This is a genomic window from Pseudomonadota bacterium, assembly GCA_039815145.1.
GTDB lineage: Bacteria > Pseudomonadota > Gammaproteobacteria > Steroidobacterales > JBCBZW01 > JBCBZW01.
The window spans coordinates 1-49,220 of sequence record JBCBZW010000030.1 but is presented as its reverse complement, the minus strand read 5'-3'; the positions used below and the strand labels follow the sequence as shown (position 1 = coordinate 49,220).

Below are 49,220 nucleotides of genomic sequence, written 5' to 3'. Positions count from 1 at the left end.
CTTGCGCGAGTAGAAGAAGTCGCGGGCTTGCATGTACTCGTCACGATCGCGGTTGCGACTGTCAGCGGACCGCACGTCGACCTCGGCATCGATTCGCCCGGCCGACGGCGCCTCGCGATCGAATACCACCTCGGCGCTGAAGGTCTCGAAGCGTCCCGTGAAGGGCGCGCCTTGCTGAAGGCCGATGAAGCGCAGCTCGCTGCCCTCGGCATCGAGGGCGTAGGTCACGGCCTCCGACCACGCGGCGGGCGATGCGCACAGGGCGAGAACCGTTAGCCCCTTGAGGAGGAACATACAAGGAGCCGAGCGACTCAAGCGTTTGAAGCACAAAACGTCATGACCTCAACTTGATGAAGGGAAGCATGCTGAGCAGCACGTTGTCCCGACGAACCCAGTGGTGAAACCCCGCGGCGAGCAGATGCGCCCCTAAGAGCAGGAACAACGCGTAGGCGAGCAGGCGATGGGTCCACTCGAACACCACCTCGAGCGTCTCGCTCGGGGGCACCAGGTCCGGCAGAGTGAACAGACCGAAGTAGCTCACGCTGAACGCGGCGGCGGAAGAGTAGCACCACCCCGCGATCGGCATGGCTAGGGTGACCACGTAGAGCGCCACGTGCGCGCCCCGGGCGAGCAAGCGTTCTCGCGCGGACATGCTCGAGGGCAGTGCCGGCGGCGGCGTGATCGATCGCCAGGCAAGACGCAGCGCCGAGGCGATGAACACGGTCATCCCCAAGGACTTATGAAGTGCGTACGCGGAGAACTTATCGGGCCCAAGATCCATGGCCATCATCTGGTAGGCCAGGGGGATCTGCAGCAAGATCAGCGCGGCCACACCCCAATGGAATAGGCGGGAGATAGCATGAAATTTCGATCGCGGTTCGACCTCGTGGCCGCTCATTCGGGTGTCCTCCTCACACGGGCAGCCCGACAGGGCGGGGCCACGAGCGCCGCAGTGTACACAAGCACCACGGCAAGGCTCGCCCGTCGTGGTACGAGCGTCTGCGCGCTCGCGCTGTTCGCGCTCGCAGGTTGCGTCGGCACGGTGGACGAAAGCCCCGCGCCCGGGGAACCCCCGACGGGAGCCGCCCGAGCGACCCCCGCCAGCGGTGCGCAGCACTACCGCGTGGTCCCCGGCGAGTCGGATGTGGAGATCCACGTCTTTCGCGACGGGCGTTTGGCGCGCCTGGGCCACAACCACGTGATCGCTTCCACCGCGATCGAAGGGGATCTGTGGCTGGCGGATCGCCCCGACGAGTCGGTGGTAGAACTCGTCATCGATAAGGTCTCGCTGGTCGTGGACGACCCGGCGCGCCGGGAAGCGGCCGGGGAGGCGTTCGCCACCGAGCCCACGGCCGAGGCGATCGCCGGCACGCAGGAAAACATGCTCGGCGCCGACCTCCTCGACGCCGCCAACTTCCCGGCCGTGACCGTGAGCACGATCGATGTGGAGGGCGAGTGGCCGAACCTCACGCTGCACGCTCAGGTCGTTGTGGGCGACATCCCTCGGCCCGTGAGCTTCCCACTCCTGGTGCGCGAGGACGGGGACCGCCTGGTCGCGCAAGGCCAGATCACCGTTTCCCATGAGCAGCTAGGCCTGCAGCCCTTCAGCGTAATGCTTGGCGCGCTACGCGTTCGCGAAGAGCTGCAAATGTACTATTCGATCGTCGCCGCGCCGGCCGGTGGATGATCATCGAATCCAGCGCGTGCGCACCGCCGAATATCCGGATGGTGATGGTAGGCAAAGTCATCGAAATGCTCGCCTGCCAGCTACCTCGCTCCCTAGCTGTCCGTACAACTACCTAGCCGGGTGCAATCAACCACGTGCGTTTGCTTATACGTTTGTTCGCAAGCGCCCAGACTGCTAATCTTTGCGCCCCCAACTGACCCCTGATTTCGAAGAACGCATGGCCAAGAAGAACTCCCGCCGCCAGCAGTCGCTGGTGGGCGACGAAGCCTACAACCTCGAACGTTTGACGGCTTACCGTTACGCGATACTTTACAAACTGATGAGCCGTTACTCGGCGAACTTCCTGAGCGATCGATTTAACCTGAGCATGGCCGAGTGGCGCATCCTCGGGCAGCTCGCCTACAACGGCAGCAGCACGGTGGCAGAACTCGCCCAGCGCACGCTCACCGACAAGGCGCAGATCTCCCGCTCGGTGCAAGCGCTCGCCGATCGTGGCCTGGTGCTGCGAGAGGCCCACGAGTCGGATGCCCGTCGGGTGGTGCTCACCCTCTCCAAGCGCGGCGTCGACCACGTAAAGAAGGTGTATCCCCACCGAGACGGCTTCAACGACGAGTTGATGGCCCAGCTGTCGCAGCAGGAGCGCAAGAGCTTGAACAGCGCGATCGACAAGCTGCGACGCTACCTGGAGCACGAGCTCGGCGACGAGCAGTAGTCCCGCCCCCAGCCGCTCCAACGCTCCATCAGCACACACTGCAGGCCGCGCCTCAGCGCGGCCTGTTCAATGCTGGTAACCCCGCGGCGCTCCGGCTACCCTCGCGGCACTACCCTGGGTAACCGCGAGCGCTCACCGACATGGCCCGTTCTCCCCGCCACTTCGACTACCAACACGATGGCCTGACCATGGATGCGCTGCTGGTGGCGCCCGACGGCGTCGAGCAGTCACGCCCCGCTGTGCTGATCGCCCACGCGTGGGGCGGGCGCAGTGACTTCGAGGAGGAGCGCGCCCAAGCCATCGCTGCCTTGGGCTACGTGGGCATCGCAATCGATGTCTACGGCAAGGGTGTACGCGGCAGCAACGCGGACGAGAACACCGCCCTGATGCAACCCCTGCTCGACAACCGACAGCGGCTGCAAGCGCGTTTGCAGGCGGCGCTGGCGGCCGCCCGTGAGCAGGCAGAGGTGGACGGCACCCGCGTCGCGGCAATCGGCTACTGCTTCGGGGGCTTGTGCGTGCTCGATCTCGCGCGCTCTGGCACCGACGTGGCCGGCGTGGTCAGTCTCCACGGCCTGTTTCACCCCCCGGAGCAGTACGGGTTACCGCCGCAGATCACCGCCAAGGTCCTGGTGCTCCACGGCTACGACGACCCCATGGCACCACCGGAAGCCATGGTCGGGCTGGCCGGCGAACTGACCCAGGCGAAGGCGGATTGGCAGATCCACGCCTACGGGCACACGCTGCACAGCTTCAGCAAACCCGGCGCCAACGATCCGGGCGCTGGTATCGCCTACAGCGAAGACGCCGAGCGCCGCTCCTGGATCGCGGTCCAGTCCTTCCTGGCGGAGCTGTTCCCGTGAGTCAGTACCGGTCCGAATTTCTACAGGCCCTGGACGCCCGCGGCCTGATCCACCAGCTGAGCGATCCGGCAGCGCTGGACGACGCCCTCGCCAAACCGGGCGAACGGGTGATCAGTGCCTACATCGGCTTCGACTGCACGGCGCCGAGCCTGCATGCCGGCAGCCTGGTGCAGATCATGCTGCTGCGCTGGTTGCAGCGCTGTGGCCACCGGCCGATCGTGCTGATGGGTGGCGGCACCACCCGCGTCGGTGATCCCTCGGGCAAGGATGAGGCACGCAAGTTGCTCACCGAGGAGCAGATCGAGGCCAACCTGGCGGGCATCCGCGAGGTGTTCGCCCGCTACCTGACCTTCGGCGACGGCCCCACCGACGCCGTGATGGTGAACAACGCGGACTGGCTCCTCGATCTCAACTACATCGACTTCCTGCGCGACTACGGACGCCACTTCTCCGTCAACCGCATGCTGACCATGGACTCGGTGAAGCTGCGTTTGGCGCGGGAGGAGAGCTCGCTCTCCTTCCTCGAATTCAATTACATGATTCTGCAAGCTTACGACTTCGCCGAGCTGAGCCGTCGCTACGACGTGTCCCTGCAGATGGGCGGCTCCGATCAATGGGGCAACATCGTCACCGGGATCGACCTCGGCCGCCGCGTACAGGGCGCCCAGCTCTTCGCCCTCACCACGCCACTGCTCACCACCTCCTCCGGCGCCAAGATGGGCAAGACGGCGAGCGGCGCCGTGTGGCTGAACCCCCAGATGCTCTCGCCCTACGAGTTCTGGCAGTACTGGCGGAACACGGAAGACGCCGACGTCGGGCGCTTCCTGCGCCTGTTCACGGAACTGCCGATCGAGGAGATCGACCAGTTGAGCGCCCTCGAAGGTGCGCAGATCAACGAAGCGAAGAAGCGTCTGGCCACGGAGATCACCACCCTCGCTCACGGCGCGGAATCGGCGCAGCAGGCGGCGGAAACGGCGGCCCAGGCCTTCGAGCAGGGCGCGGCAGCGCAGGGCCTGCCCACGATCGAGGTGGCGCTGGCCCAGTTGCAGGGCGAGGGTATGGGCATCCTCGACGCCCTACGCCAGGCGGGTCTCGCAGGATCGAACAGCGAGGCACGACGCTTGGTCACCGGCAATGCCATCAAGGTCAACGATGAGCCGATCACCGATCCCAAGGCGCGCCTGGATGCGACTCGCCTGGATGGCGACGGGGTGATCAAGCTGAGCGCGGGCCGCAAGCGTCATGCGCTGCTGAAGCCGAACTAACACGACCGCCACACGGAGGTGGCATCGATGCGACCGAGATTCCTCGCCCCCCTTTTCGGTGCTGCCCTGTGCCTCCTGAACGGGGGCGTTTCGGTGGCGATTGCCGCTGAGCCTGTCGCCGACACGCTACTGCTCAATGGGCGCATCTACACGGTGGATGGATCCCAGCCCTGGGTGGAGGCGCTCGCGATCGATGCCGGGGTCATCGTCTTCGCCGGCACTACGGCGCAGGCGCGTCGTTTCCAGGGTGAGGGTACACGGGTGATCGACCTCGATGGCGCGATGGCGCTGCCGGGCCTGCACGACAGCCACCTGCATCCCCTCGAGGCATTTCACGGCGCTTGGACCTGCTTCCTACCCGGGGGGCATCCACCCGAGTCCTACATCCCTCGCCTGCAAGACTGCGCGACGCGTCAGATCGGTACTGACTGGGTGCTTGGCTTCGGCCACAGCATCACCAACATGCTGCGAGCACAGGCCGAGGGGGGCCGCGCCCCGGTGGAGATTCTCGACGAGGCGATCCCCGACCGCCCCGCCGCGATGCTCGAGGGCACCTCCCACTCCGTGTGGGCCAACAGCCTCGCCCTCGCTGCCGCCGGCTTCGATGCCGAGTCGGCGGATCCACCAGGGGGCGTCATCCTGCGCGATCCGCAGTCCGGCGAACCGACGGGCTTGCTCCTCGACGGCGCCGGGGAGATCGTGATGGACTTGGCCTTCGCGCCCTCGCCGGCTATGCAGGCACTCAACGAACGCGCCGTGCGCGACAGTCTGGTCGCGATGAATCGCAACGGCATTACGAGCTTCGCCGACGCCCGCGCCCACTGGCGCCGCGGCTACCTAGAGGCCTACCGCACAGTCGCCGACGGCGGGGACCTCACGGCGCGGGCCCTCCTCGGCCTATGGGCTTACCCCTACCTAAATGACGACGAGCAGATCGCCGCACTACGCTCGCTCTACGACGCGTCCGTCCACCCGCGCCTGCGCTTCACACAGATCAAAGCCTACGCAGACGGCGAAGTCTCCCACACCAGCGCTGCCCTTCTCGCCCCCTATCGAAACTATCAGCTCGCCTCGCCAAGGGGCTTGAACTACTTCGATCGTGCGCGCCTCACGCGCTACATCACGGAGCTCGAACCGATTGGCTTCGATTTCCACATCCACACGATCGGTGACCGGGGCGTGCGCGAGGCCTTGGATGCCATCGCCAGCGCACGCCAGGCCAACGGCGACCTGGGTCGACGCCATCGCCTGACCCACCTGGAGATCGTCGCCCCGGCGGACATCCCTCGCTTCGTCGCCCTGGACGTGGTGGCCGACGTGCAGATGTCCTCATCCTTCGTCCTGCCGCCGGAGACACGTTTCTACCGTCCTTATCTGGGTGCGCGTCGCGCGATGGAGCGGGTGCTGCGCCTGCGCGACCTGTGGGAGTCGGGGGCTCGGGTAGTGTTGAGTAGCGACTACGACGTGGGCGCCCTGTCGCCCTTCGTGGGCATGCAGAACTCCCTCACGCGGGGCGATCAGAGCCTGCCTACGCTGGATGCCGCGATTCGCGCTTACACCATCAACGCGGCCTACCTCATGCAGCAGGAGGACCGCCTCGGCAGCTTGGAGGTGGGTAAGCTTGCCGACCTGGTGGTTATCGATCAGCAGCTCTTCGACATCGCGCCCGAGCAAATTGGCGCGACGCGGGTCACCCTCACCATGGTCGGCGGCGATGTCGTTTTCCAACGCTGATCCGCCCTTCGCTCACCAGGGCCTTTGTCTTCAGCTCGAACGGCTCGACGAGACCTGACATCCATGCGCATACGCTTTCGTCTTCGCTACGCAGCGATCGCCTTGGCCCTGATGCCCGGCCTGCTCCTCATGGCCGTCCTGTGGATGGCGGGCGGCCTGCAACCGCCGAAGACCTTCGAGGCAGCGGTAACGCAAGTCGACGCGCTGACGCCGACAACGCCCCACGACACGCAAACGCTGCGACTGCTGATCTGGAACGTCGCTTGGGGCTACGGTGAGGGCTCGGCCGGTGCGGGACCGAAGAAGCCGAAGGAGCACTTCGAGCAGACGATGGCGGCGATGGCGGCCGTCGTGCGCGAGGCGAGCGCGGACATCGTGCTGCTGCAGGAAATCGACTTCGACGCTACGCGCAGCTATCACCAGAATCAGGCCCGCGCGATCGCCGAGGCCGCCGGCCTGCCCTACGTGGCCGAGGCGGTGAGCTGGCGTGCCAACTGGGTGCCTTTCCCCTACTGGCCACCCGCCGATCACTTCGGCCGCATGTCCTCGGGCGGCGCCATCCTGAGTCGCTTCCCCCTGAGCGATCATCGGGTAGAGCTACTGCCAAAGCCCGAGAGCAACGCACCGCACTACAACCTGTTCTACCTCTTTCGCTACGCGCAGGAGGTGAAGGCGGCGACGCCCCTCGGCGAAGTGCAACTGCTCAACCTGCACCTGGAGGCCTTCGACGGCGTCAACCGGGTGCGCCAAGCATGGATGTTGGCCGAGCGCCTGCGCGGGCAGGTGCCGGCGCTCACGGTGCTGGCGGGAGACTTCAATGCGCTACCGCCGGAAGCGCCCGTGCAGGCCGGCTTCGTCGACCAGCCGACGGCGAACTTCCTCGGCGATGAGACCTTGCTGATGCTGCGCAGTATCGGGGAGATACGCGACGTGGTGTCCGCGCGCGACTACCGTCGCAACCCGAGCGCCCACTACACCTTCCCGTCCACCGAACCCTCGCGCACGCTCGACCACGCCCTGGTCGGCACGGGCTTCGAGGTACGCGAGGCGCGCGTGTACCACGAGGCTGGGGAACTCAGCGATCACCTGCCGCTGCTGGTCACCCTGGCGCTGACCTCGTCACGCTGAGCGCGTGGGGCGAAAGCGTAGGGACAGGCAGCTAAGGCCACCGTCCACCTTCTCGAATTCGCCCATGCCTAAGGTGATGATCGGCAACGCCATGGCATCACGAAGTCGCGCCAGCGTACGCGGGAAGCCCTCGGCCACCAGCAGGGTCTCATTCACCCACAGGGTGTTGGCGGCGTAGGTCTCCTCCTCCGGCACGATCACCTGCGTAAACAACGCGAAGGCCGGTTGGCCGGCGAGGGCCTCGGTGATGAGCAGGTGGCCGTGCTCGAGGTAGCTCACGCTGCTCTTGAGGTGAAGGCCGTCCGCGAGGGGGACCGTGCTGGCCGCGTAGCCCCAACGGGCGAGGATCGCGCCGAGTTGTCGCGCGCCCTCCGCGTTGGTGCGCTCGGAGAGGCCCACGTAGTAGTGATCGCCCACCATCATCACATCGCCCGCGTCCAGCGTGCCCGGGGCTTCGATCGCGAACACCTCATCGAAGTAGCCTTCGATCGCTGGCCGATTCAGGGCCGCCTCGTCGCGACGGGACGGCGCGCCCGGCCGGGTGATCACCGCGCCTCGCGGCGTGAGCAGGGCGGTGTCCTCGACGAAGGGGCCGTCGGGGAAGTCCGCCGCGGGCTCCAGGCGGTGCACCTCCATCGCACAGCGCGTCAGGGCCTCCACATAGGCCTGATGCTGACGCGCCGCCAAGGCCGGGTCGGGCACCCCCAGGGGGGAGCTCGTGGTCAGGGCCTGGGTGAGGTTGGCGGCGGGCGGGCGGACGATGGCGTGGGTGAACATGGGGCGATCAACTTCGAGTGAGTACGCCGCGCAGCCTAACCCACCGTGGCGCTCGAACGAGAGCCTCCAGCCCCGGTACTATCCTTAGTTCCCGGCGATACGAGGAAGCGCGGATGAACGACAGCGAGGTGGAACGGCGACTCGCCGACCTGGAAAGCCGCCAGGCCTTCCAGGAGGACGCTCAAAACACCCTGAGCGATGTCCTCGCCCAGCAGGCGCGCGACATCGCCGCCCTGCGCCAGCAGATCGAGCACCTCAACACCCGCCTGCGCGAAGCCCTGCAAGACGCGGCGTCACCTCAGCGCGAGGACGACGCGCCGCCCCCGCACTACTAGTGGTCTCAGTGGGGGGGCGCCTCACGCCAGCGCGCGACGCTCAGTCGATACACGCAGTGCTCGCGCAGATGGCTGCCGGGCGGTAGCGCCGGATGCTCGAAGGTCGTCTCGTCGCGGATCATGCCGAGGCGCTCCATCACCGCCTGCGATCGCTGGTTGCCCAAGGAGGTCCACGCCAGGATCTCGCCCAGGGCGAGTTCCTCGAAGCCGAAGCGCAGCGCCGCCTGGGCGGCTTCGGTGGCGAACCCTTGCCTCCAATGGCTCTCCAGCAGGCGCCAACCGATCTCAATGCAGGGATCGTAGGGCGTACGGTGCCGAGGCGGTGTGATGCCGACGAACCCGATCAGCTCGCCTGTATCCAGTCTTTCGGTGGCCCAAAGGCCCCAACCCCGCTCGGCGATACCCTCGTATAGGCGCTGCCACATGGCCTCGCACTGCACGGGCGTGAGGGTGGAGGGGTAGTGCGCCATGACCTTGGGACTCTCGCCCATGGCGATCAGCACCGCCAGGTCCTCCTCACGCCATTGGCGCATGAGCAGCCGTGGCGTGCGCAGCACGATCGGCGTCGCACTCATCTTCGTGTCCCCTCCGCTAATGCTCGATGGCATAGTAGCCGGCGTAGTCGCGCCTGAGGAGTCCGCACCGATGAGCACATCAGCGATCAGCCCCAAGACCGTTGCCGCCGGTCTCGAAGACACCTGGTCACCGCGAGTGGTCGCGGCCTTCGACGAGCACTACGTGAAGGTGGCGCGCCTGCACGGCACCTTCACCTGGCATTGCCACGAGGACGAGGACGAACTGTTCTACGTGCTCAGCGGCCAGCTGAAGATCGAGCTGGAGGACGAGACGGTGGTGCTCAACCCGGGCGATCTCTACGTGGTGCCGCGCGGGGTGATGCACAACCCGATCGCCGAAGAGGAATGCCAGGTGATGCTGATCGAGCGCAAGTCGACCCTGCACACGGGCGATAAGGTGACCTCGCAAACCCGCTCCGTCGAAGAGCAGCTGCGGTAGCCCTCAGGTATCGTCCTCCATCAGGGGCGCCATCGGCGTGAGGCAGTGCGATGGCCCCGTGCCCCAGCCCGTAGCGCCGTCGAGATAGGCCTGGCGCTCGCCCACCTCCCGCATGTGGGCCACGAATTCGAGGAAGAACTCCCGATCCCAGAGCAGGCGGGCCGAGAACACATCGTTGGTCACGGCCTGCTCCTCGTCGCCGAACGCCGCGGCGAGCGCATCGTTCGAGCGCTGGCCGCGCTCGGCAAGCCCGTTGAGCACCTGTTCATCGCCGAGTCGCTTCGAGGCGTCGGCCAACACGGCCCGACCATGCAGCTGCGTGATCATGATGTGGGCCTGCGCCTCCAAGCGCTGACCGAAACGAAAACACGCATAGTCCAGCTGCGGGGATTCGGCCACGCGACAGGCGCGGATGGAGTCCGCGCCTGATAGCAAGTCACTCGCAGCAAATCCAAAGGACGCCATAGAACGCATCGGGAAGCTCAACCCCGCCGCCCCCATTACCCGCTCCGCCAGCAAAACGCGATCGAGGTAGTAGTCGCGGAAGTTGGGTGCCTGCGATGCGCGCTCCATCGCCTCGACGACGCAAGGTACGTCCTCGCGCGCCGCGCAGCTGGCGCCGATGAGCGCCCAGCTAAGGCCGTTGTCGCCATCGAACTCAGCGAGGCGACGCTCCACATCAGGGAGATCGCAACCGGCGATTGAAGGATGCTGACGGCAGAGGTTCAGGAGCGACGAGAGGTACATCGGGTTAGTGGCGTCCACGGCGAGGGCGGCATTCAAGCGCGCGACTCTCTCGCCGATGGGCATCAAGTCGAGATTGCTACCCAGCCCACCGCCCGCGGCCACGTAGAGGGCCTCCGGGTCCGTGCTGCCCTCGAGCTGGGCGGGCCAGCGATCGACCTCACCCATCAGCGAATCCTGCGCCGCCAACATGAACGATAAGCTGCGCCCCATCATGTCGCTCAAGCGCGCCTGGATACCCTTCGCGCGGGCGCAGTCAGCGTCTTCCTGTTGCTGGGGAGCTTCCGCTGGCTGCACGGGCGCAGGGGAAGAGGTCGCTTGCGCATCGTCGGACGTCATCACCGTGGGCGGCACCGATAGCCCCGCGCCCACGGAACCCCCGAACCAACCGACGAGTCCCAGCAGCAATAGCAGCAACACCACCATCAGTAGCACGAGGGTTCGCAAATCAGTTCCTTCGCCAGGCTCAGCAGGTCGCTTAGCTTACGCACCGCGGCCATCCCTTTCGACGCGCTGCCGCCGAGCGGCGCACGCCCAGGGTAGCGTCGGCTGGGAAGCTCATAAGTCGGGCCGCCAGCCCTGTGCTTCCAGCGACGTGAGATCGAGGCGCGTGAAGCCATCTGTAGCCGCAGCTACAGGTGGCTTTGCGCAACGCTGAGATCGCGCCGCTGGTGCGCAGGCATAGTGGGCGGACTTGTGGAGAGCTTCCCTAGTGGACTTGACCCTGCCTGAGGCGTCACGCTACGCCCAACGGCCATCACGATCGCTACGGACACGGAGAGGCTGCTTGAGCGCTCGAGGCACAACGCGATGCACCCGCGGCTGGAAGACGGTCACCGCTGCGCTATGGACCCTCTTCCTGGCCTGCGCCGGCGCGGTCGCTGACGAGGCGCCCGATTGGCGCTGGCAGGGCGTGGAACGGGTCATCGCCTTCGGCGATGTGCACGGCGATTACGACGCCCTGCACACCCTGCTCACCTTCGCCGAGATCATCGACGGCGACGATAGGTGGATCGGCGGACAGACCCACCTGGTGAGCCTCGGTGACCTGCTCGATCGCGGTCCCGAGTCGCGGCGAGTGATGGACCTGCTCATCAAGCTCGAGGGCGAGGCCGAGGCCGCGGGCGGGCGCGTGCACGTGGTGATCGGCAATCACGAGCAGATGAACCTGACCGGCGACCTGCGCTACGTCGCCGAGGAGGAGTACTCCGCCTTCGCAGGCCCGCGGGACGACGCCCTGCGCGAAGCGGCCCTGCAGCGCACCCGCGGCGCCAAGCGCGACGAGGCCGTGATCCGCGAGCGCCCACCAGGCTTCTTCGCCCACCGCGAAGCCTTCTCGCCCAAGGGCCGCTACGGCCGCTGGCTCCTCGGCAAGCCGATCATTGCCGTTATCAACGATACCGCCTTCGTGCACGGCGGCCTGTACCCCCAGGCCCTCTCTTCGCCCGCCGCCGAGTGGGTACCGGCGCTCAACGCGACGCTGCGCGAAGCGACGGCCCTACGCGCCGAAAAATCACTACAGCGCGCCGACCTGCTCGACCGCAACGTCGTCGACCTCGGCACACCTGATGGATTGGCTAGCCTGCCGCCTTCGGCGAAGTCGCTGCGCGAGTCGCTGCAGCGGGTCGCCAACGCGGGGCTCTTCAGCGGTCGAGGCCCCCTGTGGTATCGCGGCAATGCCGCCTGCCACCCGGCGCTGGAGAAGGCTCCCCTGGCGCGGGCGCTCGCGCACCTAGGGGCGCAACGGGTCGCCATCGGCCACACCCCTCAGGCGGATCACAGGATTCGCTCACGCCTCGACGGACGCGTCCTGCTGCTCGACACCGGCATGCTCAACCGGTACTACGGCGGCCAACCCCGAGCGCTGCTGTTGGAGCAAGGCCAGGCACCGCGCGTGCTCTCCCCGGACGGCGAACAGGACACTGTCCTCGCCGAAGCACCGGCCATCTTCGGCGGCAAGGACGCCGACCGCCTCCAGCGACTCTTCGAGAGTGGACACCTGGCGATCGAAGGGGGCACCGGGGCAAACACCCTGCAGTTGGATGACGCCCAAGCCGAGGTCGAGGTACTCAGCGTGGGCAACCGTGCGCGCCGGCGCATGATCGCCGCCCAACGCATCGACCAGCGTCTCGGCCTCGGCTTCGTGCCCTTGGTGACCGAACGCGGCGAGGGGCGCGAGGGCGTCCTCATACGTCTGAACGAAGGCACTTGGCTGAGCGAACCCGAACGCAAGCGAACCAAGCGCAACGTGCCCAACTACTGCGGCGCGGGCCATCCCTTCGCCCTGGTTCGCCTGTTCGACGCGCTGATCGGCCACCCACGGCGGGCCGAGGAAATCGCTTACTCGAGGCCCGGGTACTCGATCCGCTTGACCGGGCATGACGATGCCTTCACCGCTGGCGCCAACGAGGTCGCCGCGCCGGACATGCCCGCCGAGGTCGCCATCGCGTTGCTCGAGCAAATGGATGAGGCGTTCCAAGAGCAGACCCTCAGCGCCCTGCTGAACAAACCCCAACTGCGCGCCCTGGAGGCTCGCCGCAGCGCCCTCCTCGGCCACTACCGAGGTCGATGAGCCATGCGCCGCCTGAACCGCACCGCCGGCCCCATCTTCCTCATCACCTGCTACTACACGGCGCTGCTGTCGCTCGTATGGGCGGTCACCCACCGTCCTGACTGGGCGCCCTGGCTGCCCTTCGGGGGACTGGACGCCCTGGCGGCGAGCGGCGCCAACTCCTTCGAGGTGGTCACCTCGAACGTCGCCTCCGGCCTCGCCCGCGGCTTCGACGCCGTGCGCCTGGCGGTGGCGATCGCCGGCGCCACCCTGGTCATGTTGCCCGTCTCGTGGGTGTACCTCATGACCACCAAACCTAAGAAGCTGGATCAGTCCTTCCTGTTCACCATCGTGATGCTGCCCATCGTGGTGGCCGGCACGGCGATGATCGTGGCCAACAGCCTGGCGCTCGCCTTCAGCCTAGCAGGAATATTCGCTGCTGTACGCTTTCGCTTCACGCTGGAAGACCCGGTGCACTCGCTATACATCTTCCTCGCTATCGTGGTGGGGCTGGGCGCGGGCGTGGCGGCGCTAGGCGTTGGGCTGGTCACGTCCATCGCCTTCGTCTACGTGGCCCTCGGCCTTTGGATCACCGAGTACGGCTCGGACCCCTCGTCGCGATTGCAGAACTTCCTCTCCGGCCGTGACGCCCGCGACGAGGAGCTGTAGTGGCCTGTAACAGCTGAATCCGGACCGTTGAGCAAGCCCTTGATTCACGATATGCGCGTTGCGCCTCCTCCGAATAGTGCAGGCTATTCGTCGTCAGCGCGCCTTCATCTCGCAAATCAATGACTCACTCAACGGCCCGGATTCAGCTATTACAGACCACCAGGGCCATGCGCACGGCGCTAGCCCTGCTCGCCGGCCTCTCGATGATCGCCGCCGCTTGCGCCCGTCCAACCGCCCCCGAGGGCGCCGGCGAGGTACAGGTGCGCTTGGGCGCCAAGGCGCCGCTGCAATGGACGTTGCCCGACGGCCTGCGCGAGATCTCGGGCCTCGCCCTCGATGCCCAGCAGCGCTTGTTCGCCATCGACGACGAACAGGCGGTGGTGTACGAGATCGACTACGAGGACGGCGGCATCCGCCGACGCTTCGCCGTCGGCAACCCCGTCCTGCGCGGCGACTTCGAAGGCCTGGCCGCGGTGGGCGAAACGCTCTACGCGCTCACCAGCGACGGCGTCCTGCTGCGCTTTGCACCGGTCGAGGACGGCGCCACCACCGTCGGCGCCCGCCGCGATACCGGCCTCGGCAAGCGCTGCGAATTCGAGGGCCTCGCCTACGATCGGCAGGGCGACGCCCTGCTCCTGGCCTGCAAGCGCGTGCTGGAACGGGGCCGAAAACGGGAGGTACGCCTCTACCGCTGGTCCCTGGCGGGCGACGATCTCACCTCCTCCAGCATCGACGAGGATATACTCGCCGCCGCCGTGGGCACCGAGGACTTCCAACCCTCGGCGGTGGCCATCGACCGGCGCGATGGCAGCCTCTGGTTGCTGGCCGCCCGCCAGCAAGCCGTGGCCCGGCTCGCCGTGGACGCATCGGGAAGGCTCACCCTGCTCGAAGCGCAACCGTTACCTTTCGCCTCCCTGCACCGTCAAAGTGAGGGACTCGCACTCGCTGAGGATGGACTGGTCATGATCGCCGACGAGGGCGGAAAGCAACGGGGCCGACTGGCGCGCTATGGCCGACGCTAAACAGCACCTCATTCTGGTCCATGGCCGCGGCCGCAAGCCCCCCCGGGAGGAACTCGAACCGCTCTGGCAGCAAGCCCTGCGACGGGGCATCGAGCGCGATCATCCCAAGCAGCTGGCCAAGCTCGACACCGTCACCACGAGCTTCGTGTACTACGGCGACCTGCTTCAGCCCGTGCTCGATGGCCTAGGACGCAAGTGCGACGCGCAGCTCGATCTCGCCGACCTGCAAACCGCCCTGGCCGAATTGGCGGCCCTCGACAACACCAAGCAATTCCGCAGTCAGTACTACTACCGAATGAAGCGGCGCTCCGGGAAGAGCAAGCTGCTCGCCAACCTAACCGCGCCGTTTGCGAATACGCTGCGGGCCGAAGACCCCTTCATCGGCAAGCTGGCGCCGGAGCTGCTCGCCTACCGCCGCAACCAGACCTTCGCCACGGAGATTCGCGAGCGCCTGCTCGCCGTGCTGCGCCCAGCGCTGGAGAACGGCGAAGACACGCTGTTGCTGGCCCACTGCATGGGCAGCGTGGTCGCCTTCGAGTCCCTGTGGCTACTCTCCCACCGCGACCCCGCCCCCCAGCACAAGCTGAAGGTGCTGCTGACGGTGGGCTCGCCGTTGGCGAGCGACGCCGTGCGCAAGGGCATGCTGGGTGCCACCCGCAAGGTGGAGGAGCGCTACCCCCGCAACGTCACCCATTGGTTCAACGTGGCCGCCGAAGACGACTACGTGTGCCACGACATGACCGTAGCCAACGATTTCGAACCCATGATCGCCAACCGTTACATCAGCCGTCTCGAAGATTTCGGCGTGTTCAACCTGGCGCGGCGCTACGGGCGCCCCAACCCGCACAACGCCCTCGGCTACCTGATCCACCCGCGCACCGCCTCCCTGGTGGCGGACTGGCTGAAGGGCGCTACTCGCGGCAGCGCCGTTTGATCTTGCGCTCGAGCTGGCCCGGATCCAACAAGACCTGGGTGTAGAAGTCGTCGACGAACTTGTCCGCCGTCATGCGGGAAGCCCTGGACAGCTCGAAGAGCTCCGCCGCCCGCGCCACCTCCTCCATGAGCAAGTCCCGTGCGGCCACGTACTGATCGACCGCCTCGTCCAGGTAGCGCTCATCGCGGCAATATCCCCGGTAGAGCCGTTGGCGAACGCTGCGAATCCCTAAGCTGCGGCGCGGCTTCGCCTCGGGCTTGTTGACCAGCCCGGACATATCGAAATCGTAAGGTATGGGCAGGTAGCGATTGTCGCGCTGCAAGGCGATGGCGTTGTGACAGCACTCCTCGCCCGGCTCTCCGGCCACGATCGAGTAATCGGTGTTACCGATCAGGAACTGAAACAGATCCACCCGCGCGGTCACCTCCGGGTCGAGCTGCGGCTTGGGGATCTGGTCCACCTCGGCCACGGGCCACCCGAGGCGGGCTGCCAGGCGCCGCTTGTGCTCGATCACGAAGGCGACGTGCTCGTGCTCGCGTCCCGAGCGTGCATCCACGTAGGTCACGTGCAGGGGTCGGACCAGGAAACTCACCTCCGTGAGGCGGTTCAGCATGCGATAGGCGAGGTATTCGAGGGCCACGTGGGCTCGGGCATTGCGGCTGCGCTTGCCCATGCTGACGCAGTGGGTCACGAGCTTCAGCTTGTTCTGGCGCGCGAAGACCGTGTCGGCGACCTCGCCCTTGGGCAGATCCAAGCGCAGGGGTGGGAAGTCGCAGAGCTGGCGCCGGCTGTGCCCGCGCGGGCGGAGCTTGGCGTCGAGCTGGATGGGTGCACCCGCGGCGTTTTCGAAGCTGAGCGTGGCGGGGTGGTCGCGCGGCGCCTCCGTGTTCAGTTCCAACGCACGCAGATCGACCGTGAGCGTCAGCGCTAGCGGGTCGTCACTGAGAAACAGGGGGTCTGGCGAGCTGTCCTGCCCCAAGGCGGGAACGAACGCCAACAGCGCCGCGACGGCGCCGATCCAGCGCGCGTGACCGTCAGCGCGGATACAGACGCTCCCGCGGCGCGCGCCCTTCACAGCAGTCTCCCTTCGTCGAACGAACCGAATCAGAATCCTAGAATGCCGCAAGCCGGCAGGTCCCGCGACCGGCATGAGGTAGACCGACGGGCGTGCGAGGCGCGCGCGCCATCACTCCACCACGCGCGTGTCCGCCCCGCCCCGCGGCAGCAGCGCCCCCAGGGAGAACTTGTGGCGGTAGTAACGCTCCCGCCACAAGGGGTGCACCCGATCGAGCAGTAGCGCCTCCTGGGCACCCAAGGGATAGAACGCCTCACGCCGGTGTCGCGCGAGGTCGAGGACCGACAGTTCCCGCGCCAGCTGCGCCTCCAGCAAAGCCAGCGCCTGCGCGTAGGACACCACATCCGCGAGGGCGCTGAAGGCCTCGGTGGGGGTGTGCCTGCCGATCGCCTCGCGCGCCACCAGCAGCTCCGTGTAGCGGGCCACACCCTCCTGCCACAGCTGGAAGTCGAGGTAACGGTGGTCCGCCGCGGAGAGCGTCGCGCGCAGGTGCGCGCGGGCCTCGATCACTCCCTTGGCCACCTCCGCCGGCGCCGCGGCGGCGGCCGCCTCCAAGGCCGCTGCGACATCCGACCGATAGCGCGCGACAGCCTCACCTACCTCTTCATCCTCATAGGCGAAGGGGAAGTTGAGTTGCCACATCCCGGTGGTGTCACCTCCGTCCAGGTCCAGCGACGCCACGGCGGAATAATAGTCTTCGCGCGTGTATTGCCATTGGTGGAAGTGCTCGTGGAGAAGGGTCAGCACCCACAAGGTCGACGACTTGCCAGTGCGCTCTGCCGTCCCCACCACCACGGTGTTCACGCCCCCCACGGCGGGGAAGGTGGCGAGCAGCTCCGGGGAGAAGCGACCGGTGGCGGATCGGTGCAACACGTCGCTCTCGAGCACGGGGTCGTAGCCCAGGGACTGGAACGCATCCTTGGGCGGCGCCGGGTGGCGGAGGAGGAACTCATCCTCCTCGGTCACCAGCAAGACGGCGAAGGGCACCGTGTCCCAGGCCGGCCACAGATCGGGTAGGGACCGCGCCAGCGCGTAGGCCTCGGCCAGGCGCACGCGATCCACTTCGCGCAGGACCGGCGTCGAGGCTGTTGCCGGCGCCGCAATGGCGACGCCTAGGCAAAGCCACAGCGCCCACAGGCTCAAGACTGCTGTCCGCACGCATCTCCCCCATCCGAATACCTGCCGACTCTGATGTCACGACACCATGAGAGGTTGCGACCGATCGTCGCGCCGACGCACCGCTGCTAGTGTCCTGTCACGTTGGATCGTTGAAGAATTCGCACGGGGCTTTTCGTTCCTGAGGGCGGCGCGACGACGAGCGTGGCAGGCCCCACGGGAGGAGGCGCAACGTGCTCAGGGGCAAAAAGCACCCGCGTATTCTTCAACGATCTAGCGTGACAGGTCACTAGAATGGGCGCACAAGCCCCACGGACGGCGAGAGGACGTTATGACAGAAGGTGGCTGGATACGGCGGGGCGCCGGCGAGCGCGAGTGCATCGAAGCCTTCTTCTACGGCAAGGCCTACGCGCCCCATCGCCACGACACCTACACCATCGCCCTCACCACCCACGGCGTGCAGAGTTTCAATTACCGCGGTGCCCTTCGCCACTCCTCCCCGGGCGGCATCGTCGTGCTGCACCCAGATGAACTGCACGACGGCCAGGCCGGCACGGACGAGGGCTTCGGCTACCGATCGATCTGTATCGCGCCCACCGACCTGCAGCGCGTGCTCGGCGGCCGAGCCCTGCCCTTCGTGCCCGATGGGGTAAGCACCGATGGGCGTCTGCAAGCGGTGGTGGAGATGCTCCTGGGGGACCTGGACCATCCCCTCGAGGCGGCCGAGTACGATGACATGCTCTACGACCTCGCCCGCCGCATGGCGCACCTCGACGACAACGCAGCCTGCGCAGGGGGTCCGCTCGAGAGCGCCGACCTACGCGCCGTCGAGTGCGCTCGGGACTACATCGACGCCCACCTGCTCGAGGGCTTCGACCTCGCCACCCTGGAGCAGGTGACCGACCAGAGCCGCTGGCAGCTCTCGCGCGACTTTCGCGCCCTCCTCGGCACCAGCCCCTACCGCTACCTCGTGATGCGTCGCCTGGACCTGGCCCGTCAGGGGCTGCTCGAAGGCCGACGCCTCGTCGACATCGCCCACGCTTGCGGCTTCGCCGACCAGAGCCACTTCACCCGCCATTTCAAGAAGACCTACGGCCAGGCCCCGAAACGCTGGCTGACCTCGGTGCACGCCACGCCCTAGGTCGCGCGCTGCACGATCGTTCAATCCTGATCGGTGCCTCCCAGCGCAGACTGACCCGATGACAAGCAGCAGACCTTCTCTTACGCCGCGTCAGCTGGCGCTGATCGAGTTCACTGGCATCGTGCTCATCGGCCATCTGGTCAAGGCCATCCTCGACCAGCTCATCTGGCGCTACTCGGGCCCCATCGCCCTGGCCCTGACCTTGAGCGTGTTCGTGCCCTACCTGCGCTGGCGCGGGGCCAGCCTGGCGGACCTCGGGCTGGTCGCCCTGACCAAGCGCAAGCAATGGCTGTTGCTGCTGCCGCAGACACTGCTCGCCTTCATTCTGATACCGGCCTCGGGCGCAGGCATCGCCTTCGCCGGCGAGTCGCTCGGCTTCGCCTTCATGGCGGGGGACCCCACGGGGCCACAGATGCGCTTCGGCGATCTCCAGGGCAATACGGCGCTCTACCTCAGCTGGATCCCCATCCTGTGGTTCGCGGGCCCCGCGGAGGAGCTCTATTTTCGCGGCATCATGATCTACCAGCTGGGCAAGGGGCTCGGCACCTCACGGGTGGCGACGGCGCTCACCGTGTTCGTGCCCGCCCTCGTGTTCGGGGTGGGTCACCTGTACTACCAGGGCCCGCGGGGGCTGATCACCACAGGCGTCATCGGGCTCACGCTCGGCGTTCTCTACCTCGCCTACCGGCGCAACCTATGGCCGCTGATGATCGCCCACGCAGCGTTCAACACCTTGACCTTCACGGCGATGTACAAGAACTGGGACGTGTAGCGGACGGTGCAGCGGGCCCACGTCCCTTACCGTCGCTACACGAGCAGCACGAGACCGACGACGGCCCCGGTCAAGCCCGTCGCCAGGCTGCCGCCCACGATGCTCTTGATGCCCAATTCGATGATCTCCACCCGCCGCTCGGGCACCAGGCTCGCGAGGCCCCCGATCGTGATTCCAAGGCTCCCCAGGTTGGCGAAGCCGCAGAGCGCGTAGGTGAGGATCAGTCGGCTGCGCTCCGAGAGGTCCGTATCGCTGAGGGCGGCCAGATCCAGGTAGGCCAGGAACTCGTTGAGCACGACCTTCTTGCCGAGCAGCGACCCGCCCGTGAGCGCCTCCTCCCAGGGCAAGCCGATCGCCAGGGCCAGCGGCGCCATCAGCACGCCGAGCACTCGCTCCAGGCTGATCGGCGCGCCAGCGACATCCGGCAGCAACCCGAGGGCATTGTTGATCAGCGCCGCGCTCGCCACGAAGACGAACAGCATGGACACCACGCCGATGTACAGCTGCACACCGCTCTGGGTGCCCACGGTGAGCGCGTCGATGCTGCTCGCCGCCTCGAAGGGCTCCTCCGCCGAGGCCGGTGTGGCGGGGCCCTCGAGGGGCACCATGAGGTAGGCGATCATGATCGCCGCCGGCATGCTGATCAGCGAGGCCGTGAGCAGATGCCCCGGCGCGTCGGGGATGACCGGGGCCAGCACCGTCGAGTACAGGGCGAACATGGTGCCGGCGATCGTCGCCATGCCGGCACACATCACCGCGAACAACTCACCGCGGCTCAAATGCGCCAGGTAGCCGCGCACGAAGAGTGGCGCCTCGATCATCCCAACGAACACGTTAGCCGCCGTCGCCACCCCGACAGCGCCACCGACGCCCAAGGTACGCTCCAGGGCCCAGCCGAAGGCCTGCACGATCGCGGGCAGCACCCGCCAGTAGGACAGGAGCGCCGTCCACGCGCTGATGAACAGCAGGATGGGCATGATGCGAAAGGCGAGCACGAGGCTCGACCCCACCTCAGTCTCCTCGAAGGGCAGCGGCGCACCGCCCAGATAGCCGAAGACGAACGATGCCCCCACCTCGCTCGCCCCCTGCAGGGCCAGCACGCCGCCAGCGACGAACCCGAACACGCCCGCGCTCGCGGGAAACTTGAGGAACAACAGGGCCAGGGCGAAATGCAGCGCCATGGCCGCCACCGGCAAACGCCAGCGAATGGCGCCACGGGACTCACTGATGGCGACGGCAAACGCCAACAGCGCGACGATGCCTACGACACTGTGCAGGAAACTACCCACCTGACCGCTACTCCTGCACCAAGTACTGCAAGCGCCGCTGGCGCTCCACCTGTAACACCAAACCCGCGCCCGGCGGCTGGCTCGCCAACTCCCGTCGCAGATCGTCGAGGTTGTCCACCACCCGACCGTTGACCGAGTAGATGATATCGCCGGATTGCAGGGCGGTCTGCTCGGGCGTGGCGCTCGGCAGCAGGGCTCCCACCACCACCCCGATCGGTCGCCGGGTCGGCGGCAGGAAGGCGCCCGTGTCCTCATCGAGGGTCACCGCGAAGATCGACAGGCGCTCGATGCGCTGCTCATCGACGGATACCCCACCCCCGCCGAGGCTCATCTCCCGGTCAGGCCGCTCGATCACGGGCACCAGCAACTCCACCGTGCCGCCGTTGCGCAGTACCGTCAGGCGCACGCTGCCGCCGATGGGCTTGAGGTAGACGTTGACGTCGAACTGGCGCGCGTTCTCCATCACCTTGCCGTCGAGGGCGACCACCACGTCGCCAGGCAGCAAGCCCGCCTTAGCGGCCGGGCCGCCCGGGAACGCGTCTTCGATGACCACGCCGTAGGTGCGATCCAAGCCGAGCCCCCGGGCCAGAGCCGGCGAGATAGTCAGCGTGTCGGCGGCGATGGTGCCGCGACGCATGCGCCCGTCCTCACGGATCCGCGCATAGATGGTCTTGACGATGTTCGACGGCGCGGCGAAGCCGATCCCTTCGCTACCGCCGGATTGGCTGAATATGGAGGTGTTGATGCCCGCCACGCGGCCCTGCAGGTCGACGAGGGGGCCGCCGCTGTTACCCGGATTGATGGCGGCGTCGGTCTGCAGGTAGACCATGGGCGCGTCGGGGGAGAGCTGGCGCCCCACGGCACTGATCAACCCCATGGAGACGGAGTTCTGCAGACCGCGCGGACTACCGAACGCGAACACTAGCTGACCGGGTCGCAGATCATCCGAATCGGCGAAGGGCAGGTAGGGTAGTCCCTCGCCCTGCACCTTGAGCACCGCGAGATCCGTCTCCCGATCCACCCCCACCACGGTGGCGGGCAGCAGCGACGAGGGCGGCCGCACGATGGAACGGCCATCCTGATCCCTGGGCCGGTTCGTCATTGCCACTTCGATGATCTCGCCGTTCTCGATCACGTGGTAGTTGGTGACGATGTAGCCACTCGGATCCACCAGCACCCCGGAACCGGACCCACGCTGGGGCACCAGCACCGCGCTGCCACGCCCCGGCACCACGCGGTAGCCCGAGACGAGGATCTGCACCACCGCCGGAGCCACCTGCTCGGAGAGTTCGGTAATCGAATCGTTCAGCCGCCCCAGCATGCGCTGAGCTGCTACGGGCGGTGCGACGGTGACGATGACCGCGGTCAGCAGGACGAATACCAGGGCGCGATGGGCGGGCATGGGACGGATTCCTAGGCAGGCGATAGGCGAAAGCTCCCGACGGCCTCCAGGCCCTCGAGATCGGTGGCGACGACGCGGATATCCAGCGCCTCGAAGCGCTCCGGGGCGATCCCTGAGAAGCGCGCAGCCGCGGCGTCGAAGCGCAGCCAGCGTGGCAGGCGCTCACTCCCCGCAACGCGGGCACTGAGGGTGATGACGTCGCCGGGGTCCTGGTCCGTGAAGGTGTCCTGGGCCAATTCGAAGGCGAAGCGGCTGGACGGGGCCACGGCATGGTCCGGTATCGCCCGCGCCAGCACGGGCGCCACGTTGGGTGCGTTCTGACGGGTCATGCGCCCGAACTCGCGACCGACGATCACCGACAGGCCCAGCCACACGAAGCCGAGCCCCAGGTTCATCAGCACGAAGGCGCGCACGCCGAAGTCGAACCAGGTCACCCCCGCGTAGATCACCCCCGCCTGCAACAGATCGCCGAAGCGCCAGAAGAAGCTGTCGATGGCGGTCTTGCCCTCGTACTTCACCTCGCGGGCCGTGGGCAGGTAGAGCGCGTGGCGCACCGTGTTCATGAGCGAGTAGTCGACGCCGTTCTCCACCACCTTGGTGAGGCGGATCAGGGAGAAGATCGGAATGAACAGGATCAGGCTGTAGCTCAGCACCACCAGCACGGGCAGGATCAGGAGCGCCCGGCGCAGTCCGATCGCCTTGAGCAAGCGCGACACCACGAAGAGCTGCAGCAGGAGCCCCAAGGCGTTGAAGGCGAAGGAGAAGCTGCCGTAGAAGGCGCCCACATACTGCTCCACGCTCAGCTGCGTGAGCCCCGCCTGTACCATCTCCCGGGCGCGCTCCTCCACCACCTGGGCCAGGATGAACTCGCCCGAGGAGTTGATCCAGTTGAGCATCACCGTAAACAGGGCCAGCAGACGCAGGTACTGATCGCCCCACACCACCGCGAAGCCGCCGAACAGGCTCTCCCCCTTCGGTTTCATGTACTCGCATTCGATGCAGCGCGAGTCCTCCGGCGCCAGGTAACGCGCCGGGCGGTAGAGCAACGTACTGAGAATGCAAAGCACCGAGGCGATAATCATCAGGCCGTAGGGGCCCATGGCGAGGGAGGTGAAGGCGTACTGGCTAAACCAGGACCCGGCGAGGGCGCCGATGGAGGACGCAGCAACGGCGATCGGGAAGACGCGCTGGCCGCTCTTCACGTTGTAGATGTCCGTGGCGTAGGCCCAGAACTGAGCGATCACCATCACTCCGAACAGCCCCACCCACACGTAGTAGAGCATCGCCACGGAGCCGCCCGCCAAGCCCACCGCGAAGAGGCAGGCGAGCATGGTCAGAAAGAACGCATTCACCCAGTAAACTAATTCGGTACGATTCGTATGGCGGAACACCACACCGTAGAGCGGCACCAGGAAGATCAGCACCAGGGCGACAAGTCCCGTCGCCACGCTCTTGCCCACGGCGCCAGACTCCGAGAGGATCAGGGCCTCGCGCAGGGTCTTGAAGATGTAGTACGCCGTGAGCAGCAGAAAGGCGTTCAGGGCCAGCACCACGATGCCCTGCCCCTCGCCCGGTCGAATCGGGGCGAACAGGCGCAGCACGCGCTCGACACGGGAAAAGCGATTGCTCATCGCCAGCCCGTCACCACAATCCCAGGAGCACTCGCATGAACGAACGTGTTCGCCGGCTGGCGACGCACCTCGGCGCCTGCGCAGCGTCGGCGCTGCTGCTGGCCTCGCCGGCCAGCGCGGCCGCTACGACCGAGCCCAAGGATGCTCGCCTCGTCGCCTACGCGGGCTGGATCGAGGAGATGAAGGGCGCAGAGCGCGGACCCTTCGAGCGCATTCGATGGTTTTGCGAAGACGGCGCGGTGCTGCCGCCCCGCCCCTACGCCTGCCGCGAGCACGGGGGTGGACGCCAGCATGGGCAGTGGAGCGAGCGCACCCGCGAAATCCGTGACGCAGGCATCTTGATTGCCAACTTCCTGGTGGAGATCGAGCCGACGGCCGCGCGATACCGCGACCGCCTCGGCAGTGTATTGGAGAGCGTGCTCGTCGAGCAATTTCTGATCGCCGTCGACGATGGCTGGATCCTGCGACGCGCGCGCTTCTACCGCGGTGCCTTCCAGGCCGAGCAGGAAGAGCAGGCGGCGCAGACCTTGCTGCTGGGATTGATGGGTGAGGGTGAGCACCGCTTCGCCGTGTTGCTCGACGCCGCCCGAGTGTTACCGCGAACGGGGCGAGACGGGGCGGTAGGCGAGATTCGCCAGCTCGCCACCCAGATCAACAACCGCGACGATGGCTTTCGCCCCCTGCGCAACAAGATCCACGGGCGCTTGGGTGACGACGATGCCGAGCGCGTACGCGCCTACGCAGCGCACCAACCCGCCTCGGCGCAGACCCTCGCCGACCTCGAGCGCCTGGCCACGCTGATCGATGAGGCGACCAACAGCGCACGCGGCGTCGAGCGCCTCACCGCCCTCGCCACCGCGCGGGGCGATAGCACTCTGAGCGCACAACTGCACGCCGCCAGTGGCGAGCTCGACGAGCGATCCGCTGCCGAGCGCATCGACGTGCTGGCCAAGCACCTACAGAACTTGCGAACGCGTTGGCCGTCGCTCGAACCGATCGATCGCCTGCGCACCCTGGACGCCATGCTGGTGTTGGAGAACCTCCTCGGCAATAGCCTGCGCACGTTCCTCCAGGATCCGGCCCACAGCCGCCGCGCGCGCCTGAGCGCCATCGCCAGCCTGAGCCGCGCCCTGCAGGCGCTCGGCCTGCTCACACGAACGGAATTCGACGCAGTCACGCAGGCCCTGGCGGCCCTCTCCACGCCCAGCGTCACCCTCGGCACCTATCGAAACCATCTGCAAACCCTCGAGCTCGTCCCCACCTGGGGGAGCCAGCGCCTCGAGCTGTACTACGGCCCCACGGTGGCGCGCTTCGCGGCCGTCGAGCCGCTCGCCCGTGAGTTCGTCCCCGATCGCCTGCGGGCGAGCCCCGTGCTGCAGTACTCGGCCCTGCTCGAACCCCTGGCCCGTGACGCGCAGCTGGCGAGCGGTGTGGAACACGTGGTGTTCGGCGCCGTCGCCGCGAGCGGCCTGCGCAGCCTGAACCCCGGCGTCGCCCGGGGTGTGCTGAAGGCAGCGGAGGAGCTCGAAGGCACGGAGGAGGACACGCGAGGCTGGATCGTCACCGTGCCCGAGACCCTGGCAGAGCTGCCGCCGGTGGCTGGCATCCTGACCGAGCGCGAGGGCAACCAGCTCTCCCACGTGCAGCTGCTGGCGCGCAATCTGGGCATTCCGAACATCGTCGTGGGCGAGGAGTGGTTGAGCGCGCTGGAGCGCCGCAAGGACCAGCCGATCGTGCTGGCGGGGAGCCCGCGCGGCACCGTGCTGATCGATGATGACGCCGAGCGCTACGCGCACTTGTTTCGCGATGAGGGATCGGACTCACCTAGCGGTGGCATTCGTATCGTCGTCGACGTCGATCGCCTGGATCTGCAAACCGCTACGCCCCTGCCAGTCGGGAGCCTCGACGGCGACGACTCCGGTGTTCGCGTCGGCCCCAAGGCGGCCCAGCTAGGGCGCCTGAGTCAGCGCTTCGAGGGCCGTGTCTCCCCCGCCCTCGCCCTGCCCTTCGGCAGCTTTCGCCAGCTCCTCGACCGCCCCTTCGGCGACAGCGGCCTCAGCGCCTTCGAGTGGCTGCGCGCGCGCTACGCGGAGCTCGACACCTACCCTGCGGGTCCGCAGCGCCTTCGCTACCGGAATCAGTTCCTCGGCGAGATGCGCGCGTGGCTGCAGACGGTGGAGCTGGACCCCGCCTTCGTCGAGTCCCTGCGCGAAGCGATGACACGCCATTTCGGCCCGGACGGCACCTACGGCGTGTTCGTGCGCAGCGACACCAACGTGGAGGACCTCCCGGGCTTTACCGGCGCCGGGCTCAACCTCACGGTGCCGAACGTCGTTGGCTTCGACGCCATCCTGGCCGCGATCCGCCGGGTCTGGGCGTCGCCCTTCAGCGAGCGCGCCTTCGGCTGGCGCCAGGCGCTGATGGACAAACCGGAGCACGTCTACGCCGCCGTGCTGCTGCACCAAAGCGTCAACGCCGACGTGTCCGGGGTGCTCGTCACCACAGATATCGAGCGCGATCAGCCAGGCACCCTCACCGTCGTGCTCAACGAGGGCGTAGGTGGCGGCGTCGAGGGTCAGCGCGCGGAGACCGCCATCGTGGGCCTCGATGGGAGCTTGCGCTGGCGCGCCTCGGCCACCGATCCGCGGCGCCGTGTGCTGCTGGGGGGCGGCGGCTCCAGCATCGTGGCCGCGCAGGCACCGGAGCGGCTGCTCACGCCGGCGCGCCTACGGGCGCTGCAGCGCTTCTCCGACGCCCTGAGCGACTGGTTCGAGCAACCGGGCACGATCGCCGACGTGGAGTTCGGCTTTTCTGGCGATGAGCTCGTGCTGTTCCAGATTCGCCCGTTCCTCGAGAACGAGGCCGCCCAGGCGAACGAATTCTTGAGCAAACTCGACGCGCCCTACCTCGAGACCGCCGATCGCCCGATCGATCTCGCACTACCACCACTTTCGATCCAGGCCTCGGGAGGGGCGAGCCGATGACGACGTCCACTTCCGCCCTGCGCGTGTGTCTCCTAGGCCTCGCCGCCGCCTCGAGCCTCGTCCACGCCTACCCCCTCGACGGCTACGACTACACGCAGATTCGTCGCCTCGAGTACTACCGCCTAGCCCAGCGGGGCGAACTGCGCGGACGCCAGCTCCCCCCCGGCGCCCAAGCCGCCCTGGAGGACATCGCCCCCGCTTGGGAAGGCTCGACGGACCTCGACACCTTCACCCGCGACGAGGCCTACGAGCAACGCATCCGTTCCGTACTGGAAGACGCCTCGCGCTACGGCGTCACCGTCATCGACCTGACCGACCCCGAGGCACCGCGCATCGCTGAACACAACGCGGGCTTTCGCAGCAACGTCGGCAGCGTGGGCAAGAGCCTCGTGGCGGTGGCGTTCTTTCAAGAACTGGCCGACCTCTACCCGAACGACATCGCCGCCCGCGAGCAACTACTGCGCGAGACGCACATCGTGGCTGATGAATTCATCAACTACGACCACCACGAGGTGCCCATCTTCGATGTGGCCTCCCGAGGCCTCGAATACCGCGCCCTGCGCGTCGGCGACGAGGGCAGCCTGTGGGAGTATCTCGACTGGATGCTGTCGGCCAGCTCGAATGCGGCCGCGGCCATGGTGCAGCGTGAGTTGATGCTCCTGGCGCACTTCGGCGCGGACTACCCGCCGAGCGATGACGCGCGCGCGGCCTACTTCGAAGGCTTCAACACGCGTGAGCTGCAAGACCAGTTCCTGGCGGCCATGTCGGCGCCCCTGGAACGCAACGGCATCGACACGGAGCAGCTGCGCCAGGGCAGCTTCTTCACCCGTCACGGCAAGAACCGCATCGGCGGCATCACCAGCTACGGCACCCCGCACGAACTCGCCAAGCTGCTGCTGAAGCTCGAGGCGGGCACGCTCGTCGATGCCTTCTCCAGCCGCGAGATCAAGCGCCTCCTCTACATGACCCAGAAGCGGATCCGCTACGCCTCCCACCCCGCCCTGAACGAGGCAGCGGTCTACTTCAAGTCGGGCTCTCTGTACTCGTGCCAAGAGGAGGAAGGGTTCACCTGTGGCAAGTACAAGGGCAACCGGCGCAACATCCTGGCCAGCATCGCCATCGTGGAGTCGCCGGCGGGCGCGCCGACGTACCGCTATCTGGTGGCGGTCGTGTCCAACGTGCTGAAGGTGAACTCGGCGGTGGCCCATCAGACCTTCGCCTTGCGCGTGCATCGCATGATCGAGGCAGCCCACGCGGCGGATGAGCTGGATACTGCAGGAGCTGAGGACGCCGCCGCTACGCGCTAGTGGCGCAGGGCATTCACTCGGCGTCGAGACTCGCCTCGGCGGTGAGCGTGGTGGGCGCCATCACCAGGTCGTCCATGGCGAGCACGAGCTTGGCCAGCCAGTCGGCACCGCGCGGATCGTTGGCCAGCACCACGGCGATATAGCGGCGACCGTCGCGCTCGATGATGGCGCTGTCGGAATGGTAGGTGCGCCAGGTGCCGGATTTGCGCAGGAACGTAGAGCCCGGATGGGCCGCGTTCAGGGCGCCGACGAACTTGTGGCCGAGGCCCGGCTCGCCGAGGATCTCGCGCATCGCCTCGCACGCATCGCGATCGACCAGACGATCGGTGGCGAGGAGGTAGTAGAAGCGCGCCACCTGATGGCTGGTAGCACCGTGGGAGATGTTGTGCAGCGGGTCGCGCTTGAAGGCGGGTTCCTTACCGTAGCTTTTACCGAGCCACAAGCCGCCTCCCTCGTTCGCCTCATAGAAGTGATAGCGCTCCGACTGCAGCAGCTTCAACACGTAGTCCCGGCCGACGATCTCCAGCGCTTCACGCGCAGACGCGTTGGACGAGTGGCGAATCATCGCCGTGAGGTGTTCGCGCAGGGGGTCCTCCAGCGCGAGGGAACCGTCGTGGATGCGTTGGAATGCGGCCAGCAGAATCGTGATCTTGGGCAGGCTCGCCGCGTACATCATGGCATCGCCGTTTACTTGCGCGAGACGCGGGTGGGCGATGTCCGTGATGTCCACCAAGGTCGCCGCCAGGCGCCGATCGCGTACGGCGCGGCGCAGTCCCAAGCGATCGATGTGTCCCTCGAGAGATCGTTGCAACTCTCCGTCCACCGCCTGGCGCAGCTCAGGGTAGGCGCCGTGGGCAACGCTTGCGAGGCAACACAGGGCGGTGAGCGTTGAGACGATCAGTACGCGGACGGTTCCAAGCATGGACGCTCCTGGAAGCGCAGATGAGGCGATGGGACGACACGCTACGGGATCTCGACGCCAGAAGATGCGGCGTAGGTCCTCTGCGCCAGCACTCAGCGGCGCGCGGATTCGACGCGACCTGAAATAGGCCCGGCGCGCCCCCGAATCAAGGGCGAATCATGCGGCAAATCAGCGTTCTGTCAAGCTGTTGGGCTAGGCATCGGAGGGCGCTGACCGTTTGCCAAGCCACCGGGGTAACAGCAATCCCGTGCGCGCACGGTATGCCGCCCACTCCGGGTGGCGCGCCATGCGTGCCTCCTTGTACGCGATGTTGGTCGCGAACAAGGCACCCCACACCCAGGCCAGCACGAGCCACGGGAGCCAATGCCCCGCCACCAGGGCGAAGCTTGCGTACAACAACATCTCGCCCAGGTAGTTCGGGTGTCGCACGTGGGTGAAGAAGCCGTCGGTGATCAAGCCGGCGCGATGGCGCAGGGTGAAGTACTTCTGAGCGTCGGCGCCCATCATCAGCACCACGCCAATGGCGTAAACGAACACGGCGGTGCCGAGCATCGCGGCGGCGGGCTGTCGGCCCAGGCCGTCGGCGATGAGGAGGTAGGGCGCCAACCAGTAAGGCATGAGCACGGTGAGCAGCATCATCAGGGCGCCGCCGAGGCTCACCCGGCGCTCCCACGCGATGTCGGGAAAGTAGCGGTCCTTGAGCAACCAGATGACGCCGTAGCTGCCGTGCAGCCCCGCGTAGGTCCAGGCGGCCACGGAGTCGTTGTCAAACCACGCCATCAAGGCCAGGGTGAAGGGCAAGGTGCCGCCCTTCTGCAGGTTGATGACCCACGCCATCTTGAAGATCCGCCGGCCAGGAAACCCCACCGTCAGCGCATCGGTGAGTGCTCGCAGCCCGCGAAACCAGGCGCCAGGCTCGTGCTCGTGGACGGTGCTGTTCATCCATCGATGGTGACAGGCACACGCTCGCCGACCAAGCCCTGCCACCCTCGCGCCCCCCGTGGCGCGCCGGCGCGTAGAATCGCGGCCCATGCAAACGCTCAGCTTTCGCGCCGGCCCCGGCGCCATGCGCACGATTCGCGAAGCGGGATTCTCGCCGGCCCGGATCGGCTCCCTGCTGGGCGCATCGGGCGGGGCGAAGTGGCTCGTGCTCAGCCAACTCGATCGGGTGTTCGCGCGCGAGATCCTGCCGCACCTGGTAGCGCCCGTGTTCACCCTCGGCTCGTCCATCGGCGCCTGGCGCTTTGCCTGCTTGGGCCAAGCCGACCCCCTGGCCGCGATCGACCGCTTCGAAGCCGCCTACCTCGCACAGACCTACTCCGAGCGCCCGGACAGCGACGAGATCACCGCCCGCAGCCACGACATCCTCGACACCCTCTTCGGCCACCAGGGGGTCGGCGAGATCCTCGAACATCCTGTCCTGCGCACCAACATCATGTGCGTGCGGAGCCGTCACCTGACGGCGACGGAAGGTGCTGCCGTGCTCGGCCCCGCCCTCGGGGCGGCCGCCCTAAGCAATCTACTGAGTCGCCGCAGCCTGGGCGCCTTCTTCGAGCGCGCGCTGTTCAGTGACCCGCGCGACCCTAGCCCCTTTGCCGACGCGAAGGGCTTCCCGCTGCACACGGTGCCTCTGTCCAGCGCCAACGTGCGGCCTGCGGTCGCTGCCACCGGCTCGATTCCGATGTTGTTGAACGGCGTGCGCGATATCCCCGGGGCACCGCCCGGCATGTACCGCGACGGCGGCGTGATCGACTACCACCTGGATCTGCCCCAGAGCCCGCCCGACGGTCGCCTGGCGCTCTACTTCCACTTCATCGACCGCATCGTGCCCGGCTGGTTCGACAAGCGTCTGACCCACCGCCGCGCGCAGGCGGCACACGTTCACAACACGCTGCTCATCAGCCCTTCAGCGGCGTTCGTGGCGACGTTGCCGAACGGCAAGATCCCCGATCGCAAGGACTTCACCACCTACCCGCCCGCCGAGCGCGAACGCCATTGGCGTGTGGCGGTGGATCGTTGCCGCGCCATGGCCGACGAACTGAGCGATGTGTTAGCCACGGGCACGATGGGCGATCGCCTCGAGCCCCTGCTACCCTGAGCTGCTACGCGCACCTGTCCGGTCATTTCGCTGGCGGGCATAAGGTTGGGCACGGCCGCGCACAGCACGGGTTCAATGGCGGAGCGGGCCGTCATCGCGCTCGTGTAAGGTCCTTCGACATTCACCGGCGAGGTCGCGAGCGTGCATCATCGTCGCCGAAAAACACGTCTCGCCTGAGGGTTCTCCTCACTGCGCACGCCGTTGCTCACGCCGCCCCCTCGACGAGCGTGGGCGCTAGGCGTCACGGCTGTTATCCTCTGCGCCCCCAAAAGATCCAAGCTATGGAGAGCTCAGTGGAGATGAAACCGGATTTCGCCCAGTGGATGCCCCGTCGAACCGCGCTTGCGGCCGTGATCGGCCTCAGCGTGAGCGCTCAGGCGGCCAACTTTCCTGCTGAAGTCGAGGTAGACCTGCTGCGCGAAAGCGCCGGTAACGACGGCAACGCTGGCTTCACGCTCTTCAGCGACGAACAAGAGGTGTTCAGCCGCCTCGGCAGCTTCGTCGCGAACGTCGGGGATCTCAACAACGACGGCTTGCCGGACTTCGCCGTCAGCGACTCCGGCGTCAACCGCGCTTATGTCGTATTCGGCGACAGCAATGGCTTCCCCGCCACCCTGCGCCTGGACACGCTGGATCCGGCCGAAGGCGGCGACGGCTCCGCCGGCTTCGTGCTGATCGACACCGATCGCTTGCGCATCGCAGGGGCCGGTGACGTCAACAACGACGGCGTCGACGACATGATCTGGTCCTCCATCTCCCTGGCCGAGACCTACGTGCTCTACGGCCAGACCACCGGCTTCCCGGCCACCATCTCGCCGGAGGAACTGCGCGCGGCCAACGGCGGCGACGGCACCCTCGGCAGCGTCCTGCTGGTCGCCGGCGAGCCGGATCTGCGCCTCGGCGACACCGTCGCCGGCGCTGGCGACACCAACGGCGATGGCATCGACGACCTCATCCTGCGCGCCGGTGCCGGTGGCGACTGCAACTTCAACGTCACCTTCTGCTCCGGTGAGTACTTCCTGGTGTACGGCGTGGACGGCGGCTTCGGCGCCGGCATCGACCTCGGCGCCCTGCGCCCGGCCAACGGCGGCGACGGTTCCGCGGGCCGGGTGATCATCGGCCCCGCACGCTCGGATATCACGGCGCCCACGGCCGCGGTCGCGGGCATCGGCGACCTCAACGACGACGGCCTCGACGACATCGTCCTCGGCACGCCGGAAACGGGGGTTCAAGCTCCCGCCGGCCGCGCCTTCGTGGTCTACGGCGATAGTGACGGCAGCGCCGAACTCCTGCTCGCCGACCTGCTCGCGGAGAACGGCGGTGACGGCAGCATCGGCTTCGCCATCAACCCCGAGGTCGACGCTGACCTCAGCCGCGTCGCCGCCGCCAGCGCCGGCGACGTGAACGGCGACACCATCCCCGACTTGCTGATCGGCGCCGCCCTGGCGAGCCCGAACGGCATCACCGAGGCGGGCAACGCTTACCTGATCCTCGGCCAGGCCGGCAGCTTCGGTGCGGAACTCGATCTCGCCTCCCTGCGCGCCGGCGACGGCAGCGCCGGCAGCGTGTTCGAGACGGACACCGCCGACGACGGCACCGGCTACGCCGTAGGCGCGGCCGGCGACCTCAACGCCGACGGCATCGACGACCTCATCATCGCCGCGCGTCGTGAGGGCGCTGGCACCCTCCCCGGCTCCGTGTTCCTCCTCTACGGCACCGCGTCCGGCTATGCGCCCGTCGTCGACCTAACTTCACTACTAGCCGCTAACGGCGGTAACGGCGAGGCGGGCACCGTGTTCCAGGCCAGCTCCGCCGACGCCTTCGACGAAGTGCAGGCGATCGGCATCGGCGATGTGAACGGCGACGGCATCGACGACCTCGCCATCGGCGCCAACCGCGCCCGCGGCGTGGACGAGGGCTTCGACGACAACGGCGAGGCCTACGTGATCTTCGGCCGCCTGCCGCCGCAGCTCAGCACCCAGATCATCGGCCTCAACCTGTCGCTCGGCGCGTGCCGCAACGTGGACAGCGGTGAGACGGTCTCCGTCGGCCTGCCCGAGTTCGCCCTCGACGAGTCCTTCGACTGCGCCGCCCTGGATCTCACCTTCGCCCCCGGCGATCAGGTGATCCTCCAGGGTGAGGGCACGAACTTCGGCACCGCGCTGAACGGCAGCGTGATCGGCCTCGCCGACGGCGGCAACGTGGTCTGCCGCCGCGAGGACACGCTGGAGGAAGTCACCGTCGACATCGCGGCGGATGGCACCTGGGACTGCGAAGCCGGCGGCTTCAGCGCCCCCAATCAGGTGCCCGTCACGGTGATCGTACGTGGTAGCGCCGAGCCGCTGTTCACCTCGCCCGAGCGCATCTCCCTCACCCTCGACGGCATGGACACGCGCACGGCCGCCTGCCAGAACCTGACGGACCCGCAAACGGTGACGGGCGTGCTCGCCGATGTGCGCCTCAGCGAGACCATCGACTGCGAAGCCCTGGGCCTCACCGCCAGTGCAGGCGACACAGTCAGCATCCAGGGCCGCGGGCGTAACTTCGGCGCGGGCCTCTCGGGCAGCTTCGAGCAGCTCGCCACCGACGTGATCGTGCGCTGTGAGAACAACGTTCTCGGCGAAGTGCAGTTCATCACGCCGGCGCCCGGCGACAACACCTTCGACTGTGCGGCCACGGGCCTCACGCTGCGAAATGGGGACACGGTGACCGTGACCGTGCGCGGCGCCCTGCCAGCCGCCCAGGAGTAGGCCTCGAGGGGGCGCTCCGCTGCCGAAAGCGGAGCGTCCCCAAAAGCTGAATGCGTTCCGCGACAAAAGCACAGCGCTATGGCACCGTCACGAACCTGAAGCGGCACCGGCGACGAATACGCTCGGAATACGGCTCGTGACCCCACGGCCACCGTCAGTCCGCGCAACGAGGCCGTGCCCATGAGTTCCCCCCCGCCGCAGCCATCCCCCATCGCCGCCTGCTCCTTCTGCAGCAAGCCGCGCTACGATGTCGCGACCCTGATCTCCGGTGAAGGGGGATACATCTGCGATGGGTGCATCCGCCACTGTGCAGACATCCTGAACGGCGATGCGCCCGAGGCCGCGCCTACCATCGAGTCTCCGCGCGCTCTGCTCGAGCATCTCTCGAGCCGGCTGATCGGCCAGGAAGCTGCCAAGCGCCAGCTGGCCGTCTCCGTCTTCCACCACCAATACGGCAAGCGGGGCGCCGGCTCGTCACGCTTGCTGCGCAAGCAAAACCTGCTGTTCCTAGGGCCCACCGGTTCCGGCAAGACCTACATGATGCAGTCGCTCGCGAAGAGCCTGAACATCCCCATGGTCACCGTGTCAGCCACCGCCTACACGCAAACCGGCTACGTGGGCGATGAGGTGGAATCGATGCTGCGCTACCTCCTCGAACGTTGCGACAACAACATCGAGCGCGCCGAGAGCGGCATCGTCTTCATCGACGAGATCGACAAGATCGCCACCACGGGCTCCGGCCCCAGCGAGACGCAGTTCCGCGACGTCTCCGGCGCAGGCGTGCAGCAGGACCTGCTCACCATGATGGAAGGCACCGTCGTGCGCCTGCCCGCCGGCGGCGGTCCGCGCCACCTCACGCAGGACTTCATCGAAATCGACACGAGCAACATCATGTTCGTGGCCTCCGGGGCCTTCGTCGGCATCGAGGACATCGTCGAGCAGCGCTTGTACGAGAAGACCAAGGGCGAGAGCGATGAGCCCGAGGACGAACACCTCAAGCGGCAGGAGAATAAGCTCCGCCAGCAGGTGCTCATCGAGGATCTCATCGAATTCGGCCTGTTGCCGGAGTTCGCCGGACGCTTCGCGGCTTACGTGCCCTTCGATCATCTGCTGATCGACGACCTACTCGCCATTCTGCGCAACCCGAACGGGTCGCCCGTGTGTGAGTACCAGCGGTACTTCCAGGCCTACGGCGTGGAACTGGTGGTGGACGAGGGCGCGTTGCTCGCCCTGGCCGAACAGGCCGAGGCGCTCGCCACCGGGGCGCGGGGACTGCGTTCGATCGTCGATCGGTGCTTTCGCGACGTCTTGTTCGAACTTCCCGAGTGGCGCGGCGTGCGGCGCGTGGTGTTCGGCCGCGACGCGGCCCTAGGCACGCGAGAACCCGGGCTGGAGCACTAGCCAACCTAATACGTGGGAGGCCACCGCGAGCGACGCTCCTCCTGTTGCACCGTACGTCCAAGCACAAGCGCACCCATATCTCGGTGCCCGATCGCGAAACGGCTGTAGATCCGCTTCTTCGCTGCGGTAGACTGAGCCAATCCCTGCTCGTGCTGTGCTCCCGACCCCGGAGGGAATCCGATGCAAGCGACCAAGCAACAAGCGCTCGACGCTATCGCTACGCTACCGGACGATGCTGATCTTGACGAGATCATGTACCGCCTCTACGTGCTCGATAAGGTCAACAAGGGCCGCCAGGATGCTGCCAACGACAAGCTGACGTCCACCGAAGACCTGAGGCGAGAGATCGACAGGTGGTGAGATGGGCCGATCAGGCCAAGACGGATCTCAAAGCCATCTACCTCTTCATCGCGCGAGACTCAGAGTACTACGCCAAGAAAGTCGTCAGCGAACTCGTCGATAAGGCCGAGCTACTCAGCGACCTCCCGCACCTCGGCCGTGCCATACCAGAGCTAGGCGATGTCAGCGTGAGAGAGATCTCCGCCTACTCTTACCGAATCATCTACGCGGTCACGCCGCCCGACGATAGCGTCTGTGTCCTCGCTATCGTTCACAAGCGCAGAGACTTCGCCCCTTCTGAGATCGGTAGGTAGATCGGTGGTAATGTACTCTCAGTGTGACCCGTTTGAGTCGACCCTAGAAAACGTCTGCGAAGAACGCCCAGTACTCCGGACTCACCCGCAAGGCACCGAACAACTCCCGGGGCGAATGCCCCACGCCTTCAAGCTCCATGTAGCTATGCGCTATCCCCAGCTCGGTAAGACGGGCGGAGAAGCGCTTGTTCGGCCCTAGCACCGGATCGCTGTCGCCCACGATCAGCCGCAGGCTGAAGCTCTCCGGCAACGACTCCGCGTACTGCCCCGCGAGCGCCCAAGGGCTTTGTGAGCGGAAGTACTCCTGATCCCCGCCGTACACGCGGTCGAGCACGTCCTGAGCATGCGCCCGGCCGACGATGGGTGCCTGCTCCGGATCCAACACCTCCTGCATCGGCCCCGCGCTCAACATGGAGGCCGCGCCAAACAGCTGCGGGTACTTCAAGCCGAGGCGCGCGGCGCCGTAGCCGCCCATGCTGCCGCCCTCGACCAGGCGCCCGCTCGACGAGGCAAGCGTGCGGTAGGTCGCGTCGATGTGCGGCACGAGCTCACGCACCAACATCTGCTCCATCGGCACGCGCCCGTCCTTCGAATCCACCCACATGGCCTGCTTGAGGCCATCGGGGAACACGAGGATCATCGGCGGCGCCTTGCCGCTGGCCATGGCGGGCAAGAACATGCGCGAGACGATAGCGCTCGCCCCCTTCGACGACCCGTTGGTGCCGTGCAGCCAGTACACGACGGGGTAACGCTGATCCCCCTCGGCGTAACCCTTGGGCAGCAACACGTGGTAATCGAGCGCCATCCCGAGGACCTTGCTGTCGAGCTTGCCAGACTCCAGGCCCGGCGGTGGCGGTGGCGGCTTGCCGCCCCCAGGCGGCGGGCCGCCCTGGGCGAACGCCGCTGCCGATAGGAACAGCGAAAGCACTGCGGGGAACGCGAGAAGGCGAATCGATCGATGCATCATGCGGGCCTTATTCCGTCGTTAATCGGAAAGATCGCTCCCTTAGGGGACGATCATCACCTTGCCGACGTTCGCCCCTTCCATGGCTTTGGGCAGGCGCGCGTGGGCCTCGCGCAGGGGAATCTGCTCACGCACATCCGTGTGCCACACCCCACGCACGAAGCGGTCCACCACCTCACCGAACACCTGGCGCCGCGCATTGTCCTCGAGAGCCGGGAGCCAGGAGGATAGCCAGAAGCCCTCGATCGACTTGCCCATGAAGATCAGCTGCCCCAGCTGGTCGAGCACGGTGGGCTTGGTGTCGAGCAGGCCGTAGATGAGCCAACGCGACCGCGACGGCATGGCGAAGAACACCTTGGACGACACCTCGTCGGCCACGGCGTCGAGCAGCACTCGGGGCTTGGACTCGGCGATGAGGGCCTTGAGGTCGTCGGCGAAGGACGCCGAGGTCTGATCGAGGACGTGGGTCGCCCCCAGGTCCTTCAGCGCCTGGATCTGGCTGGCCCGGCGCACGAGCACGATGCTCGTGAGATCGCGATCGCGGGCGAGGCCGACCATCAGCTTGCTCAGCTGGCTGGCGCCGGCGGTAATGATCACGGCCGAGGACTTGGTGTTAACGACTTCATTGATCATGCCGACGGCGGTGAGCGGATTGACGAAGAAGGCGGCGGCGTCCTCGTCCTTGATCGCCTCCGGCAGGGCGATGCAGCTGCGCGCCTCGCCGAGGACGAACTCCGACCACGCCCCCGTGCCCGTCTTGGCCCGGGTGAAGGCTACGCGCTGACCGACCAACTCCTCACCACCAGCCCCGGCGGCGACCACCTCACCACAGCCCTCGAAGCCCGCCACGTCACCGCGCACGCGCGGCAGGCCGTACTCGCCCTTGATGAAGTGCACGTCCGAAGGATTCACCGGCGACATGATGAGCCGAATCAGCACCTGCCCTTCGCCCGGGGCCGGCACCTCGACCTCCGTCGCCTCCAGGTAGGGATCGAGCGACTCCACGTAGGGGCCACTGGGGGTGGTCGTGGTGAAGCCCTCTTCCTTGAGGGTGAGGGCGAAGCTGCGGGTGGGCTCAGACATCAGGGGTGGCTCCATCGAAAGAATGCGGGAAGGATACGCCGAACGCCGCCGGGACGCCCCTACGACGCGCGGCTTCTGGTAGCGTTCCCCCTCCCCCGCTCGCATAGGAGGACTCCCCATGGCAGGCCCCGCGCCCGACACCCCTGCACGCCTCATTTACGGCTGCATGCGCCTGGTTGGCGATGGCAGCGCCGCCGATCGCGAGCGAGGTAAGCGCGCCGTGCACGCGGCCGTGGACGCGGGCTACCGCACCTTCGACCATGCGGACATCTACGGCGCCGGCGAGTGCGAGCGCCTGTTCGGTGAGGTGTTGGCAGCGTCGCCGGGCCTGCGCGACGAACTCACCCTGATCGGCAAGTGCGGCATCCGCATGGCGGACGCTCACGGCCCGAAACGCTACGACTTCTCCCGCGAGCACCTGCTCACGAGCGTCGATGGGAGCTTAGACCGCCTGGGCGTCGAGCACCTGGATGTCCTGCTCCTGCACCGTCCCGATTACCTGTTCGACCCCGAAGAGGTGGCCGAGGCCTTCAGGACCCTGCGCGAGGCAGGCAAGGTGCGCACCTTCGGCGTCAGCAACTTCTCACCCTCTCAGGTAGATCTGCTCGCGAGTGCCCTCGACGCCCCGCTCGTCGCCAACCAGGTGGAGATCAACCTAAGGCACCTCGACACCCTGTCGGATGGCACCCTCGACCAATGCCTGCAACGACACATGACCCCCCAGGCCTGGTCGCCCCTCGCCGGCGTGATCAACACGGACCTAACGCCCACATTCACCACCGAAGACAAACAACGGCTAGACCAGGAACTCACCGAGCAAGCCACCCGCTACGAGGCAGCCCCCTGGCAAATCGCCCTAGCCTTCCTACTAAAACACCCAGCCAAAATCGCCCCCATCGTAGGCTCCACCACCCCCCAACGGATCGCAGCCGCTACAGCAACCACCCACCTCCAGTACACGAGAGCGGACTGGTACCGCCTACTGGAGGCCCGCCAGGGCAAACCAGTCCCCTAGCGAAGCGCGGCACACGTGCGGCCGCCATCCCCGCATGCCCAGCGGGGATGGCGGGCGCACGTGTTCCGCGCCCCGCCTACACCGCGTCCGTGGAGATGAACTGATCGGCAGCGGCGATGGCTGCCTCCAGTTCGCTGATCAAGGACTCCACGTCAGCCTCGATCACCGCCACTTCCCCGCGCAGGGAGGCGATCGCCTGGGCGTTCAGGTTGTGCTTGAGGAAGAGCACCTGATCGGCGAAGGGCGCCAGCGCCGGCGCGATCCGCGCCTCGGCCCGCCGCATGGCGCCGAGCATCTCATCGTAGCGCCCCCGCGTGTCTTCGAGCTGGCGACGGCTCTGCGCGCGCAGGCTCTCGCTGCTGTACTGATCGAGCTCGCCCTCCCACTCGCGGAACAGGGCGCCGGCCACATCCTCGATCGCATCGATCCGCTCGGTCACCTTGCTCGCCTTGGCCTGCGAGCGCTCGAGCTCACGGTTGAGGTCGTTGTAGAGGCGTTCGAGATCGCCACCGTCGAAGTCCACCACGCTGCGGAATTTCTCGAGGGCCGTGGTGAACTGCTCCGCGGCATCCACCTGCGAGGCGCGGGCGTCTTCCACCCGATCGACGAGGATCTCGCGCTTGTGCACACCGAACTGTTCCAGCGTGTCGTAGTAGACGGTGGAACAGGCGCCGAGGAGGAGAGCCAGGCAAGCGCTGGCGACGAGACGAGGGAGCTGCATGCGGTGGGGTCCTTGCGTGTTCTTGTCCGATCGATGGCGTGTCGCGTGCACGCGCGCGACTGGGACGGGAGTGTAGCGCAGGCACGGGGAGGCGCCGTGGGTGCGATCGGTGAACAGTTGTCAGGGCCGATCCGTCTCCTGGCCATCGCCGAGCGCGACAGCCTGGGCGCCAGGCGGACTGCCACCCACGCCGCCGACGCCCACCGCGGAGAGATCGAAGGCACCGCGACCCAGCAGGGCTCGCATGGCGTTCAGACTCTCCTGCTCGGTCACCCGTCGTTCGATGACCAGGGCGTCGTCGATAGGCGCCTCGGCCGGGCGTGGTCGCAGCACCAGGCGATGGCCCAGCGCCGGGGCGTGGAGGCCGTAGACCTGGCGGACGACCCCATCCGCGGACAGCTCGACCTCGATCTCCACCACGTGCTCGCTCGCCACCACCGCCACCAACGTGGTGAACCCTGCGGCGCGAGGGCCACGCTCGGCGAGCAGGTAGACATTCGCCTCGACCAGGGCACAGCTGAGGTCATCGCCGTGGTGGGCCGGCAAGCGAAACCCATCGCCGGACAGGCGAGCGGCGGGCAGGCGCCGCATGGGATCTTCGCCACAGGCCCGCAGGTAGCGATTCAGCTCCACCGAGTACACGTAGCGCACGAGCTGATCGCGGACCGAGTCCGGCCACTGCTCGATGATGCGGTCAGCCTGCGTGGGGGTGAGGTAGCCATCGACGATGCGCGGCGTACGGTCTCCCGGCGTGCAACTCACCAGCAGCAGCGAGGCCGCGAGGGTCGCGGCGAGCAATCGTCCATGACAGCGGCTAGCCAACATCACGCATCTTCGGGCGAAAGAAGGGCAAGCGCACATTATGTCGCCAAGGGGCACCAAGCTCCCCGATTGATCGACGATCGGTCGAATAAACCGATCGAATGATGCATCGCACCGTCGCCGCCTAGTACATGTGGCGTATCGCACCGCGCTCGCCGCCGCTGTATTCTCTGCACAAACTCGGTGCATCGATGCACCCTCAACGTGTTATCTATCGACCCCCAAGGAGCGGATGCGATGACCTCGAGAGTGAACTTGGCGATCGCGGCGGGACTCGTGCTGGCGAGCGCCGCAGCCACGGCACAGGTAGAGTTCGGCTCGGACCTCAAGAGCAGCTGCAAGCAAATCCAGGCAGCTATCGACGGCGATGACCTGAACCGCGCGCTGGAGCAAGCGCGCCTGTGCGTCACCGCACTGGAGCAGGAAGCGGAGGGCGCGCTGAAGGACCTGTTCCCGGAAAAGGTGGCGGACTACGAGCGCACCGACTTCCGCCAGGAGCGCGCGATGGGCTTCGCCAACACCACCGCCACCTACAAGAGCGCTCAGGCGACCATCCGCGTTGAGCTCACGGGCAGTACCGGCGGCGGTGGCCTCGGCGGCCTCGCCGGGCTGGCGCGCATGGGCATGGCGGCGGGCGGCGGCGCCATGCGTGTGGACGGTTTGGACGCGATGCTGGACGAGAGCGGCGCCGTCACCATCTTCCTCGCTGACGGATCGCTGCTGAAGGTCTCCAGCCGCGATATGCGCAGCCGCGAAGCCGCGACGGAGGGGTTGCCGCCGTTCCTGAACGACTTCCCGGTGAAGGAGATCAGCGACGCACGCAAGAAGTAAGCGCGGGACACGCCCTTGACGACCCCGAGCGCCGAGCGCGGCCGCCGCGTCCCCACCCACCTGCGCCTGCTCCTGGGCGCCGTGCTGGCGGTGGGACTCGGCTTGCTGGCCGGCGTGCTCGGAATGGCGATTGCGGGCCGCTGCTGCGTGCCTGCGGGGAGCGGGTTGGCCGGTCCCGGCATCGTCATCGGCTACGGCTTGCTGGCCGGCCTCGGTGGCGCGGTCCTCGGCCTGATCCTCGCCCTGCGCCTGGCCAGGCGGCCGCTGCTGATCGCGAGCGGGGTGGCGGGCGTGGGCGGCACCATCGTCGCGGCCCTCCTCGGGCTTGGGCTCTACAACAGCGCTCAGGAGTCCGCCGCGGTTCTCGAGGCCGCCTACGCACGCCTACCGGCCTTCGACCTCGTGCTCGAGGTGACGCAGGGCGCCCCCTTCTCGCGCTTCGAGGCGAACTGGGGCGAGCGTGCGACCACGGTAATCGATCGAGAGGGCCGCACCTGCCGACGCGCGCTGCAGGGCCGCGACGCGGTGCCCCTGCTCGAGTCCCTGCGTGCCGTGGAAGGGGTGCTCCTGCAATCACCCTCGCCTTGCGCGAATCGACCCGGTCCGCCCGTTCAAACCCTGCGGTTCCTGGTGCGTGAAGCGCTGCCACCGAACACGTCCGGTGAGCTGACGATCAGCGCCGCGTGCCTCGAAGCGTGGCCGGCGCTCGCCAAGCCCCTCGCCGCCGCCCAAGACGTGCTGGGACGCGCGGGGAGATGCCTCCCCTGAGACTAACTGGTCTGTCCCAGCGGTTTCGGGAGTGATGAGCGAGTCATTCGTCGGCGAGATGAAGGCGCACTGACGAGTAATGGCCTGAGCCATTGCGAGGAAGTGCAACGCGCAGATCGTGGACGAAGGGCTCGCTCAGCACTTTCGAAACCGCTGGGACAGGCCACTATTCGCTAGGTGGTAGTTCCTGGCTGTCGGCGGCCAGCAGCAGGGCCTGGGCATCCAACTTACCCATACCCATCATCGCTGCGATAGCGCGGGCGCGGCGCCCAGGATCATGGTCCGCCATGAGCTGGTACAGCACCTTCGGCGCGACCTGCCAGGACACGCCGAAGCGATCCTTGAGCCACCCGTAGGCCAGGGCCTCACCTCCGTCCGCCAACAGGCGTTGCCAGTACACGTCCACCTCCGACTGCGCATCGCAGAGGGCGGCTAGGGATGCCGACTGACCGATGGCAAATCCCGGGCCCGTATTCATGGCCAGAAAAGGGCGGCCCGCCAGTTCGAAGGACACGCTCATCACCGACCCCTCGGTCGCCGGCAAGCCGGCAGGCGCGTAGGTGGTCTGGATCAGGCGCGAGCGCGGGAAGATGGACGTGTAGTACGCCGCCGCGGCTTGCGCCTGATCATCGAAGGTCAAAACGGTAGCGACGTCCATAGTGTCTTGCGCCTCGCAGTGATCAAGAACCTAGACGCCGAACTCCGCCCGCAACTTCTCCACGTGCGCCATGGCCCGCGGACGCCCGGCACCGCCGTTGAACTTGTACTCCTGGGTGCCCTCGTGGAGCACTACGTCCGTGTCCAGACAGGACGTCGTGGCGTAGGTGAACCCAGCAGGCAGCTTGCGGTAGATCGGCGTGAAGTCGCGGCCGGCCGTCGCATCGTGCAGGGCCTGGATGGAGTCGATTACGAAGTACGTATCCTGGAAGTCACTGATCACGTAGTCCGTGCGCATCACCCGCTCGGGCACGAGCTTCACCCGATGGGGGCTCGGCGAGTAGAGCGAGTACAGGGTCTCGTCCGGCGAGGACAGGATGCCCGCCCCGTACACGCGCAGCCCCTCCTCCTCCTGGATCAGGCCGAACTCCACCGTGTACCAGTAGAGGGCACCGAAGTTCTTCAGGCGGTTGTACTCGATGGCGCGGCGTCCGCCGGCGCCGTAGGCCTGCACGTAGTCGGCGAAGAAGGGGTCCATGAGCATGGGCACGTGGCCGAACACGTCGTGGAACATGTCCGGCTCTTCCAAGTAGAAGAGGTCGTCCTCCACCTGCGTGTACTCCACGTGCTCAGGGGCGCGCCCCTTGTTGGCGTCGCGCACCTTGGTCGTCTGCGGATGCCCGCCGCGGATGAAGGCACCGGCGGGAAAGCGCCGGTTTTCCAGGTGCCAGAAGAAGACGTTGTCCGGAATGAGTTCGGGCACGGCGATCACGCTCCAGCCCGTGGCGGGGCGCAGCACCCTGTTCAGGTCCTCGAAATCGGGGATGCCACTGTCGAACTGGGGGCTCAGGGCATCGAAGCCGCGCATGAAGTCCTGGCAGGCGCGCCCGGGCAGGAGGCGGCGCTGGTTCTCGTAGAGCAGGCGCCAGCGCTCGTGTTCCGCGTCCGTGTAGCGGGGCTGGCGCTGGAGGCGCCAGGCCGTGGTGTCGAAGTCTTCCTCTTCCAGACGATAGCCGGCGGGACGGCGGGCATAACGGTGCAGGGCGCCGCCGGGGCCGGTGATGCCGTGGCCCGCGTCTTGGAGCAGCGGGTCGAAGAAGGCGTTGCCCATCTCGGGGATAGTGGTGTCGCGGGGGCGATCGGTGATCACGGAAGTAACCGTTCTGGGAGACAAAAACGGCTCGCATTGTAGCGCTTGCGGGCACGCGCCGCGTACTTGACAGGCGCGCTGCCAGACCGCGCGCCCGCGGTGTCCGGTGAGGGCTACGCTGAGGACAGCACGCCGTTGGCCCGCCGATCCCACCTGACGCCCCGTTGGGCGCACTGATGCCTGCGCAAGGATGATGACCGTTGACACCCCATCGAACAGGCGTATACTCCGCGCCCCTATGAACAAACTATCAATACAACTAGGCACCCATGACGCGAGGCAGCGCAGTAACGCGCGCCGTCGTGAGGCCTTCCTGCGCGTGCCCGCGTTGTGGCGGCATTGCCCCCGCACCGTGTTCGGCGGCCAGCGGCCGATCGTGACCTAACCCCTGCCAGAACATCGTTGGCAGGGTATTCCCTGTCAACCGAAAGAGCCCCGGTTGGCATGCGCTGATCGGGGCTCTTTTCGTTTCGCCCGCAAAGCGGGTTGGGAGGGACGCATGAGAATTCAGTCGTACCGCGACACGGCGCGCCACGCGCGCAGCCCTGGCGCAACGACGATGGTTCGCCCACGCAGCGCTCGCCGCGCGTGGGCGAACCCACCGAGGTCAATGGATGCCATAGCGGGTTCTGCCAGCCCGCGCGGCGCACCTACGCTAGCCATCGCATGCGTGCGTTCCGTGGAGCCATTAACCGCCACCAACCTGCTCAAAACAGGTACTGGAATTAGCTCAGTTGGGTAGAGCACGGACAGTTAACTCCGTAGTCCTCGGTTCAAATCCGAGATTCCTCCTTGGAAACCCCTGAGGCGAGGGTATCGCTTCGACATAGGGAGCCGTTCCCAGCGCATCGCTTGCGCAAGCCGCAAGGTGCGCGAAGAGCGATGGGCAGCAGCGGCAGCGACGGCGAGCCGTGCTTGCCCCGCCCGACCGGCGGCCCGCCCCTCGGAGCGCATCGATCATCCGGTCGACGCGCGACGCGGGGCGCACCGGCGGTCCGGTGGGAACAGGCGCAGCACGTCCTCGCCGCCACTGTGGGAACGGCACCCGCTTTACGCCGATCGCATGGGCGGTCGGACCTTTGAGGTGTAGCCGCAAGCTCCGCCTTTCACCGCAGCAAAGGAGAACGCACCAATGTTCTTGTTTACTAACCACATCGTGCGCAAGCACGAGCGCGGTCTCCTGTTTCACAACGGGGACTTCAAGCGCTTCCTCGACCCGGGGAAGTACCGGTTCTTCAACTGGCGGGGTCGCTACACCGTCCAGCGCTTCGATATCGCGACGCCGCGGTTTCAGCACCCGCTGACGGACTACCTCGTGACCTGCGAGGCGGACGCCACGGCGGAACGCCTCGAGGTAGTGAGCACGGGCGCCAACGAGGTGGCCGTGATCTCCTACGACGGTCGTCCGGCACAGGTGCTCGGGCCGGCGCAGCGGCGCCTGTACTGGAAGGGTGTGGTCGCGCTTGGCGTCGAGCGCTTCGACATCGAGCAAGACGTGATGCTCGACCTCCCCGTGGCACGGCGCTTGTTCACCGCCCACGAGCAGGAGCACGTGGACGGACTGCAAGCCGCGGTCAACTTGAGCGTGGTACAGGCGGGTTGCGCCGGCTTGCTCTACGTCGAAGGTGAGCTCGTGAAGTCGCTGGCGGCCGGCACCTACGCCTTCTGGCGTCTGCGCTCGGCCGTGCGCCTGGAGCAGGTGGACACGCGGGTGCGCACGCTCGACGTCTCGGGGCAGGAGATCCTGACCCGCGACAAGGTGAGCCTGCGCATCAACGTGACCGCCACCTACCAGGTGCGCGACGCACAGACCGCCTGGACGGCAGCGAAGGACCCGCTGGATCACCTCTACAAGGAGGTCCAGTTCGCCCTGCGGGCAGTGGTCGGCACCCGAACCCTCGATGCGCTGCTCGAGGATAAGGAGGCCATCAACCACTCGGTGCTCGAGGGGGTGAAGGCCCGCTTCGCCGCCATCGGCATCGAGGTGCTTGGCCTTGGCGTGAAGGACATCATCCTGCCCGGCGAGATGAAGTCCTTGCTCGGCCAGGTGGTGGAGGCGGAGAAGGCGGCCCAGGCCAACGTAATCCGTCGCCGTGAGGAGACCAACGCCACGCGTTCGCTCCTCAACACGGCCAAGGTGATGGAGAGCAACAGCGTCGCCCTGCGCCTGAAGGAGCTGGAGACGCTGGAGAAGGTGACCGAGAAGATCGGTTCACTCTCCGTGCACACCGGCGCCGGTGCCGGGCTCGAGTCGCTGCTCAGCGATCTCGTGCGCCTGAAACAGTAAGAGTGAAGGGGGGCGTCCAATGGGGGACGCCCCCGACGTAGGCTCGCGGGACCCAAGTCACCACTCGCCCGTTCGGCGAGCCCCGTATCGCCTCCGGCTGCCGCGTAAGGGTCGCATCCACGGCCAAACCCGGGCAGACTTTCGCGCCATCTCCCACCGCCAGCGCTCAGCCCCGACCCAAGGAGCTTATGACGTGTCCAGTCCCATCAGAACGGTCTTCCTTGTCGTACTTAGCCTCCTGATCCTCTCGGTCGATCGTGCGCTGGCTGCCGCGCCCGCGCCGGAGATCCCCGACGAGTGGCCCACCTGGCTGAAGGAGGCAATGGCCACGGAGCGCAAGAAGCGCAAGCGCACCAAGCCTGCGACGGCCGGCGATCTCCAAATGAAGGTGTTGGGTAAGCTCACGGAAACGGAGAACATGGAGGGCAGCCTCTACTTCGCCGTCGACATCGGCGCCGATGTCCCCGCGAGCTGCTGGGTTTACGGTCAACCCCAATACATGGCCACCACCGTCAAGCTGCTGGTCGACGCACTGCTGGCGGAGAACGCCAGGGTCAACGACACCCCGATCAAACAACGCATCGTCTACTACAACGATTTCGGCGTGATCGAAGACATGCCCTACATGGCCAACGAGTGGCTATGGGTGATCGAGCGCGACGGCGAGACCAACATCGGCCTGCTCAAAATGCGTGCGGCCCAGAAGGATGGCACCTTGTTTGTGTGCGCCCACGATCAGCTCGGCTATCGGGAGACCTTCGCCGCCCTGTTCGACCAGGTGATGCGATCGGCCACCTGGCCTCACGACTACCAGGCGCCCTACCTGCGGGGCATCCACACGTTTACCGTTGCCGGCCGTCCCGCGGGCCTCGCCTGGCACGAGATGCGGCAGGCCGAGGACGGCGACACGGTCACGGTGGTGGAGATGTCCATGGCCCTGCAGGTGGACGAATTCACCCTGAGCACGAGCGACTCGAAGGAGCTCGCTCGCAGCACCTCTGATGGCCAGGTGATCAACGCCTTCTCCGAATCCGCCGAGAACGGCGAGGTCACCACCGCCCTCAAGCTGCGTGCCGACGAGTCCGGCAACTGGAGCGTAACCGGCCGTATGCAGGGCAAGGAGGTCGCCTTCGACCTGGGCGACGAGGTGCGACCGCTCTCCATCCTCGGTGAGAGCCTCACCATGCGTGCCCTGCTGAAGGATGACACCCGCACGTCGGCTCAGATCCCCGTCTGGGTGACCGGGGCGGATCCCTCCAGCTTCATCACGGCCGAGTTCGCCCTGGGCAAGCGCGGCAAGAAGACCTCGCAAGGGTCTTACTCGGTGGGCCCCATCGCCATCGAGGGTGAGTACGAGCACGAGACGGGCAGCATGCTGAACGGCTCCATGTCGATGGCGGGTATCACCATGAGCATGGAACTCGTGTACTCCTCCGGTGAGCTGCCCTAGTGGTGCTGGTCGTCATGCTTCGCCGAGCCCTCGCCATTGCAGCGCTTGGCGGGACGATAGCGGCGTACGCTCAGCAAGGCGAACCGTACGTGGCCTCGATTCCCTTCGAGGCCAACGGCGTGCAGATCAGGCCCGGCGAGCCCCTCCACCTGACCCTGTCCCTGCGCCAGAGCGCGCGGGCCGCGGAACGCTACGCGCAGAGCACGGTGATCGTGGAGGCCGTTCGCCCCGATGCGCTCGATCTGGTGGTGGCGGGACAGGATCGCTTTACCTCGCCGCCGTTGCCCCGTCACTCCGAGGCGAGCTTCGTCATCGATTTCGACGAGCCCGAACTCGCCCCTCTCGATGCCCAGGCCAAGGACCTGGATCCGGCCAGTGATGCACCTCCTGCCACCGCGGATCTCGCCCGCCTGGTCTTCGAAGCACTGCCTGAGAAGACCTACGCGCGGAGCTTCGATCTCGCCTCGCAAGCCGTCCGCGCCGGGGCCGGCGACTGTACGGAGCACTCGGTGTTGCTGGCGGCCCTGAGCCGTGCGCAAGGCCTGCCAGCCCGCGTGGTGTTCGGGGCGTTGATCGTGGCCGAGGCAAACGCTGCCTACGGCCACGCGTGGAACGAAGTGTTCGTGGACGGTGCATGGCGCCTCGTCGACGCCACCCTGCCCGATGCCGAGGAACAGGCGACCCTGTTCTACGTGCCCATGGCCACCTTCGACAACGAGGGCCCGGGCTACACGCTCGGCCTGTTCGACTCCCTGGGCTCCCTGCCCTCGAAGATCTCGCTACGGCCGGCCGATAGGTAGGGCCGGCCGACCGGTTGCGCGCGTGGACTAGCTCTGCGTCGCCAACGCCCGCTCGATCTTCAGCTGCAACGCGTAGACGTGCGCTGCACTCTCCACGTCGCGACGCCCCTTGCCGTCCAGCATCTCGCCGATACGCTTGAGGCTGTAGGACGCCATCGCCACTGCCGGCGCGTGGTAAGCCTTGGCCGCATCACCCCCGTCGGCCATGGCCGACAGGCGCGCCACGTAGTTGGCCTGAAGCTGCTGGCGATAGGAGTTGATCTCGCCCTTGGCGTCGGCCTTGAAGATGGCGTCGGTCAGTTCCGTCATCATCTGGCCGAGGGTGTAGTCATTGCCGTACTCCGCGCTGTCGGTGAGGCGCTTCATCACCACCGGGTGCAGCAGGTGATCGAGGGCGACGCTTTGAATCGCCAGCACGGCATCGTGCACCTTCGGATCTTCCGTCTTGCCGAAGTGATCGAAGCCACGACGCTGGGGCAGCGTCTGGCGGAGCAGGGCCGGCGGCATATCGAAGGCATCGGGCGCGAACACCTTATCCGCTAGCATCGCCATCGCCTCGCGCTGACGGTCTGCGGCGATCGGCGTGAGCGGATCGCCACCGCCGTCCTGGCCCACCACCGCACGATCCACCTGCACGCCGCCCACGTAACGCGAGGCCACCATGGCCGAGTTGCGCCACACGGCGAGCAACGCCGT

General features: G+C 66.9%; 46 protein-coding genes and 1 tRNA gene. 28 read left to right on the top strand and 19 right to left on the bottom strand.

What is annotated here, in order from left to right:
- Positions 1–294, bottom strand: a 294-nt coding sequence (locus AAF184_10380) for a YceI family protein (GenBank protein MEO0422732.1), incomplete at its 3' end; no start/stop codon positions are given.
- A gap of 40 nt (positions 295–334) precedes the next feature.
- Positions 335–898 carry a cytochrome b gene (locus AAF184_10375; GenBank protein ID MEO0422731.1) on the bottom strand — a complete coding sequence of 188 codons (564 nt, stop codon included), beginning with the start codon at positions 896–898 and terminating at the stop codon, positions 335–337.
- Between the two features lie 54 nt (positions 899–952).
- Here AAF184_10375 and AAF184_10370 point away from each other — a divergent pair, with 54 nt between their 5' ends.
- From AAF184_10370 to AAF184_10345, 6 genes are all read left to right on the top strand, one after another.
- Positions 953–1,687: a YceI family protein gene (locus tag AAF184_10370; protein ID MEO0422730.1), complete on the top strand. Its 735-nt coding sequence runs from the start codon at positions 953–955 to the stop codon at positions 1,685–1,687.
- Positions 1,688–1,904: 217 nt separating this feature from the next.
- Entirely contained in the window at positions 1,905–2,399 is a 495-nt protein-coding gene (locus AAF184_10365) for a MarR family transcriptional regulator (GenBank protein MEO0422729.1), read from the top strand.
- 140 nt (positions 2,400–2,539) lie between these two features.
- Positions 2,540–3,262, top strand: coding sequence for a dienelactone hydrolase family protein (locus tag AAF184_10360; protein MEO0422728.1), 723 nt, complete (start codon positions 2,540–2,542; stop codon positions 3,260–3,262).
- On the top strand, positions 3,259–4,527 hold the full coding sequence (tyrS, locus tag AAF184_10355; protein MEO0422727.1) for a tyrosine--tRNA ligase: 1,269 nt from the start codon (positions 3,259–3,261) through the stop codon (positions 4,525–4,527). Before AAF184_10360 ends, tyrS begins: the two co-directional genes overlap by 4 nt.
- Positions 4,528–4,554: 27 nt before the next feature.
- Positions 4,555–6,261 (top strand): amidohydrolase, encoded by a 1,707-nt coding sequence (locus AAF184_10350; GenBank protein ID MEO0422726.1) that lies wholly within the window; start codon positions 4,555–4,557, stop codon positions 6,259–6,261.
- A 63-nt stretch (positions 6,262–6,324) separates the two neighbouring features.
- Positions 6,325–7,389, top strand: a complete 1,065-nt coding sequence (locus AAF184_10345; protein MEO0422725.1) for an endonuclease/exonuclease/phosphatase family protein — start codon at positions 6,325–6,327, stop codon at positions 7,387–7,389.
- Here AAF184_10345 and AAF184_10340 read toward each other — a convergent pair.
- Positions 7,381–8,166: an arginine deiminase family protein gene (locus AAF184_10340; protein ID MEO0422724.1), complete on the bottom strand. Its 786-nt coding sequence runs from the start codon at positions 8,164–8,166 to the stop codon at positions 7,381–7,383. The two genes, AAF184_10345 and AAF184_10340, sit on opposite strands and share 9 nt — an antisense overlap.
- Positions 8,167–8,279: 113 nt before the next feature.
- Here AAF184_10340 and AAF184_10335 point away from each other — a divergent pair, with 113 nt between their 5' ends.
- Positions 8,280–8,501 (top strand): SlyX family protein, encoded by a 222-nt coding sequence (locus AAF184_10335; protein MEO0422723.1) that lies wholly within the window; start codon positions 8,280–8,282, stop codon positions 8,499–8,501.
- Positions 8,502–8,506: 5 nt separating this feature from the next.
- On the opposite strand, the gene AAF184_10330 is transcribed toward AAF184_10335, so the two are convergent.
- On the bottom strand, positions 8,507–9,076 hold the full coding sequence (locus AAF184_10330) for a GNAT family N-acetyltransferase (protein MEO0422722.1): 570 nt from the start codon (positions 9,074–9,076) through the stop codon (positions 8,507–8,509).
- 70 nt (positions 9,077–9,146) lie between these two features.
- On the opposite strand from AAF184_10330, the gene AAF184_10325 reads away from it, so the two are divergent.
- Entirely contained in the window at positions 9,147–9,515 is a 369-nt protein-coding gene (locus AAF184_10325) for a cupin domain-containing protein (protein ID MEO0422721.1), read from the top strand.
- A 3-nt stretch (positions 9,516–9,518) separates the two neighbouring features.
- Here AAF184_10325 and AAF184_10320 read toward each other — a convergent pair whose 3' ends face one another.
- Positions 9,519–10,706, bottom strand: coding sequence for a hypothetical protein (locus AAF184_10320; protein ID MEO0422720.1), 1,188 nt, complete (start codon positions 10,704–10,706; stop codon positions 9,519–9,521).
- A gap of 340 nt (positions 10,707–11,046) precedes the next feature.
- Between AAF184_10320 and AAF184_10315 the strand changes: the two genes are divergently transcribed.
- The 4 genes from AAF184_10315 (at position 11,047) to AAF184_10300 (ending at position 15,435) form a co-directional block, all read left to right on the top strand.
- Complete coding sequence (locus AAF184_10315; protein MEO0422719.1) at positions 11,047–12,831, top strand: metallophosphoesterase; 1,785 nt, start codon at positions 11,047–11,049, stop codon at positions 12,829–12,831.
- 3 nt (positions 12,832–12,834) lie between these two features.
- The gene (locus AAF184_10310; GenBank protein MEO0422718.1) at positions 12,835–13,479 is read left to right on the top strand and encodes a DUF4956 domain-containing protein; all 645 of its coding nucleotides are present in this window, start codon (positions 12,835–12,837) and stop codon (positions 13,477–13,479) included.
- Positions 13,480–13,646: 167 nt separating this feature from the next.
- The gene (locus AAF184_10305; GenBank protein ID MEO0422717.1) at positions 13,647–14,501 is read left to right on the top strand and encodes an SdiA-regulated domain-containing protein; all 855 of its coding nucleotides are present in this window, start codon (positions 13,647–13,649) and stop codon (positions 14,499–14,501) included.
- Positions 14,488–15,435 (top strand): hypothetical protein, encoded by a 948-nt coding sequence (locus AAF184_10300; protein MEO0422716.1) that lies wholly within the window; start codon positions 14,488–14,490, stop codon positions 15,433–15,435. The genes AAF184_10305 and AAF184_10300 overlap by 14 nt, the downstream gene beginning before the upstream one ends.
- On the opposite strand, the gene AAF184_10295 is transcribed toward AAF184_10300, so the two are convergent.
- Entirely contained in the window at positions 15,413–16,510 is a 1,098-nt protein-coding gene (locus AAF184_10295; GenBank protein ID MEO0422715.1) for a hypothetical protein, read from the bottom strand. The genes AAF184_10300 and AAF184_10295 overlap by 23 nt on opposite strands.
- 111 nt (positions 16,511–16,621) lie before the next feature.
- Positions 16,622–17,668, bottom strand: a complete 1,047-nt coding sequence (locus AAF184_10290) for a hypothetical protein (protein MEO0422714.1) — start codon at positions 17,666–17,668, stop codon at positions 16,622–16,624.
- Between the two features lie 289 nt (positions 17,669–17,957).
- On the opposite strand from AAF184_10290, the gene AAF184_10285 reads away from it, so the two are divergent.
- Positions 17,958–18,767, top strand: a complete 810-nt coding sequence (locus AAF184_10285; protein ID MEO0422713.1) for an AraC family transcriptional regulator — start codon at positions 17,958–17,960, stop codon at positions 18,765–18,767.
- 58 nt (positions 18,768–18,825) lie between these two features.
- Positions 18,826–19,539, top strand: a complete 714-nt coding sequence (locus tag AAF184_10280; protein MEO0422712.1) for a type II CAAX endopeptidase family protein — start codon at positions 18,826–18,828, stop codon at positions 19,537–19,539.
- A gap of 35 nt (positions 19,540–19,574) precedes the next feature.
- Here AAF184_10280 and AAF184_10275 read toward each other — a convergent pair whose 3' ends face one another.
- From AAF184_10275 to AAF184_10265, 3 genes are read right to left on the bottom strand one after another with little or no spacing between them, the layout of a single operon-like run.
- Complete coding sequence (locus AAF184_10275) at positions 19,575–20,828, bottom strand: nucleoside transporter C-terminal domain-containing protein (protein ID MEO0422711.1); 1,254 nt, start codon at positions 20,826–20,828, stop codon at positions 19,575–19,577.
- A 7-nt stretch (positions 20,829–20,835) separates the two neighbouring features.
- Positions 20,836–22,230 (bottom strand): trypsin-like peptidase domain-containing protein, encoded by a 1,395-nt coding sequence (locus AAF184_10270; GenBank protein MEO0422710.1) that lies wholly within the window; start codon positions 22,228–22,230, stop codon positions 20,836–20,838.
- A gap of 11 nt (positions 22,231–22,241) precedes the next feature.
- On the bottom strand, positions 22,242–23,861 hold the full coding sequence (locus AAF184_10265) for a putative Ig domain-containing protein (protein MEO0422709.1): 1,620 nt from the start codon (positions 23,859–23,861) through the stop codon (positions 22,242–22,244).
- 35 nt (positions 23,862–23,896) lie between these two features.
- Here AAF184_10265 and AAF184_10260 point away from each other — a divergent pair, with 35 nt between their 5' ends.
- The gene (locus AAF184_10260; protein MEO0422708.1) at positions 23,897–26,845 is read left to right on the top strand and encodes a PEP/pyruvate-binding domain-containing protein; all 2,949 of its coding nucleotides are present in this window, start codon (positions 23,897–23,899) and stop codon (positions 26,843–26,845) included.
- Positions 26,842–28,152: a serine hydrolase gene (locus tag AAF184_10255; GenBank protein ID MEO0422707.1), complete on the top strand. Its 1,311-nt coding sequence runs from the start codon at positions 26,842–26,844 to the stop codon at positions 28,150–28,152. The genes AAF184_10260 and AAF184_10255 overlap by 4 nt, the downstream gene beginning before the upstream one ends.
- Before the next feature lie 13 nt (positions 28,153–28,165).
- Here the strand turns inward: AAF184_10255 and AAF184_10250 are convergent, their stop codons facing one another.
- Together AAF184_10250 and AAF184_10245 are read right to left on the bottom strand one after the other, a co-directional pair.
- Positions 28,166–29,074: a serine hydrolase gene (locus tag AAF184_10250; GenBank protein ID MEO0422706.1), complete on the bottom strand. Its 909-nt coding sequence runs from the start codon at positions 29,072–29,074 to the stop codon at positions 28,166–28,168.
- 192 nt (positions 29,075–29,266) lie between these two features.
- On the bottom strand, positions 29,267–30,016 hold the full coding sequence (locus AAF184_10245; GenBank protein MEO0422705.1) for a DUF1295 domain-containing protein: 750 nt from the start codon (positions 30,014–30,016) through the stop codon (positions 29,267–29,269).
- An 88-nt stretch (positions 30,017–30,104) separates the two neighbouring features.
- Here AAF184_10245 and AAF184_10240 point away from each other — a divergent pair, with 88 nt between their 5' ends.
- From AAF184_10240 to AAF184_10220, 5 genes are all read left to right on the top strand, one after another.
- Positions 30,105–31,172, top strand: coding sequence for a patatin-like phospholipase family protein (locus AAF184_10240; protein MEO0422704.1), 1,068 nt, complete (start codon positions 30,105–30,107; stop codon positions 31,170–31,172).
- Between the two features lie 299 nt (positions 31,173–31,471).
- Positions 31,472–33,922 carry an integrin alpha gene (locus AAF184_10235; protein MEO0422703.1) on the top strand — a complete coding sequence of 817 codons (2,451 nt, stop codon included), beginning with the start codon at positions 31,472–31,474 and terminating at the stop codon, positions 33,920–33,922.
- A 180-nt stretch (positions 33,923–34,102) separates the two neighbouring features.
- Positions 34,103–35,323, top strand: coding sequence for an ATP-dependent Clp protease ATP-binding subunit ClpX (gene clpX / locus AAF184_10230; GenBank protein MEO0422702.1), 1,221 nt, complete (start codon positions 34,103–34,105; stop codon positions 35,321–35,323).
- 180 nt (positions 35,324–35,503) lie between these two features.
- The gene (locus tag AAF184_10225) at positions 35,504–35,683 is read left to right on the top strand and encodes a hypothetical protein (protein ID MEO0422701.1); all 180 of its coding nucleotides are present in this window, start codon (positions 35,504–35,506) and stop codon (positions 35,681–35,683) included.
- Positions 35,677–35,976 (top strand): type II toxin-antitoxin system RelE/ParE family toxin, encoded by a 300-nt coding sequence (locus AAF184_10220; GenBank protein MEO0422700.1) that lies wholly within the window; start codon positions 35,677–35,679, stop codon positions 35,974–35,976. Before AAF184_10225 ends, AAF184_10220 begins: the two co-directional genes overlap by 7 nt.
- A gap of 43 nt (positions 35,977–36,019) precedes the next feature.
- Here the strand turns inward: AAF184_10220 and AAF184_10215 are convergent, their stop codons facing one another.
- Together AAF184_10215 and AAF184_10210 are read right to left on the bottom strand one after the other, a co-directional pair.
- On the bottom strand, positions 36,020–36,943 hold the full coding sequence (locus tag AAF184_10215; GenBank protein MEO0422699.1) for an alpha/beta hydrolase-fold protein: 924 nt from the start codon (positions 36,941–36,943) through the stop codon (positions 36,020–36,022).
- 39 nt (positions 36,944–36,982) lie between these two features.
- Positions 36,983–38,023 (bottom strand): zinc-binding dehydrogenase, encoded by a 1,041-nt coding sequence (locus AAF184_10210; protein MEO0422698.1) that lies wholly within the window; start codon positions 38,021–38,023, stop codon positions 36,983–36,985.
- A gap of 118 nt (positions 38,024–38,141) precedes the next feature.
- On the opposite strand from AAF184_10210, the gene AAF184_10205 reads away from it, so the two are divergent.
- Entirely contained in the window at positions 38,142–39,038 is an 897-nt protein-coding gene (locus AAF184_10205) for an aldo/keto reductase (GenBank protein ID MEO0422697.1), read from the top strand.
- Positions 39,039–39,114: 76 nt separating this feature from the next.
- Here AAF184_10205 and AAF184_10200 read toward each other — a convergent pair whose 3' ends face one another.
- Together AAF184_10200 and AAF184_10195 are read right to left on the bottom strand one after the other, a co-directional pair.
- Positions 39,115–39,759, bottom strand: a complete 645-nt coding sequence (locus tag AAF184_10200) for a DUF2959 domain-containing protein (GenBank protein MEO0422696.1) — start codon at positions 39,757–39,759, stop codon at positions 39,115–39,117.
- Between the two features lie 120 nt (positions 39,760–39,879).
- Positions 39,880–40,584: a hypothetical protein gene (locus AAF184_10195; GenBank protein MEO0422695.1), complete on the bottom strand. Its 705-nt coding sequence runs from the start codon at positions 40,582–40,584 to the stop codon at positions 39,880–39,882.
- A gap of 234 nt (positions 40,585–40,818) precedes the next feature.
- Between AAF184_10195 and AAF184_10190 the strand changes: the two genes are divergently transcribed.
- Both AAF184_10190 and AAF184_10185 read left to right on the top strand, forming a co-directional pair.
- Positions 40,819–41,412, top strand: a complete 594-nt coding sequence (locus tag AAF184_10190; GenBank protein MEO0422694.1) for a hypothetical protein — start codon at positions 40,819–40,821, stop codon at positions 41,410–41,412.
- Positions 41,413–41,427: 15 nt separating this feature from the next.
- Positions 41,428–42,180: a hypothetical protein gene (locus AAF184_10185; GenBank protein ID MEO0422693.1), complete on the top strand. Its 753-nt coding sequence runs from the start codon at positions 41,428–41,430 to the stop codon at positions 42,178–42,180.
- Positions 42,181–42,346: 166 nt separating this feature from the next.
- Here AAF184_10185 and AAF184_10180 read toward each other — a convergent pair whose 3' ends face one another.
- Positions 42,347–42,838, bottom strand: coding sequence for a VOC family protein (locus AAF184_10180; protein ID MEO0422692.1), 492 nt, complete (start codon positions 42,836–42,838; stop codon positions 42,347–42,349).
- 30 nt (positions 42,839–42,868) lie between these two features.
- A complete protein-coding gene (locus AAF184_10175) occupies positions 42,869–43,987 on the bottom strand; it encodes a phenylalanine 4-monooxygenase (GenBank protein MEO0422691.1) in 1,119 nt (372 codons plus the stop codon).
- Positions 43,988–44,708: 721 nt separating this feature from the next.
- Here AAF184_10175 and AAF184_10170 point away from each other — a divergent pair.
- The 4 genes from AAF184_10170 (at position 44,709) to AAF184_10155 (ending at position 48,524) form a co-directional block, all read left to right on the top strand.
- Positions 44,709–44,780, top strand: a tRNA-Asn gene (locus AAF184_10170).
- 339 nt (positions 44,781–45,119) lie between these two features.
- Positions 45,120–46,274 carry a slipin family protein gene (locus AAF184_10165; protein MEO0422690.1) on the top strand — a complete coding sequence of 385 codons (1,155 nt, stop codon included), beginning with the start codon at positions 45,120–45,122 and terminating at the stop codon, positions 46,272–46,274.
- Between the two features lie 193 nt (positions 46,275–46,467).
- The gene (locus AAF184_10160; protein ID MEO0422689.1) at positions 46,468–47,724 is read left to right on the top strand and encodes a hypothetical protein; all 1,257 of its coding nucleotides are present in this window, start codon (positions 46,468–46,470) and stop codon (positions 47,722–47,724) included.
- A gap of 89 nt (positions 47,725–47,813) precedes the next feature.
- Positions 47,814–48,524: a transglutaminase domain-containing protein gene (locus AAF184_10155; GenBank protein ID MEO0422688.1), complete on the top strand. Its 711-nt coding sequence runs from the start codon at positions 47,814–47,816 to the stop codon at positions 48,522–48,524.
- A 27-nt stretch (positions 48,525–48,551) separates the two neighbouring features.
- On the opposite strand, the gene AAF184_10150 is transcribed toward AAF184_10155, so the two are convergent.
- Positions 48,552–49,220, bottom strand: a 669-nt coding sequence (locus tag AAF184_10150) for a zinc-dependent metalloprotease (GenBank protein ID MEO0422687.1), incomplete at its 5' end; no start/stop codon positions are given.

Excerpts from the sequence above, each read along its gene's own strand:
- AAF184_10165 (MEO0422690.1), top strand. The coding sequence starts at position 45,120 with ATGTTCTTGTTTACTAACCACATCGTGCGCAAGCACGAGCGCGGTCTC.
- AAF184_10225 (MEO0422701.1), top strand. The coding sequence starts at position 35,504 with ATGCAAGCGACCAAGCAACAAGCGCTCGACGCTATCGCTACGCTACCG.
- AAF184_10365 (MEO0422729.1), top strand. The coding sequence starts at position 1,905 with ATGGCCAAGAAGAACTCCCGCCGCCAGCAGTCGCTGGTGGGCGACGAA.
- AAF184_10310 (MEO0422718.1), top strand. The coding sequence starts at position 12,835 with ATGCGCCGCCTGAACCGCACCGCCGGCCCCATCTTCCTCATCACCTGC.
- AAF184_10325 (MEO0422721.1), top strand. The coding sequence starts at position 9,147 with ATGAGCACATCAGCGATCAGCCCCAAGACCGTTGCCGCCGGTCTCGAA.
- AAF184_10245 (MEO0422705.1), bottom strand. The coding sequence starts at position 30,016 with ATGAACAGCACCGTCCACGAGCACGAGCCTGGCGCCTGGTTTCGCGGG.
- AAF184_10270 (MEO0422710.1), bottom strand. The coding sequence starts at position 22,230 with ATGCCCGCCCATCGCGCCCTGGTATTCGTCCTGCTGACCGCGGTCATC.
- AAF184_10240 (MEO0422704.1), top strand. The coding sequence starts at position 30,105 with ATGCAAACGCTCAGCTTTCGCGCCGGCCCCGGCGCCATGCGCACGATT.
- AAF184_10265 (MEO0422709.1), bottom strand. The coding sequence starts at position 23,861 with ATGAGCAATCGCTTTTCCCGTGTCGAGCGCGTGCTGCGCCTGTTCGCC.
- AAF184_10335 (MEO0422723.1), top strand. The coding sequence starts at position 8,280 with ATGAACGACAGCGAGGTGGAACGGCGACTCGCCGACCTGGAAAGCCGC.
- AAF184_10180 (MEO0422692.1), bottom strand. The coding sequence starts at position 42,838 with ATGGACGTCGCTACCGTTTTGACCTTCGATGATCAGGCGCAAGCCGCG.
- AAF184_10260 (MEO0422708.1), top strand. The coding sequence starts at position 23,897 with ATGAACGAACGTGTTCGCCGGCTGGCGACGCACCTCGGCGCCTGCGCA.
- AAF184_10375 (MEO0422731.1), bottom strand. The coding sequence starts at position 898 with ATGAGCGGCCACGAGGTCGAACCGCGATCGAAATTTCATGCTATCTCC.
- AAF184_10340 (MEO0422724.1), bottom strand. The coding sequence starts at position 8,166 with ATGTTCACCCACGCCATCGTCCGCCCGCCCGCCGCCAACCTCACCCAG.
- AAF184_10235 (MEO0422703.1), top strand. The coding sequence starts at position 31,472 with ATGAAACCGGATTTCGCCCAGTGGATGCCCCGTCGAACCGCGCTTGCG.
- clpX (MEO0422702.1), top strand. The coding sequence starts at position 34,103 with ATGAGTTCCCCCCCGCCGCAGCCATCCCCCATCGCCGCCTGCTCCTTC.
- AAF184_10255 (MEO0422707.1), top strand. The coding sequence starts at position 26,842 with ATGACGACGTCCACTTCCGCCCTGCGCGTGTGTCTCCTAGGCCTCGCC.
- AAF184_10330 (MEO0422722.1), bottom strand. The coding sequence starts at position 9,076 with ATGAGTGCGACGCCGATCGTGCTGCGCACGCCACGGCTGCTCATGCGC.
- AAF184_10300 (MEO0422716.1), top strand. The coding sequence starts at position 14,488 with ATGGCCGACGCTAAACAGCACCTCATTCTGGTCCATGGCCGCGGCCGC.
- AAF184_10210 (MEO0422698.1), bottom strand. The coding sequence starts at position 38,023 with ATGTCTGAGCCCACCCGCAGCTTCGCCCTCACCCTCAAGGAAGAGGGC.
- AAF184_10285 (MEO0422713.1), top strand. The coding sequence starts at position 17,958 with ATGACAGAAGGTGGCTGGATACGGCGGGGCGCCGGCGAGCGCGAGTGC.
- AAF184_10195 (MEO0422695.1), bottom strand. The coding sequence starts at position 40,584 with ATGTTGGCTAGCCGCTGTCATGGACGATTGCTCGCCGCGACCCTCGCG.
- AAF184_10345 (MEO0422725.1), top strand. The coding sequence starts at position 6,325 with ATGCGCATACGCTTTCGTCTTCGCTACGCAGCGATCGCCTTGGCCCTG.
- AAF184_10305 (MEO0422717.1), top strand. The coding sequence starts at position 13,647 with ATGCGCACGGCGCTAGCCCTGCTCGCCGGCCTCTCGATGATCGCCGCC.
- AAF184_10360 (MEO0422728.1), top strand. The coding sequence starts at position 2,540 with ATGGCCCGTTCTCCCCGCCACTTCGACTACCAACACGATGGCCTGACC.
- AAF184_10250 (MEO0422706.1), bottom strand. The coding sequence starts at position 29,074 with ATGCTTGGAACCGTCCGCGTACTGATCGTCTCAACGCTCACCGCCCTG.
- AAF184_10200 (MEO0422696.1), bottom strand. The coding sequence starts at position 39,759 with ATGCAGCTCCCTCGTCTCGTCGCCAGCGCTTGCCTGGCTCTCCTCCTC.
- AAF184_10215 (MEO0422699.1), bottom strand. The coding sequence starts at position 36,943 with ATGATGCATCGATCGATTCGCCTTCTCGCGTTCCCCGCAGTGCTTTCG.
- AAF184_10350 (MEO0422726.1), top strand. The coding sequence starts at position 4,555 with ATGCGACCGAGATTCCTCGCCCCCCTTTTCGGTGCTGCCCTGTGCCTC.
- AAF184_10190 (MEO0422694.1), top strand. The coding sequence starts at position 40,819 with ATGACCTCGAGAGTGAACTTGGCGATCGCGGCGGGACTCGTGCTGGCG.
- AAF184_10280 (MEO0422712.1), top strand. The coding sequence starts at position 18,826 with ATGACAAGCAGCAGACCTTCTCTTACGCCGCGTCAGCTGGCGCTGATC.
- AAF184_10205 (MEO0422697.1), top strand. The coding sequence starts at position 38,142 with ATGGCAGGCCCCGCGCCCGACACCCCTGCACGCCTCATTTACGGCTGC.